Source organism: Cryobacterium sp. M25, assembly GCF_002929635.1.
GTDB classification, from domain to species: Bacteria; Actinomycetota; Actinomycetes; order Actinomycetales; family Microbacteriaceae; genus Cryobacterium; species Cryobacterium sandaracinum.
On sequence record NZ_PJJU01000054.1, the window covers coordinates 114,968 to 164,719 of the forward strand.

The window sequence follows — 49,752 nt, forward strand, 5'->3', positions numbered from 1 at the left end:
GCGCGACCGACAGCAGGGTGATCCCGATCAGGGTCACGATCGCCGAGGACGGTTCGCCGTTCGGGCCGTTGATCTGCACGTTGAGCCCGCCGCCGCCCGGTTCCGTGGGGGTGACCGGGTCGGTCGGCGTGACCGGATCCGTCGGGGCGGCATGGCCCGCCGGCGCCACGAGCAGCACGAACGCCACGACGATCACGAGCACGAGGGCCGCCATCATCAGGTACCGGGCGATGTCCCGGCTTCGATCCGTGCGCACGGCCGCGAGTGTCACCGGCCCTGCCGGAGGGCGGCAGCGGTCTGCTGCCAGGTGGCGGGAGACAAGATCGACCCGCCGATCCGGCCCGGAATGGCGCGGTCCCGGCGCGGCCGGAGGATGAGCGGCGGCGTGAGTTCCTCGCCGTCGTGAGTGGCGCCGTCGTGCGCGGCGTGCGTTGCCTGGTCGAGCTCGCGGGCGAAGTCGGCCGCGGCGTGGTGCGCGCGGCGTCCGGGAAGGGTGGCGGCGAGGGCGGCGGTGAGGGGCGCCGGGAGGGGCGCCGGGAGGGGCGCCGCGGCATCCGTCGGCGCCTGACCGTCGTGCAGCACGCTGACCGACTGCTCGGTCACGCCGAGCACGAACCGGCGGCCCTCGATGTCGACGACGACGACGGATGCCTTCTGGCCGACGCCCTGCCGGCCCACCACGGTGACCAGGTTCGGGATGCGGCCACCGAGGGAGCCCTTCGTCAGCTTGCGCTGGAGCACCCAGAGCAGCCCCAGCACGGCGACCAGGGACAGCGCCACCCGGAGCGCGACCAGGATGGTGTCCACCTAGGTCAGGCTCTCGGCCACATCGAGGATCTGGGTGATCCGCACCGCGTAGTCCTGGTCGACGACCACGATCTCGCCGTGCGCGATCAGCCGGCCGTTGAGCAGGATGTCCGCGGGAGCCCCGGCGGACCGGTCGAGTTCGATGACGGCCCCCGGTTCGAGCGAGAGCACGTCGCGCACCGACATGCGGGTACGCCCGATTTCCACGGTCAACGACATCTGCACGCTGTTGATCCGGCCGAGCTTGCCGGACACGGACTGGCTGGACCTGGCCGCACCGTTGGAGACGCCGTTGTCACGCAGCCGCACGGCGAACCAGCCGGTGATCTGGCCGTCGCCGGACAGCTCGAAGACGCTGGTGGCGGGATCCGCGAACAGGGCCGTGGCGTCGTCGGACCGGGTGTCCCCCAGGACCCCGATCCCGAAGACGCCGGACGCGCTCTCCAACGCCGGGCGCAGCACGTCCTGACGGGAGATCAGCGAGGAATCGAGGCCGGACGCGGAGTCGAGCGCGGCCGGGTCCGCAAGCACGACGGCGAGATCCGCGGAGGTGACGCCGACGAAGGAGGCGACCGCGGCGGTGCCGAGCCGGCCGGCGAGAGCGGCACCGGAGCAGGGCTCGGCCCGGAGCCGCGTCACGGTGGGGAGCACGTCCAGCAGGGCCTCGACGGCCGCCGTCTGCACGGCGATGGGGATGACGATCATGGGGTGGACTCCTCGGTGTCGATGACGATGCAGGCCAGTCGGGAGCCGTTGGAACCGACGGCGGCGCGGGCGAGCGTGTGGCCGTCGACGACCACGTCGAGCGGGCGGTGCCGGGGGTGCGGAAGGGGCAGCACATCATTCACGGCGAGACCCAGCACGACGCTGGGCAGAACCAGCGCGGGCGTCAGCTGCAAGGAGACATCCACCGGAACCTGGGCCAGCTGGGCGCGCAGCAGGTCGGCCGGGTCGGCACTTCCGGCCTCCGGAGCCGACTCGACGAGTTGAGGCAACAGTGCCTCCGCCGGAAGGGCGACCGTGGCGGCGCAGGACGCGTCGCCGATGCGCATCGTGAAGCTGGCGACGATCATCAGGTCGGCGGTGGCCGCGGCCTGGGCGAACTGGGAGTTGTACTGGATGCCGCCGACGGTGATCGTGTGCACGAGCAGGGAACCCAGCGAGTAACGCAGGTCCTCGAGGGCGTCGTCCATGAGCCGGCGCACCAGGGCCAGCTCGATCTGGGTGAACGCCCGTTCCGGCGGCATGGTGACCGCGGTTCCGCCCAGCATGTGGCTCACCCAGGACAGGGCCGCGGAGGTCGGGAACTGCACGACGGCTTTCGCGGGGATGCCACTCACCGGGCAGAGCACCATGGCGGTCGTGGCCGGCAGCGACGACGCGTATTCGTCGTAGGTGCGCATGAGCACGTGGTCGCATTTCACCTGGGACATGACGCGCACCTTGGCGGTGAGCTGGGTGCCCCACTGGCGCGCGAAGGTTTCGAAGGCGAGTTCGAGCACCCGGGAGTGCTCGCGTGCGAGCGTTGTCGGGCGACGAAAGTCGTACACCTCGACCGTGCGCTTCGCCGAAGCGGGCACACCAATCACTGCTTGTTCCTGGACCGTCACGGTGAGGACTATCGGTCAGGGCAAACGGATGGTTAGCAGCTCAGTGTGCTTTTTCCGCGTCTTTGTCGACTTCGGTTCCCGCGGTCTTCGTGGTTTTCGTCTTTTCCGTGGTGTCCACGGTTTCCGTGGTTCCCGTGTCTTCAGCAGGTTCCGTGCCGGCGGCGGTGAAACCCGAGACGATGTCGGGGATCAGCGTGCGCACCGCCTCCGGCTGGCTGGAGAGGAGCACCACGTCGACCCGTCGGTTCTGCGCCTGGGCCGCCAGATCGGCTCCCTCCGCGACCGGCCGGGCCGAGCCGTAGCCGACGGCGGAGATCCGTTCCTGACCCACGCCGCCGAACTCGACCAGGCGGCGGAGTACGGCGGTCGCCCGGCCGGCGGACAGCTCCCAGTCGGTGGGGTAGTTGGTGGTGACGCCGTGCCGGTCGGCGTGGCCCTCCACTTTCACCTCGCGGGTGTTGGCGGAGAGGATCGGCGCCACGGCGTCGAGGACCTGCACGGCCTGGCGGCTCAGGTTGGCGAGGTTGGGTTCGAAAAACGCCTCGGAGCCGATCAGCCCGATGACCAGGCCGCGCTCGTCAATGGTGAACTGCACCTCCTGGGCCACGCCCTGGGCATCCACTGCGGCCTGCAGGGCGTCCTTCACCGCGGTGAGGTCCGTGACCTCTGCCGCCGCGAGGTCGATGTCGGTGAACCCGGTCACCTCGGACTGGGCGACCTTGTCCTTGGTCACGACCACGCCCTTGGCCGTGTCGACCTTGCCGACGTCGGTGGCCCCGAACCCGGTCGCGAGCGAGTTCTTCAGCTGCAGGAACTTCTCCTGGTCGACGGAAGACATCGCGAACAGCACGATGAACATGCACATCAGCACGGTGACCATGTCCATGTACGACGCCATCCACCGCTCGTCGACGTGCTCGACGTGCTCCTCCTCGAGGCCCCGCCTGCGGCCGTGCCCGCGTCCGTGCCCGCTCATGCGGCCTTTGGCAGGGACGTGTCCGCCTTGTCCGCCTTGGGGCCCTTGCCGGGTTTGCCCGGTTTGCCCGGTTTGCCCGGTTTGCCCGGTTTGCCTGCCCTGGCGGAGGCCGGCGCGGGCACCATGGCGCGCAGTCTCTCGCCGAGGAGCCGAGGCTGGCTGCCTGCCTGCACGGCCAGCGCACCCTCCAGGAGCAGGGTCATCCGTTCGACTTCGATGTCGCTGAGGCGCTTGAGCCGGCTGCCGATCGGCAGCCAGAGAAAGTTGGCCGTGAGCAGGCCCCACAGAGTCGCGACGAACGCGGCCGCGATCATCGGGCCGAGGGTGGACGGGGTGTCGAGGTTCTCGAGCACGTGCGTGAGCGAGACGACGGTTCCGATGATGCCGACCGTGGGCGCGTAGCCGCCGAGGCTGGTGAAGAACTTGGCAGCGTTGCGGCTCTCCTTGGTGGCGGTCGCGAGCTCGTCTTCCAGCAGGATGCGCAGTTCATCGCCGTCGGTGCCGTCGGCGATGTTCTGCAGGGCGCCACGCAGGAACGGGTCGGCGACGTTATCAGCCTCCTGCTCGAGGGCGAGCAGACCGGAACTGCGCGCCTTCTCGGCCAAGCCGACGACCTGGTCGATGACCTGCTGCGGCGGGGTGGTCTTGCCGATGAAGGCGGCGGGCACGGCTTTGAACGCGGAGATCGCGTCCCTGATCGTGCCGCCGGCGATGCCGACCGCGATGGTGGCGCCGAACACGAGAATCATCGGTGCCGGCAGAAGGATCGAGTGCAGGCTGCTGCCCTCGAGGGTGATCATGGCGAAGAGTGAGCCGAAGGCGATGGCGATGCCGACCAGGGTTGCCGGATCCATCAGAGCCTCCGCGGGCGGGCGGGAACCGTGCTGCCCGGTTCGATGATTTCCTCGATCGCGTGCGGCCCCTCGACGATTTCGAGCGAACGGATGCCCGGCCGGTAGTCGGCATCCGGCGTCAGGTAGGCCAGCGAGATCACATGGGCCCGGAACCGGGCGATCTTCTCGATGACGTCGTCGAGGGTCTCCGTGACGATGAACTTGGCGCCGTCGACCATGACCAGGGTCGTGTCGGGGCTCGCGTGGATGCGCTCGATCAGGTCCGGGTTGATCGCGAACTGGCTGTTGTTCAGCCGCGTCACAACGATCATGGTGTCCACCCCGGGTTCAGAACGGTTCCAGCAACCGTTACGCCTCACTGTCGGCCGCCCGGCCGGGCGCGTTAGCTGCCGGCCGCATCGAGCCCGTGACCTGACCTGGAAAGCCGCACGACCACATCCGTCGCGGATTGTGGCCAACTCAGGAGATCCGTCTGGCCGAGCCGGAAATCCGGTCTGCTTCCGCACAGGTCCGCGGCGGACGGTCAACCCGGCCGCCGGATGTCCTGAGTTGGCCGCACACACGGGCTCCGCCGGGGCGGCACACACGGAAGAGTGTGGAGAGGCAGAATCTCCGTCGAACTGATTCGACGGAGATTCTGCCCAAAACGCACTCAAAGACGAGAAAACCGCGCTCTGTCGCGAAAATCTCCGTCGAATTGGTTACGCCGCGCGCACCAGGATCTCGCCGGGCGCGGCCGCGTCGCTGCCGAAGATCAGGTGTCGGGTGGCGATCTTGTCGGTGAAGAACCGGTCGTGGCTGACCACCACCACGGCCCCCGGAAAGTGGATGAGGGCGCGCTCCATCACCTGGGTGCTGGCCATGTCGAGGTGGTTCGTCGGTTCGTCGAGCAGGAGCACAGCTGCCCCCGACAGCAAGCACTGTGCCATGGCGACGCGGGCCCGCTGCCCGCCGGAGAGGTTGCCGATCTTCTGCTTGAGGTCGGCCTCGGAGAATTGAAACATCGCGAGGAACCGGTTGACCGACTTGCGGGTCGCTGTGAAGGCGAGACTGCCCGGCATCGCGTTCACGGAGTGGCTGACGGTGTCATCGTCGTCAAGGCCGTCGAGCACCTGGTTGTAGGAGACCACGGCGGCGCCGGAGGCCCAGGCCACCTCGCCGAAATCGGCCTTCTCCTCCCCTGCCAGAACCCGTAGCAGGGTGGTCTTGCCGCTGCCGTTGGAGCCCAGGACCACGATGCGGTTGCCGCGCCGGATCTCGAAGGTGAGGTCGGCGAACAGCGCCTTCTCGCCGTAGGACTTGCTGAGCGACTCGATGCGGCAGAGCGAGTCCTTCACGTGCAGCCCGCCGTAGATCTCGGTGATGATCGTGTCGACGGGCCGCGGGCTGCGGGTCTTCTTGATGTGCGCGAGTTGGCTGTCGAGGGTGCGGCTGGCAGCCTTTGCGGCCTCGCGGCGGTCGCTGATCCCCTCCGCCTCGAAAGCGAGCAGTTCCGACTCGTGCAGGAACTGCAGCTCGAGGGTTTTCAGGCGAAATTGCTTCTGCACCACGTAGTCGCCGAAGTTGCCGGGGTACTCGTGCAGGTGGTAGTTCTCGACCTCAATGATGCGGGTGACGACCCCGTCAAGGAACCGGCGATCGTGCGAGACGATGATGGCCGCACCGCGGAATGAGCGGAACCAGGCCTCGAGCCACTCGACGCCGGCGACGTCCAGGTAGTTGGTTGGTTCGTCCAGGAGCAGCACGTCGGGCCGCTCGAGCAGGATCTTCGCCAGCGCCGCCCGGTTGCGCCAACCGCCGGACAGCAAATCGATGGCGCAGACGCGGTGGGCCTCGTCGAACCCGAGGGTGGTCAGCGCGGCGTCGATACGCCGCGGGTAGTCCCAACCATCGAGGCGGTCCATGTCTTCGAACAACTCGGCCTGGCGGTGGATCAGCCGGTCGAGTTCGGCGCTCTGCGCGGAATCCGCCGCGATCTGGGCGTCGATCGACGCGAGCTCGGCCTCAAGGGCCTTGATCGGGGCGAACAGGCCGTCGAGCACCTCGGTGATCGTGGATTCGCCGTTCAGTTCGGAGAACTGGGAGAAGTAGCCCACCCGGGTGCCGGCCTCGAGGGTGACGGTGCCGGCATCCGCGCTCACCTGGCCGAGGGCCAGCTTGAGAATCGTCGACTTACCTGACCCGTTGCGGCCGATCAGTCCAACCCGGTCGCCTGGTTCCAGTCGGAAGAAGGCCTCACGCAGAATCTGGGTGTTCTCGAAACGGATACTGACGTCGTTCAGCCTGATCAGGCTCACTGTGGCCGTCCTCTCGGGTTCGGTTCAGCCCCCGGGCGAGGCGGACGGCCAACTTTACCGTGTCAGGCAGGCGGTTCAGGGCGTGTGGTCGTCACCCATGGCGGATGCGCCCTTGTGGTCGTCCATGCGACCGAACGTGGTCTCGAGCACGCTGGCCAGCTTGTGCAGCGCACCGCTGACGGCCCCGGTCATCGTGGAGGAATGGTCGGTTGCCGCGAGGGGGTTGCCCCCGGCGGGACGCACCTCGAGCAGGCAACGGATGTCGTCGGTCGTCGCCCTGCCTGCGCTCTCGTCGCTGAGGTGGACCTCGACCCGCGTCAACCGGGAGCTGAACCGGGCCAGAACAATTTTGACCGAGGACTCCACCTCCGCCACGACTGCGTCCGTACCCGCGATGTTGTTGTCGGTGTTGACCAGGATTTGCATCTTTGCTCCTCAGTTGAAACGTCAGTCATTCCAGTATGGCGCGCAAAAATGTGCGGCCTGACGACCAGCCGACGCCGGTTATCGGCGTAGGCGCTACCGCTTCAGGTTGGTGAGCTCCTGAAGCACCTCGTCGGAGGTGGTGATGATGCGCGCATTCGCCTGGAAGCCGCGCTGGGCGACGATCAGGTTGGTGAACTCCTGCGACAGGTCGACGTTGGACATTTCGAGGGTGCCGCCGCTGAGCGAGCCGAGGCCGCCGTCACCGGGGGCGCCGAGAGCCGCCTGGCCCGAGTTGAAGGTGGCGCGGTAGGCCGAGGAACCGGACTTCTCGAGGCCGCCCGGGTTGGTGAAGGTGGCCAGGGCGATGCGGGCGATGGCTGTCTGGCTGCCGTTGCTGAACAGGCCCACCAGGGTTCCGTCCTTGCCGAGGGTGAAGGACTGGAGGGAACCCGCCGTGGAACCGTCCTGGCTGCTGATCGTGGCCGTGCTCAGGCCCGCCTGCCCGGTCAGGGCGGTCAGATTCACCTTGACGTCGTTCACGATGAACGGACCGGTTGCCGTGAGCACACCTTCTGCATCGAGGGTCAAGGCCGTGGAGCCGGTACCCACTGCGTCGGTGCCGCTCGCGATCCAGCCGGTGGTCGTACGCGCGAAGGTGACCGACAGGGTACGGGCGGCACCCAGCGCGTCGTAGACCTTGACGTCGCGCACGATGGCGGAGCCTGCCGGCGCATCCGCCGGCAGGTTTCCGACCATGGTGACGCCACCGGTTGCCTTCGCCGGGATCATGGCCTGCAGCGGCAGGGTGATGTTGCCCACCGGGCCACCCTCGTTGATCTGCCCGTTGGCGCCGTTCCAGCCCTGCACGATCGCACCGTCCGGGGAGACCAGGCGACCCTCGGCGTCAAAGTCGAAGGCACCCGCACGGCTATAGAGCGTCTCGCCGGCCAGTTGGGTGACGAAGAACCCGTCGCCGGAGATCGCCATGTCGGTGGCCCGCCCGGTTGACTGCGCGGAGCCCTGGGAGAAGTTCGTGGCGATCCCGGCCACCTGCACGCCGAGCCCGACCTGAGCCGGGTTCGTGCCGCCCACCTGCTCCTGGGGGCCGCCCGCACCCTGCTTCAGCTGCGAAAGGGTGTCCTGGAACTGTACGGCCGACGCCTTGAACGCGGTGGTGTTGACGTTGGCGATGTTGTTGCCGGTGACGTCGAGCATTGTCTGGTGCGAGCGGAGGCCGGAGATACCGGAGTACAGGGAGCGAAGCATGGGGTGCTGCCTTTCGGTGGGAAACGAGAACGAGAACGGATGTGAGGTGTGGGTCAGGCGGAGAGGCCGGGAGTGGTGCCGGCGGCGGCGCTCGCGCCCGAGGTGACGCCGGTCACCAGGTCGAGGGCGACGAGGGTCCCGTCGACGGTGACCTGGGGAACGGCCCCGGCGTAGGAGACGCTCGAGGCGGTACCGGTGCCCACAGTGCCGTCGGCCCGCGTGAAGGTGACGTCCTGTCCGACCAGGGCCGCTGCGGCGACGCGCATCTGCAGGGAGAAATTCTCGTCGGCGGTCGTTGAGAGCGCCGCGAGCTTCTCCATCATGGCCAGCTGCGTGGTCTGAGAGATCATCTGGTTGGTGTCCATGGGCGAACTGGGATCCTGGTTGCGCAGCTGGGTGACCAGCAACGACATGAACGCCTCGGAATCCAGGGTCTGTTTCGGGGCGCGCACGGGGGCGGTCGAGTACATCCCGGCCGGGGCGGCTGCTGCCACTGCGTCGATGGTCAAAGGATCTCTTTTCTGGGATGGTGGGGTCTGTGTCGGTGGGGTCTGAGGTGGCAGCAGGTCAGGCGAGAACGTCGATGGTGGTGTGTGAGCCGGCGGCGCGCAGGGAAGACAGTCTGAGATCGGCGGCACGGTCGGCGGCAGGGCCGGCCGCACGGTCACCTCGGGTCGCCCTGTCGTCTTCGGCCGGCCGCTCCTGGCGGGCGTCGGGTCCGCCCTGTCGGGAGGCCGAGGGGTCCGAGGCGCGGGCGTCGGCCGACAGGGTGAGCTGCGCGTTCAGCCCGCCGCCCGACAGGTCCCGGCGCAGGTCGGGCAGGATGGCCCGGAGCGCCTCTCGGGCCAGGTCCGTGGGCGCGAACAGCTCGACCCGAATGTGCTCCCCGCGCACGTGAGCCCGCACGGTGACCGGGCCCAGATTGTCGGGACTCACGCTGATGGTCAGCACGTGGTCGCCGTTGGCGGCGCCCACCAGGGTGAACAGGGGTCGGGACACCTGGCCGGCCAGTGGCGCGGGCGGTGCTGCCGGGGCCGAGGCCGGGGCGCCGGGCGGCACAAGGGGGGCGGTGGCCGGGGTGGCCGCCGTGGCCGGGGTGCCGAGCGGCACGAGCAGGGCGGCAGTCGCCGAGGCTTCGGCCTGGTTCAGGTTCACGGCGGCCGCGCGGTCACCGGCGACGGATGTCCCTGCGGCCGCGCCGAGGCCCGTGGGCGCCGTGAGGCCCGTGGGCGCCGTGCCCGCGACAGTCGCTCCGGCGGAAGATGCCGTTTCGGCTACGGGCCCTGCGGTGGCACCGGGCCCTGCGGTGGCGACGGGCGCTACGGCGGCGGGTGCCGGTGGCACCGGCACCGGGGCAGCGAGAGCCCCGGCCGGAAGCGCGGTACCGCCAGCGGCGTTCGCTGCGGTGAAAGTGTTGGAGTCTGCGGCGGACGTCTCCGTGGAGTCTGAGTCGGCTAAGGATCCGGTGGCAGCGATGGTGGAAGTCTCGGCGGCGGCGGCGGTCGGGATGGTCACGGCCTCGGTCCCGACCGAGTCGGCGAGGGCAGCACTGTCGGCTCCGGTGGCTATCGCCCCGGTGGCTTTCGCACCGGTCGGCAGTGGCGGGAGGCTGAACCCGGCGGGAGGCAGGATGGCGCTCGGCTGCTGGTGCTCCGGGGCCGGCGCCGCGCCGGTCAGGGCTTTCCTCAGATCAGTGGTCGGTCCGGAGGCCGGTTCGGCGGTGCGCTCCGAGCTCGGCTCGGGAGCCCGGGATGAGGTTGATGCGGAACCCGGCGGAGACGCGATCGCGGAGATGCGCGGGCCCGCGAGGGTGTCCTGCAGCACGGACGCGAATGAGCCGGCACCCGGGCGGGCACCCAGCGGGCCACGCGAAGCCGAGGGGGAGGCGGCGGAGGAGGCGGATGAGGACGCGGCGGCGGATGAGGACGCGGATGCCAGCGCCTGCGCCGCGGTGTGGGGCGTCGGCGCCAGCCGGACGGACGTGGCGCTCATCGGGAGGCTCCGTTCATGAATGAGGCCAGTGCGGCGCTGAGCTGGCTGCCTGCGGCTGACGAAGCGGAGGCCGTGCTCAAGGACGCCGGGCTCGCGGTGGCGGCCGGGGCATCCGGAATCACACGGCGGATGGTGTCGATCTCGGAGTCGTCCATGTAGGCCCCGACCAGTGAGACCGTGCGGCCCTCGTAGGGCGCGTGGATGACCTTGTTGTCGCCGGCGTAGATCAGGATGTGCTCGCCGCCGCCGGTGACGATCAGGTCACCGGGCTTGGCCTCGGCGAGGGAACCGACCTCGGTGCCGATCTTCATCTGGCCCGACACGAGGCGCGGCACGTCTATGCCCATTTCGGCATACACGGTTTGCACCAACCCGGAACAGTCCATGCCGCTGGCGTCTTCACCGCCGAAGACGTAGGGCACGCCCAGGTACTTCTTCGCGGCGTCGACCACGTCGGCGCCGGTGGCCCCGCCCGGGTTCGGCGCGGCCGGGCGGACCGCGGCGGCGCCCGACGCCGTCGCGAGGGCGTCGGCGAAGGTGTTCGCCGAGGTGCTCGCGCCCGCACCGGCGGTGGCGCTGCCGGCTGCGGCAGTGGCCTGCGCCTTCTGGGCGTTCGCCCCGGCCGAGAGCTGTACGAGTGTCGCCTGGATCTCGCTGACCCGACTCATCGCCGCGATCATGGTCATCGCGGGTCACCGTCCGCGCCCCGGTTGCGGTGCCAGCCGGTCGACGCAATCTCGTCGAGGATGGCCTGTTCGCGGTGCAGGTCGTCGGCCGCGACCAGGGCTCCGTGCCGGCCCTCGAGCTTCTCCAACCGCACCGTATCGGCACGGGTCGCGTCGAAGGCGACCTGCGCCTCGCCGACGGCAACCTGGTAGTTGCGGCCGAGGGCCTCCATGTCGGTCAACATGCTGTGCGCCGAGGCGCGGGCGGAGGCGATCGCCGTCAGCGTGTCAGCCCCGCTGGCCAGACTCGGCGTGTGCCGCAGGGTGGCCCTGGTTGCGGCCCGGCGAGCCGCGTTCGCCTGAACGACGGCGTTGGCCTGGGCCAGGTCGCCGGCGGCCTGGTCTTGCTGCAGGTGCCGTAGCCGGAGGAGCCCGGCCAAAGCGAAAGTGCGTTTCATCAGAGCGCCCCCAGCGTTCGAGTAAGTGTCGTGAGTTGGTCCCAAGCGAGCGGGGCCGAGGTCTGGTCGTCCATGCGCTGCTGGAGGAACGCGTTGATGGCGCCCTCGTTGTCGACGGCGGCGTCGACAAGCGGGTTCGTGCCCCGCCGGTACGCGCCGACGTCGAGCAGGTCCTGCGCGGTGCGGCGTGCGGCGAGCACCCGGCGCAACAGGCCGGCGACCTGGTTCTGCTCGGGGCTGTTGACCCGGGAGGCGACGCGGGAGATCGAGGAGAGCGCGTCGACAGCGGGGAAATGGCCGAGGACAGCCAGTTTGCGGTCGAGTACGACGTGTCCGTCGAGGATCGAGCGGGCGGCATCCGCAATCGGTTCATTGTGGTCGTCGCCGTCGACGAGCACCGTGTAGACGCCCGTGATCGACCCGGTTTCGTCGGTGCCGGCCCGCTCGAGTAGGCGGGCGAGCAGGGAGAAGGTCGAGGGCGGATAACCGCGGGTGGCGGGGGGTTCGCCGACCGAGAGGCCGATCTCGCGCTGGGCCATCGCCACCCGGGTGAGTGAATCCATCATCAGCATCACGTCGGCTCCGTCGTCACGGAACGACTCGGCGATCCGGGTGGCCAGGAAGGCGGCGCGCAGCCGCATCATGGCCGGTTCGTCGGAGGTGGACACGACCACGATCGAACGGGCGAGCCCCTCGGGTCCGAGGTCGTCTTCAAGGAATTCGCGCACCTCGCGGCCGCGCTCCCCCACCAGGGCGATGACCGAGACCTCCGCGTCGGTGCCGCGGGCGATCATCGAAAGCAGCGAGGACTTGCCGACGCCGGAGCCGGCGAACAGGCCCATCCGCTGTCCCTTCCCGACGGTGGTGAGGGTGTCGAGCACGCGCACACCCAGCTGGAGCGGCGTCTGGATGCGGGAGCGGGCCATCGCGGAGGGGCTGTCGTGATCGAGGCCGACGAACCGGGCACCGGAGAGAGGGCCTTTGCCGTCGATGGGCCGGCCGAGGCCGTCGATGACGCGTCCGAACAGGCCGGCGCCGGTGGGCACGAGGTGCGGGGTTCCGTCCGAGCGCACGGGCGCGCCGATCCGAATACCGGTCATCCGGCCGAGCGGCATGCACCGGATGCCGCCCTGCGTCGTGGCGACCACCTCGGCGTCGATCTCCCCGCCGTCACCGACCGTGACCAGATCGCCGATCGCGGAATTGAGCCCGCGCACCTCCAGACCGAGACCGACGATCGAAGAGACGACGCCCACCCGCTGGGGCCGCGCGGCGTCGAGGGCGGAGCGGATCTTTCCCGCGCGCGGACGCCAGGCGGGGGCCTGCGCCAGGGTCACGACCGGGCTCCGGTGAGGGCGGCCTTCGCGCGGGTAAGCGCGGTGCCGATCCGGGCGTCAAGGAATCCATCGGGGAACTCGGCGATCGCGTCGCCACGGGCGAGGTCGGCGTCCGCCGTGAAGTCCACGCCGGCATCCGCGCGGGTGATCAGGTCGATCAGAGCAAGGTCGGCGGGGTTCATCCGCACGGAGTGCGGGCGAACGGTACCGAGTGCGCCGGTGGTGACGGTCGCACCGGTCACTCCGGTCGCTCCGGTCGCTCCGGTCGCGAGGGCGCGGCCCAGTGCGGCCCGCGCCGAGGCGTCGGCGTCGCCGAGTGAGTAGCCGAGGATCGCTTCGGCCAGTTCCAGCGCGGTCGCGACAAGGGTGTCCTCCGCCTCCTGGATCACCGGAACGGTGCGCTCGTGCAGCGCGGCGGCGGCGGCACCCAGCAGTGCGACCGCGCGGTCGATCCGCGCCTGGCCGATGGCACCGGCGGCGGCCTGCTCGGCGTCGAGCCGCGCGATCCGGGCATCCACCTCGGCGGCGGCCGCCCGGAGTCCCGCGGTGTAGCCGGCGGCGTGCCCCCGGGCCCGGGAGGCGTCGCCGCCTGCGTCCCGCTCGCCCTGAAGGCTGGGGAAGGTCACGGCGGAGAAGTTCGACCGGGCGGTCGCTGCGTCAAACAACATAGTCGTCCTCCTCGGCACGCTGCACGGTGATGCTCCCCTGCGCCTCGAGGTCGCGGATGGCCCGCACGATCGTGGCGCGCGCTTCCTCGACCTGCGACACCCGCACGGGCGCCATGGCTTTGACCTCGTCGTCGAGGATCTCCCGGTTGCGCTCGGACAGGTTGGTGCGAATGATCGAGACCACAGAGTCCGCGGAGCCCTTCATGGCGATGGCGAGGATGCCCGCGTCGATGCCGCGGAGCACCTGCTGTACGTCTCGGTTTTCGAGCTTGACGATGTCGGCGAAGGTCAGCATCCGTGACCGGACCTCTTCGGCCAGGGCCGGATCGCGCGCATCGAGGGCTTCGAGAAGGGCGCGTTCGGTGGCCACATCGGCCCGGTTGATGATCTCGACGAGCGGCTGGATGCCGCCGACGATCTCCACCGAGTCGCGGGAGGAGGCGACGGCGCCGACCCGGGCCTTGAGGGTCTCGGTGACCACGCGCACGGCCTCGGGGGTGGCCGTGCCCATGCCGGCGATACACTGCGCCACCTCCGCGCGCAGGTCGGCGTCGAGGCCGCCGAGCACGGCGGAGGCGTGACCGGGGCGCAGGTGCGCGAGCACGAGCGCGATGGTCTGGGGCAGTTCGCCGTCAAGCAGGGTGAGGATCTGCAGCGGCTCGGCGGCGTCGAGAAACTCGAAGGCCTTGCCGGCCATCGACGAGGCCACCTTGACCATGACGCCGGCCGCTCGTTCCGCGCCGAAGGATGCCTCAAGCAGGCCGATCGCGTAGGCGTGACCGCCGCGCCGGGTGTGGGCACCCCTGACCGTGAGTTCGTGGAACTCCAGAACGGTGGTTTCGGTCACCTCCGGGTCGACCCGGCGCAACTGCACCATCTCCGCGGCGATATCGGCCGCCTCGGCCTCGGTGAACTGCTTCATCACTTCGGTGGCGCGCTGGTGCTCCATACTCATCAGCACCACGGCGACCTTCTGCGTGCCGGTCAGGGCCGGCTGGGCGTCGATCATGCGGGCTGCCGGTCATCCATCAGGCCGCGGAGGTATTCCGCGGTCTTCGCGGGGTCACGCTGAGCGAGTGCGTCGATCTCCACCCGCATCCGGTCGGAGGCCGGCGGCAGGTAGGCCACGGTCGGGGTGGGGTCGATCATGATCGGCGCGATCGGGGCGCTCAGCGGGAACGGCACCTCCGGCACGGACAGCGCGGGCCGGACCTCCATCATTTCGTCAAGCTCGATGGACTCGCGGCTCTGGCGGCGCGAACGACGCGCGTAGAGGATGAGCCCCAGCACGAAAGTGATGACAATCCCCGCGGTGATGATGGCGATGCGCATGATCTCTGCGAACCGGTCGGCGGCGGCCGCCGCTTCGGTCGCCGCGAGGGCCGCGGCGGCATCCTCTGCCGCGCCGCCGTTGAAGCTGACTACCTCGACGGTGACCGCGTCGCCGCGCTGCACGTCGATGCCGGCGGCCGAGGCCACCAGCGAGGTGACGTCGGCGACGTTGAGCTGACCCACGACGTCGGCGTTCACGGCCACCGAGACCGTCTGCCGGTTGATCTCCCCGGCCGGGATGGTGCGGGTCTCGGTGACCTTGTTGACCGCGTTGTTCTTGGTGGTGTCCTCGGAGGTGAAGGTTCCATCGCCCTCGGTGCCCGCCGGGACGGCGATGTTGTCCGGGCCGAGGACGCCGGCCGCGGAGCCGCCAGAGCCCGTGTACGACTCGGTTTTGACGGCCTCGTTGAGGGCCGGGGCATCCGTCGGGGTGGTGAACGATTCCTCAACCCGCTGTGCCGACTGGTAGCTCATGTCGGCGGCCACGACGACGGTGGCGTTGCCGGGCCCGACGACCTTGTCCAGCATGGCCTGCACGGCCCCCCGCACGCGGTCCTCGTAGGCGCCGGCCTGCTGGTCGGCGGATCCGGTCGCTCCCACGCCGACCGCCGAGAGCACGACACCCGTGGAGTCGATGACGGCCACGTCGGTGGGTGCCATTCCGGCGATGGAGGCCGAGGTGAGGTGCACGATGGACTGCACCTGGTCGGCGTTCAGGGTGCTGCCGGTGGCCGTCTCCACGAAGACGGATGCCGTGGGGTCGTTCTGCTCCGACGCGAACACGGTCTCTTCGGGGATCGCCAGGCGCACTGAGGCGTTCTTGACGCCCTTCATGGCCTTGACGGTGTTGGCGAGTTCGCCCTCGAGCGCCCGCTTGTAGGTGACCGACTGCTGGAACTCGCTGGAAGTGACACCCATGGTGTCGAGCAGCCCGTAGCCGCCCGTGCTGGAGGACGGCAGGCCGGCTGCGGCGGCCTTGAGGCGCTCGTCGTAGACGTTCTGCTGCGGCACCAGGATCGTCGCGCCACCGTCGCTGAGCTCGTAGGCGACGCCGTCGGTGCGAAGCTGCTCGACGATGGTATTCGCGTCGGAACCGCTCAGCCCGGAGAACAGGGGCGTGAAGGCCGGCTTGGTGGCCCACATGCTCAGGGCGGCGATGCCCAGGGCAAGCACGGCGACGCCGATGATGGCGACCGTGCGCTGGGCGACGGAGAAGGACCGGATGCTCTGGCCGAGGCGTGCGAAGGCCGACGTGATCGGGCGGGGCATCAGGCCTGCATCCTCATGATCTCGTTGAACGCGTCGACACCCTTATTGCGCACGGCGGCCACGAGTTCGAGGGTGACCTGGGCGCGGGTCGAGGCCAGGGCGGCCGAGTGGATGTCGGTCAGGTTTCCGGTTACGGCCTGCACCGTGAGGGTGTTGGAGGTGGCCTGCAGCTGCTGCAGATTGTCGACGGCGCCGACCAGGGCGCTGCCGAAGGCCGAACCGTCGGTGCCCTGGCTCCCTGTGGTTCCCTGCACACCCTGCATGCCCTGCACGCCGGAGAGGTATCCCGTGCCGGTCACGGACTGGATCGGGTTGATCGAACCGATGGTCATCAGGAGCGTCCAATCTGGAGTGCGGCTTCGTAGGTCGTCTTGGCACGGTCGACGACGGCGGCGTTGGCCTGGTAGCCGCGCTGCGCCATGATCAGCGCGCCCATCTGCTCGGCCATGTCGACGTCCGGGCGGCGCACGTAGCCGGCCTCGTCGGCGAGTGGGTTGCTCGGGTCGAAGGTCAGGATTCCCTCGGCGTCGCCGAGTGCCGTCCCGGCCGCATAGGCGCCGGTGGTGCCCTGGCCGGCCTGGGCGACGATGTAGCGCGCCTGGAAGGCGTCACCGTCGGTGGCGGTGACCGTGTTGGCGTTGGCGATGTTGTCCGCGACGGCGTCGAGCCATTTGCGGTGCAGGGTGAGGCCGCTGCCGGCAATCCCAATGGCGTCGAGGGTCATCAGCTGGTTCGCATCGCGGAGCGCATGGCCGTGAACGGTCCGTTGACGGCCTGCGCCGCGAACTGGTACCGCAGCACGGTGTCGATGTTGGAGAGGGTCTCGGTGTCGAGGTTGACGTTGTTGCCGTCGAGGCGGGTGGGCTCGAGGGAACTGGCGGTGGTGGCGACAGTGCTGCCGCTGCCGGCCTGCACAGACTGCGCCAGGGCATCCTCGAACGCCACACGCTTGGCGTGGTAGTTCGGCGTGTTCACGTTCGCGATGTTGTTCGCGATGGTGCGCTGGCGCAGGGCCAGCCCGTCCAGCGCGCTGGAGAGCGCCGTCATGGTCACGGATTCAAACACGGATACCCGATTCGTCGGCAAAACGAGGGCGGCCGATCCGTGGCCTGTGGTCGAGCAATCCCTGCTCGCTCCTAGCTATCGGCCGGTGGCCGAGGCGCGTAAGGAGTTGTCGCGGAACTTCTTTCCTCACGTTTTCGAGCGGAACCCCGCAACTGTCGTCGAAACGGACAACTGTTGCCCGCGCACGGGCAACAAATGTCCGAGCGGGCAACAGTTGGCCCGCATCGGCGGTAGCCGGCAACGGGCGCGAGGTGGGCGGGCAGTCAGCCGGCTATGTCGAGGTAGACGGCCTGGTCGGTGTGCTGGGCCGAGATGATGGTGCGCACGGCGGCGAGGTGCACGCCGGCGGAGCGCCGGGCATCCTCGATCTCGCTGATCAGTTCGAGCTGGCCGGAGAGCAGGCGCCGGGCGCGCGTCTCGAGGTCGGCGGGCAGCTGGCCCAGGTGTTCGGGCGCACGCCACTGCACGCCGGTAGAGAAGCGCTCCCCCGGGCCGGCCAGCACGGCGTCGCGGGCGCCCGAGCCGAGGCTCGACTCGAGCTGGTCGAGCACATCCAGCCATTCCTGGCGCTCGTTCGCAGATTCGTGGGTGTCGAGCAGAACCCTAGGCAAGACCGTACTCCCCACCGGCACGCGCCGCGCTCTGGGCCGGCAGCAGCTCGGCCGCTTCGTGCCAGGTCTGCCGCAGCGGCTCGAGCAGGGCGATGGCCTCCCGGGTGCGGGCGACATCCCGATGGATGTTGGCGCTCATCAACGCGTTGGACACGTAGGTGTACAGGGCGAACAGACCCTCGCCGCCCTCCCAGGCCTCCACGTTGAGCGAGGTCGACAGTTCGGAGACGATCGCCTGGGCGTGCAGGAGGTGCTCCGAGGCGACGGCCCAGTCCTCGATGTTCTGGGCGATCTCGGCGCGGCCGAGGTCGAGCAGCAACCGGTCGTAGAGCATCGTCAGCAGGCGCACCGGCGTGGCCGAGAGCACCGCTTCGCGGTTCAACTGTGCGCGTCGGGCCTGTGCCCCACCCATCATGCTCATAACAGCCATCATCATCCTGTGCTCGAGGTCGGGAGTCCGGCAACCTGGGCACTCAGCCACGAGGACTGTGCTTTCAGGGCGCTGAGCTGGGTTTCCAGTGCGGTGTAGGTGCTCTGCAGGGTCGCCCGGCGGGTGGCCAGGCTGCGGTCCCAGTCGGCGATGCGGTCGCCGAGGTTCTTAACCGTGGACTGCTGACCGGTGATCTTCGCGGTGATCTGCCCGTCGTATTTGTCCGACGCCGATGACGCCGCTGCCGCGACGCGGGTCGCGATCTCTTGCACTGCTGCTTTGACGGTCACCGGGTCCTTGGCGAGGGCCGCGGCGAACTTGGCCGCGTCGAACTCCATCGTTCCGGACTTCGTGATGCTGATGCCGTATTCCGAGGGCGAGTGACCGTTGATCGGTGCCGAGGCGGCCGTGAGGATGCGCTGCTTCACGTCGCGCACGGTGCTGTCGCTGGTGAAGATGCCGGCCGACAACACGGCTGCCCCCGACGCGTTGGTGTTGTTGACGACCGCGGACTTGGTGGAGATCAGCGCGAAGACGCCATTGAGGGAGCTGACCAGGCCCGAGGCCAGGGAGCCGATCTGGGCGTCGTCACGAGCGACCTTGATGGTGACCGGGTCGACGGATGCCGCGGAAACGGTGATCGCGACGCCGGGCAGCAGGTTGGCGAACGTGTTGGTGGCCGAGGTGATCGTCTGGGCAGCGGCGCTGCCGGCCCACAGGGTGACGCTGGCATTCTGGGCGGTCCGGATGATGGCGGCACCCGCGGCGGCCAGCAGGTCGGGCGCGGTGTTCGCCGTGACCTCGGCGGCGGTGCCCTGATGGACCGTGAAGGCCTTGGCCGCACCGGAGTCATTCCCGGTGAGCTGGAGCCGGTACTGGGCGACGCCGCCGGCATCCACTCCGGACGCGACCTTCGTGGCGGTGACCCCGGTGCCGGCGGCGTTGATCGCCGTGGCGACGGCGTCGAGAGAGGTCGAGCTGGCGGAAATCTCGGTGGTGACACCGCCGGAGACGATGGTCAGCACGGCCGGGTCGGCGGGCCAGGCGGTCATGGCCGCTGAGACGCCGACCTGGCTGCGAGCGAGTGCCCCGACGACGACGTCGAGTTGCCCGGCGCTGGCGTTGGCCGAGACCGCCGTTGTGACGGTGGGAGAGGTACTGGTGGCCGAGTAGAGATCGAGTGCGGCCGGCTTCGCGGCCTTGCCGGCCAGATCGGCCAGGCCGGCGATCTGGGTGTTGAGGCCCTGCAGCGCCGAGATCAGGTTCTGCGACGAGGAGACCTTGGCCTTCAGCAGCGTCTGCGGAACGGCTTCGACCTGCATCAGGGAGTTGATCAGGGAGGTGGTGTCGAGCCCGGAGACGAGTCCGTCGATGGCGTTCGTCATGTCTTCCCCTTCTTACGTTTCTGCGATCAAGCTGGATGGTGCGGGTGTAAACGTGAATGGCTGGTGGCGGCCGAGGGATGAGGTCCAGTTCATCTCTTAGGTCACCACCAGCCATAGTTCACCGTGCGGTTTCCCGAAAGGTTCAGCTACTCAGGGTTAGCGGAGCAGCGACAGCACGCCCTGAGCGGACTGGTTGGCCTGCGCGAGCATGGCGGTACCGGCCTGCGAGAGGATGCTGGAACGGGTGTACTTGACCATTTCCTCGGCCATGTCGGTGTCGCGGATGCGCGAGCCGGCAGCGGTGAGGTTCTCCTTGGAGACGGCCAGGTTCTTGATGACGCTCTCGAACCGGTTCTGGTTCGCGCCAAGCTCGGCGCGTGACGTGGACACGGCCTTGATGTTCAGGTCCAGTGCGGCGATGGTGGACAAGGCCGTTGCTGCGTCCTTGAAACCGTCAGTCGCTGCAGTTCCCAGCACCTCAATGGCGGCACCAATAGTAGACACGTTCGTGAGTTTCACGACAATCTGGTCGGTTGCAGCGACGCTGCCAGCGCCGACCTGGAAGGTCAGCGACGCCTTGACGCCGTCGAGCAGGGCCGTACCGTTGAAGTTGGTCGAGGCACCGATACGGGTAAGTTCCTTGCCCAGGGCGAGAACCTCGGTCGTGATCGCGGTACGCGAATCGGTGTTGTTCGAGTCGTTGCCGGCCTGGACTGCGAGGTCACGAACGCGCTGCAGGATCGAGGTGACCTCGTTCAGGGAACCTTCTGCGGTCTGGATGACCGAGATGCCGTCCTGGGCGTTGCGGCTGGCGACCGTGAGGCCACCGACCTGCGACTTGAGGCCCTCGGAGATGGCCAGGCCGGCCGCGTCATCCGCTGCGCGGTTGATGCGGAGGCCGCTGGAGAGCTTCTCCAGGGACTTGGACATGTCGTTCTGCGTGGCGGCCAGGTTGCGGTACGTGTTGTTGGCCGCGAGGTTGGTGTTGATCTGCATACCCATGATTAAATCCTCCGTGATTGGGTGGTGAACGCCAGGCCATCCATGGCCTGACACTGTGAGCTATCGGCCTCTGCTACGACCGCGTTAGCCGTTGATCGAAAAAACTTCTCGGGTGTCTGAACCGGCAGGATCGGCAGCATCCGTCGACCCGGCGGCGTATGCCACCCCGCTCGCGGTCGCGAGGCCGAGCATGGCCTGGTCGGCGAGGCGGGCGAGGTAGGCGCTGCGGCGGGCCGGCGCGATGCGGGACTCGGGAACGTATTCCACCTCGGCGTCGTCGGAGTAGTGCGTGCCCAGGCCGTCGCGGAGCAGACGGATGGCCTCCGCCCGCTGCTGAGACACCGCCGAGTGGGTGATCCCCAGCTCGACCGCGATCTCCTTGACTGAGCGGTCGTCGAAGTAGACCTGCTGCACGATCACGCGCATCTTATCCGGCAGTGCCGCGATGGCGGCGTGCAGGTAGGCCAGGCGCTCGGCGGAGAGCAGCGAGTCGCCGGGGAGTTCGGTTCCGGAAACCAGGAACTCGGCGGTGGCGTCGTCGAGGGTCGAGACGGTGCGCTCGGAGTCGGACAGGCCGGCGATCGCGGTCTCCCGGTCGACGCCGAGGGCGGCGGCAACCTCGTCGACGGATGCCGCGCGGCCGAGGGCGCCGGCCAGCGTCTGCTGAACGGCACGGGTCTCCTTGATGCGGCGGCGGGCCATCCGGGTGGCCCAGTCATTGGAGCGCATCTCGTCGGCGAAGGCGCCGATGATGCGGCGCCGTGCGAACGCTCCGAACGGAACGCCGAGGTCGGCGTTGAAGGCATCCGCCGAGGTGATCAGGGCGAGAGCTCCGGCCGAGGCCAGGTCGTCGCGGGAGAGGTGCCGGGCCTTGGCCCAGGTTTCGGAAACGAGGTAGCCGACGAGCGGGAGGTTGTCGATCACCAATTGGTTGCGTTCTGCACGATTCACACGGAACTCCCTGAGTGCTTGACACCTGAATTGTCCCGATCGATCAGGCAAGGGCCTGGTCGAACGAGTGGCCGGGTAGGCACGGGGACGTTGCGAGAAAGCGGGGATGTGACGCCGGGGTTCGGGGCCCAGGCCACAGAACTTCGCGGCCATGATTAAAACGTAAAGGCGCGGTCGGTGGCCGAATGCGCAACGGTGCCCCCACAACGGGGCCAGGCACCCCCACATCGGGGCGGATCACCCCGCAACGGGGGCCAGGCATCCGGTGTCTGCCGGAATCGTGTCCTCCCTTTAGTGGACACCTTCAGTCTCGGCTGGCAGTCTGAATCCACACCGTGGCTAACCGGGGGCCGTCACCTGCCGATAGTCGTAGTAACAAGCCGTTGACCTGCGCGATTTTGCGCGGACCGGCCGCACCAGACGACAGGCAGTTGGAGGAGACGTGGGCGCCAATGAACTATCAGCGTTGCTGTGGCGCGAGCGGGAGCTCCTCGAACTGCTCGTCTTCAAACTCGACGAGGAACAGCTGCTGCTGACCAACGGCAAGACCCGCTGGCTGCAGCAGGGCACCCGTGAGGTGGAGCAGGTGCTCGGCCACGTTCGGGATGCCGGCCTCGCCCGCTCGGTCGAGGTTGCCGCCGTCGCCCTCGATTGGGGAACGGCCGAAGACGCCACCCTGCGCGAGCTCGTGGCTCACGCCCCCGCCGGCCCGTGGTCCGAGATCATGGCCGCGCACCTCAAGGCGATGGGTGAACTGACCACCCAGATCAAGGAACTGCGCGACGCCAACGAGCAGCTGCTGCGCTCCGCCGTCCGCTCCAGCCAGGAGACCCTGGCCGACGTGCGCGCGAACACTCAGACGTATGACGCCACCGGGGCCGCCGGTGCGCGCCCCACCGGCTCCCGACTTTTCGACCAGATTCTGTGAGGGTGCCGCGATGAGCACCTTCGGAGGACTCAACACCGCCTACACCGGCCTGGTCGCCGCCCGGCAGGGTCTCGACGTCGTGGGCCAGAACATCGCCAACGCGAACACGGAGGGGTACACCCGGCAGCGGGTGACGACCTCCGCGGTGGACGCGTCGACCCGTGTGGGCCTGATGAATTCCGGGGTGCGCCCCGGCCAGGGTGTCAGCGTCGACGGAATCGCCCGCCTCGGCAGCGCGTCGCTGGACGCCCAGGTGCGCGGCACCGCCGCGGTCGCCGGATACTCCGCGGTGCGGGCGAACGCGCTGAGCTCCGTCGAGGCCTCGCTGAAGGAGCCCGGCGAGAACGGGCTCTCCGCCCAGCTGCAGGAGTTCTGGGCCGGCTGGCACGACGTGGCCAACGCCGCCGGTGAGACCGCGCCCGCCGGGGTGCTGCTGTCCCAGGCCGGCGCCGTCACCACCCAGATCAGGCAGGGGTACCAGGCGGTCGCCGCAAAGTGGTCGTCGGAACGCGGAAGCGTGGACACCATGGTCGCCGAGATCAACGGCGCGGCCGCCCAGGTGGCCGAGCTGAACGCGCGCATCCGTCAGTCGATTGCGGGCGGCGGAAACGCCAACGAGCTGATCGACCAGCGCAGCGGTCTCACCACGACCCTGGCCGCCCTCACCGGCGGCACCGTCGTCAACCGCCCCGACGGCACCGTCGACGTGCTCGTGGGCGGCAACGCGCTGGTCACCGGCGACACCGCCCGCCCACTCGTTGCGCTCGGTGCCCGCACCCTCGACGGTCCGAACGGCCTCACCGACCCGGCCGGCACCGCCGGGCCCGTGCGCGTGGAGTGGGCCGACCGCACCGGCGCGATCCCCGTCGACGGCGGCGAGCTCGCCGGCGCGCTCTCCCTGCTCACGAAAACGGATGCCGCCGGCACCGGCGGCGCCCTCGCCGAAGCCGCCGCGGCGTACAACTCCTTCGCCACGGGCCTGGCCGCGAAGGTCAACGCGATCTATTCCACCGGCGACAACTCGACCCGCCCCGGCCCCTTCTTCGGCTCGGCGGGCACGGGACCGGCCGCGCTCGGCCTGTCCGTCAAACCGACGAACGCCGCCGAGCTCTCAACCGGGCTCACCGCGAACGGCGCCCTCGACGGCTCCATCGCCGACAGGATCGCCCAGCTCGGCGCCGGCACGGTCGTGGACGCCGCGGGAAACCCGGTGCGGTCCCCCAGCACCGACTGGTCGAACATTGTCACCTTGCTGGCCGTGATCACGAAGAACGCGCTGCGCCAGGCATCGCTCGCCGACCTCACCTCGACCGCCGCGGTGGGCGCTCAGCTGTCGAACTCCTCCGTCGATCTCGACGAGGAGAACGTCAACCTGCTTATGTTCCAGCACGCGTACCAGGGCGCCGCCCGGGTGCTGACCGCCGTGGACGAAATGCTCGACACCCTGATCAATCGCACCGGATTGGTGGGAAGGTAACCCATGATCGCCCGCGTCACCTCCCAGACCCAGATGCGCTCCGCGCAGACCAATCTGCAGGCCAACCTCGCCCGGATGGCGCAGTTGCAGGAGCAGGCCACCACGCTCAAGGCCATCGCCCGCCCCTCCGACGACCCCGCTCGGGCAGCCGATTCCCTCACCGTGCGCGCCGAGCAGCGCGCGGTCACGCAGTACGCCCGCAACGCCGACAACGGCGACGGCTGGCTCACCACCGCCAGCATGGCACTGGCCGAGGCCACGAACCTGCTGAACCAGGTGCGCGACCTGACCGTGCAGGGTGCCAACGACGGCGCTCTCTCCCCCGCCGCGAAGGAGGCCATCGCGGCCCGCCTCGACGGCCTCACCCAGAACCTGCTCGCGCAGGCGAACGCCGACTACCTGGGCCGCAGCGTCTTCGCCGGAAATTCGGATGCCGGGCTCGCCTTCCGGGACGACCCCGACTTCACCTTCACGGGCACCGCGACCGCGAGCGTCGACCGCCGCATCGGCGCGGACACCACCGTGAGGGTCGACGCCGACGGCGCCGCCATCTTCGGCACGGCTACGAATTCGATTTTTGCTCTGATCGGCACCATCGCCGACGACTTGCGCGCCGGCACGAACGTGGGTGCCCACCTCACAGCCATAGACTTGGCAATGAAGACCGTGCTCACGGCGCAGACCGATGTCGGTGTGCGTCAGGCCCAGATCCAGAAAGCCGGGGAAGCACTCGTGCAGCACAAGGGAAATCTCGAGGCCCAGCGGGCCGGAATCGAGGATATCGACCTCGGCCAGGCCATCCTGGACCTGAAACTGCAGGAGGTCACCTATCAGGCGGCCCTGTCGGTCACCGCCCGGGTGCTCCAGCCGACGCTGATGGACTTCCTCCGATGAGCGCCGTTTCGACCGCCGGCACCGTGACCGCAGCCCTGAGCTTCGTGTCCCCGCCGCCCGGGCTGGACCCGCTGACCGAGTTCAGCCTGACCGAGATTCCCGGCGCCGACGGCCTGTTCTCGCTGCAGTCCGCAGAGGACCAGCGAACCCGTCTGTTCGTGCTCGACGCATCCGTCTACCTGCCCGATTACTCCCCCGTGATCAGCGACGAGCACGCGGCATCGCTCGACCTGACCGGGCCGGATGACGCGCTGCTGCTCGTGGTGACGAACCCCGGCGAGGACGGAACGACCGTGAACCTGATGGCGCCGATCGTCGTCAATGCCGCGTCCGGTCGCTCGGCGCAGATCATCCTCGACGGCCAGGACTGGCCGCTCCGCGCCGAGCTGGGTGCCCGCTCGGCCTGACCGGACGGCTCACCCTGCCGGCTTGGCGACCGAGTGGCTGCACTGCTGGGTGTCGCCCGGCGGATAGCCTTCGGATATGACCCAGGGCATCGATCTGCATTGCGGCGCACACCACCTCCCCGCAGCACTCGACGTTGAGACGCTCCTGGCCGGCTGGATGCCGGTCGACCCGGCCCAGGCCCGGTTGCGAAGCGAATATATCGACTTCGTGCGGGCGGGCCGCGGTTCTGCGCTCGACCGCGACGGCGGCGCCGAGCATCTGACCGCGAGTTGCTTCGTCTTCACTCCGGACCTGAGTCGCGTGCTGCTCTGCTTCCATAAAAAGGGCCGGTTCTGGGTGCAACTCGGCGGGCACATCGAGGCATCCGACCCCTCCGTGGCCGCGGCAGCCCTGCGCGAGGCCCGCGAAGAGGGCGGCATCGCCGAACTCAGTCCTCTCGACGGCCGACTCGTTGCCGGGACCGGCGACCCGTTGCCGGTCGACGTGCACCGGCACGCGCTCAGTTCGCGGTTCGGGCGCTGCACCACGCACTGGGACGTCGGTTTCGCGGCTGTCGCACGGGCCGATGCGATGCCCGTGACGAGCCACGAGAGCGAAGACGTCGCCTGGTGGCCGACGGATGCCCTGCCGCAGCAGGTCCCGCAGGGTTTCGGCGACCGCCTGGTCGTGGTGCTTCGCGAGTTGGCACACCGGCTGGGCGCGCACTGAGTACGCGCCGAGCACGCGCCGGGCACGCGCCGGGCACGCGCCGAGCATGCGCCGGGCACGCACTGAGCACGCGCCGAGCATGACGGCCAAGCGAGGGACCGGGCGGCGCCTCCGCGCCGCCCGGGATCGGTGAGTGGGGTGACCGGGGTGGCTAGATCGTCTGCGAGATGCAGATGAAGTTGCCTTCGGTGTCGCGGAACCAGGCCGATTTCATGTCGTCGGCCGTGACGACCCCGTTCACCGTCTTCATGCCGGGGATGTCGAATTCCTCGAAGACGACTCCGCGTTCGCGGAGCGTGCTCATCTCGGCGTCGAGGTCATCCGTGATCCAGCCCATCTGGGTGTTCTGGGCCGTGCCGGCCTTACTGGTCTCGTAGATCTCGAAGACCGATCCCGACCCGACGTGGTACACGAGGACTCCCTCGTGGGTTTCGTCGGGGTCGAGGCCGAGCGCGTCGTGGTAGAACGACTGGGCTCGTTTGAGGTCCGCCGCCGGTAACACGGTGTGCAGTTCTTTCATCATTGTGAAACGCCTCCTTGGTGGTGCAGGTGATTCGTGCCGCGTGTGGAGGGGTAGACGTTGAAGCCGCCGCGTATCGGGCATCCCGTGCCGCACTGGATGTCGATCAGGGCGTGCTACCGAGGCGGAGTGCCGACTGTCGGTGAAGCGGTGAGCGCGAATCGTGGCCGGAACTTTTCGCCCAGCAGGGGTAGGTTGACCACCCCGGCGGGCGTTGACTTTTCGCTTTTTCCACCTCAAACATACGCCGAAGGCCCGCCCGAGTGAAGAGCCGTTTCCGATGGCCAGCCCCGGTGGTCGGCCCGGTGGTCGAGCTTGTCGAGACCCGGTGCGTCGACCTCCAGAGGTTCGCCGGGGCATCCGTCTCGGTCGAATTCGCTGACCTCGGAGATTCTCGCGACACGCCGGGCAACCGGCGACCACAACCGGTGTTTTGCCAGAAATCTCCGCGTTTACGTGACAACGGATGCGTGCCGCCGGCCCAGTAGCGGATGCCCGCAGCGGGCCCTGGGCGCGTTGCTCTACTCCTCCACAATACGGGTGTGATCAGGTTATCCACAGGGTACTGACGGGTGTCGATCTGGCCCCACGAATGTCAGTGGCCGCCCGTAACGTGTGACTCATGAAGCCCTCATACCGTGAGCAGCTAGAACGCCTGGGTCGTCACTTCGATGCGATCCGGGAGACGCAGGCGGAGTCCGCCCGGGTCGACGCCCGCCTGGCCGAGCAGGTCGATCAGGCCCGCCGGTTTGCCGAGGCCCTGGCCCGGGACGCGGTCCAGGCAGCCAAAGACAAGGCTCGGGAAGGTCCTCCGGCCATGTCCGGGGTCACGGCCGGGGTGCCTCGTGCCCGGTGGGATGCCGCCATGGTCGCCAAACGGGAGTTCGTCACCGAGCTGGCGTGCACCCTGCGGCTGCCGGTGCGCTCGACCGAGACCCTGATCGCCGAAAGCCAGACCCTGATGAATGAGCTGCCCGCCACCCGGGCCGCGCTGCAGGACGGGTCGATCACGTACCGGCACGCGCAGGCGATCATGAACCAGGCCTGGTCACTCCCCGCCGAGGCACTGGCCGGGTTCGAAGAGGCGCTGTTGAAATCCGCTCCGCACCTGACCGTGGCCAACCTGAAGTACAAGGCACGCGTCATGCGGGAACGGCAGCACCCGGAGTCGATCACAGCCCGGCACCAGAAATCGGTGGCCGACCGCACGGTGGTCTTCGAGCCGGAGCCCGACGGGATGGCGTCGCTGTACTGGTTCGACTCGGCGGAGAAGGTGAAGGCCGGGTACGACCGCCTCACCGTGATGGGGATGAGCCTGCAGGGCCCGAACGAGACCCGCGCGTTGACGCAGCTGCGGGCGGACGTGTTCGAAGACCTCATCCTCGACGGGGTCACCGCCTCCGGGGTGGGCAAGGGAATCCGGGGCTCGGTGCACGTGACCGTCCCGGTGATGACGCTTCTCGGCCACTCCGAGGAACCCGGCCACCTCGAGGGATACGGACCGATCGACCCCGACACCGCACGCGAGATCGCGGCTCGGGCACCCGGCTTCATCCGAATCCTGATCCACCCGGAGACGGGAGTGGTGCTCTCGGTCGGGCGCACCCGCTACAAGGTGCCGAAGGAACTGCGACGGTACCTCCGGGTGCGAGACGAAACCTGCCGGTGGCCGGGCTGCCGCCGGGCGGCGACACAGTGCGACATCGACCACACCCTCGACTGGCAGTTCGACGGGCTGACGGAGCACGACAACCTGGCGCATCTGTGTCCGGCCGACCATGCGCTGAAGTCAGAGACCCGGTGGACCTACATGCACCTGCCGGACGGCACGCTGAAGTGGACATCGCCGACCGGGCGCACGTTCATCAGTGAGCCGGCCACGATCATCCGTGCGCCGGAGCGTCGACCGAAGCCGGGGCCGCAGCCGGGGCCTTCATCTGACGCGAGGTCTCGGCCACCCGAAGCGGACGAGCCGCCACCGTTCTGATGTTCCACCGTTCCGATGCTCCGATGCTCGCAGCGTCGGACGCGCTCAGCGTCCGTCTCAGTGTGCGGCGTCGACGAATTTCAGCCCGACGACGCACCCCACTAGGCCGAGGATGAGCAGAATCTTCAGCAGAGAAGCCGGCTCGGCGCCGAAGACCATGGCGTAGAGCACGGTGAGCGCCGCACCGATCCCGACCCAGACGGCATACGCGGTCCCGGTCGAGATGTCCCGCATGGCAAAGGCCAGCCCGCCCATGCTGAGCGCGAGCGCCACCGCGAACACGACGGATGGCCACAGTCGGGTGAACCCGGCCGACTTACCGAGCGCCGTAGCCCAGACCGCTTCCAGAACCCCGGACACAATGAGAATGATCCACGACATGACAACAGCTCCCGTGGCCAGTCTTGTCGCGTGCCGGGTACTGAACCGTCGTCCGGAGCCGCGTCGCGCGGCCTCGGCCCACCCTAGCCTCCGAGCCTGCGCGATCCCTGCGCAGACCTACACAAGCCCTACACGAGCCCTACCCCGCGAGCAGAGCCGCCTCGAACGCCACCCACGGCAGCATCGCGCACTTGACGCGGGCCGGGTAACGAGAGACGCCGGCGAAGGCGGCAGCGTCACCGAGCACGTCCTCGTCGGGCTCGATCGTGCCGCGCGAGCGCAGCATCTCGCGGAAGGTGTTCAGCACGGCCCGCGTGGTGGCGACGTTCTCGCCCCGCACGATGTCGTGCAGCACGGATGCCGAGGCCATCGAAATCGAGCATCCGTCGCCGGCCCAGGCGAACTCCTCGATCACGACGTCGTCGGCAGGCTCGCCGGCCGACGCGGGCGAGCCGCCGGATTCACCGGCACGCAGGCCGATGCGCACGGTCACCTCGTCCCCGCAGGTCGTGTTCACCTGGTGCGACTCCGTCACGCGCAACCCAGAACCCGCACCGGCAGGGGAAGCACCGGCAGCAGTCCCGGCTTCCTCGAGGGGTGGCAGCCTCTCCGCCGAGGCACCGTGCCGGGCCTTGGCGTGGTCGAGAATGATCTGCTGGTAGAGCTGCTGCATGGCACTTTGGGTCATGACTTCACTCCGAAGAACGGGGCAACCTCGGCCAGGGTCGCCAGGAACCGGTCCACCTCGTCGGTGGTCGTGTACAGGTAGGTGCTCGCCCGCGTCGACGCGGTCACGCCGAGCCGGCGGTGCAGCGGCTGGGCGCAATGGTGCCCGACGCGCACCGCGATACCGGCCTCGTCGAGGTACTGACCGACATCGTGGGCGTGCACCCCGGCCAGGTCGAAACTGGCCAGACCAATGCGGTCGACTCCGGCCGGCGGCCCGAGCAGACGCACCCCGGGAATGCCGACGAGCCCGGCCACGAGGCGCTGCCCCAGTTCGGCCTCGCGCGCGGCGATGCGTTCCATCCCGGTCTCGGTCAGGTATTCCACGGCGGCGGCCAAGGCGATCGCCTGGGAGATGCGCTGGGTACCGGCCTCGAACCGCTGCGGCGGGGCGAGGAACTCGGCGGTGTGCATGTCCACGGTGGTGATCATGGATCCGCCGGTGAGGAACGGCGGCATGCCCGCGAGCAGCTCGGCCTTGCCGTAGAGCACACCGATGCCGGTCGGGCCGAGCATCTTGTGCCCGGAGAAGACGGCGAAGTCCACGTCGAGGGCGGCGACATCCACAGGCAGATGCGGCACCGACTGGCAGGCGTCCAGCAGCACCAGCGCGCCCACCGAGCGGGCCAGAGCTACGAGCTCGGCGACCGGGTTGATCGTGCCCACCACGTTGGAGGCGTGCGTGAGCGCGAGCAGGCGGGTGCGGGCTCCGATGACTCCCGCCGCCGCGGCCAGGTCGAGCGTGCCGTCACCCTGAACCGGGATGAACCGCAGGGTCGCGCCGGTACGCAACGCGAGCTGCTGCCACGGAATCAGGTTGGCGTGGTGCTCCATCTCGGTGACGACGATCTCGTCGCCGGCGCCGAGTGAGAATCGTGTCGCCGCGGGGCCGCCGAGGCCGAGCGACGCGTTGGAGAAGGCGTAGGCGACGAGGTTGATGCCCTCGGTCGCGTTCGACGTCCAGACGATCTCGTCGGCCTCCGCCCCGATGAACGCGGCCACGGTCGCCCGGGCTGCCTCGAACGTCTCGGTGGCTCCGAACGCGAGCGTGTGGGCCCCGCGGTGCACGGCTGCGTTGCGCTGCTCGTAGAACTCCTGCTCGGCCTCCATGACGCTGAGCGGGTTCTGCGAGGTAGCGCCCGAGTCGAGGTAATTGAGCGGATGCCCATTGACCAGCTGATCGAGGATCGGGAAGTCGTTGCGGATGCGGTCGACTTCCTCGTCCGTCAGCGGGCGAGCCATCGCACGGGTGGACGGTGAAGCGGAAGACGTCATATCAACCAGCGTATTCCCTCCCCCGGGCAATGCACACCGAACTCTGACAGGGGTGTCACGGCGAGGCAGACAGGTCGAGCCCGAACGTCAGGGCCCGGGTGAACTCGGCCTGCGGGTGCGCGAACACCGAGCGGGTCGGCCCCTCCTCGATGATGCGCCCGCCCTGCAGCACAATCACCCGGTCGGCCAGCGCGAGGGCGTCGAGCGGGTCGTGGGTGACCAGGATGACGGACCGATCGAGCAGTACCCGGTGCAGCAACTGGCGCTGGGCGGGCACCGCCGCCACGTCGAGCGCGGTCATGGGCTCGTCGAGCAGCAGCAGCCGCGGGCTGGCCGCGAGAGCCCGGGCCACCGCGACCCGCTGGGCCTGGCCGCCGGACAGCATCCCGGGCCGCCGGTCGGCGAAGTCGGACACCTCGGCGGCGGCGAGCCACTCGTCGGCGAGAAGTCGTGACGCATCCCGGGATTCCCCCGCGCTGCGCGGCCCGAACGCCACATTGTCGCGCACGTTCAGGTGCGGGAAGAGCAGCGGCTCCTGGGCGAGCAGCACCGTGCGTCGGGCGTGCGGCGGTGTGAAGATGCCCGGCCGCCCACCGTCGGCACGGTCTGCACCGTCGGCACGGTCTGCACCGTCGGCCGCCAGATCGAAGAAGACCTGCCCGTCGAGGGTGGCCCGACCCGAATCGGGCCGCAGCAGACCCGCGCAGAGCTCGACGATGGTGGACTTGCCGGCCCCGTTGGAGCCGAGCAGCGCCACCGTCTCGCCCGGCGACACGGTGAAGGCGACCTCCAGTCCGCGCCGGCGCATCACGGCGGCCAGTTCGAAGGTCACGACAGTCCGCGCGGCCGGTGGGTGGCGACCATCACGATCAGGGCGACGGCCACGAGGAGGAGAGCAAGGGCGACGGCCGCATCCGCATCCGTTTCCCGCTGCAGGTAGATCTCGAGCGGCAGCGTGCGGGTGACCCCCTGCAGGCTGCCGGCGAACGTGAGGGTCGCCCCGAACTCACCGAGCGCGCGCGCGAACGCGAGCACCGCGCCGGAGACCAGACCGGGCAGCACCAGCGGTAGCGTCACCCGCCGGAAGACCGTGCCGGGGGTGGCGCCGAGCGTGGCGGCGACCGCCTCGAAGCGCGCGCCGGAGGCCCGCAGGGTCGCCTCCACGCTCAGTACCAGGAACGGCAGCGCCACGAAGGTCTGCGCGAGCACGACGGCGGTGGTCGAGAACGCGATCTGGATGCCGAGCACCTCGAAGGTCTCGCCGAGCAGGCCGCGGCGCCCGAAGGTCGACAGCAGGGCGATACCGCCCACAACGGGCGGCAGCACGAGCGGCAGCAGAACGACGGCGCGCACGAGGCGTTGTCCGGGAAACCGGCTGCGGGCCAGGCCGAGAGCCATCGGCACGCCGAACAGCAGGCAGAGCACGGTGCTCATCATGGCGGTGCGCAGACTGAGCAGCAGCGCCGCGACCGCCGCTTCGGAGGTCACGAGCGCACCGAACCGGGACCAGTCAACGCGCAGGGTCATGCCCACGATCGGCAGCACGATGAACAGAGCGCCGAGGGCAGCCACGAGAAGGGTCCAGCGGGGCACGCCGAGGGTGACCCGGCCGTCGTGGGGGCCGGTGTGGGAGTCGGAGCGACTCACCACCACCTCACGGCGCGCCAAAACCGGCCGCCCCGAGCACGGTCTGACCGGTCGCTCCGGTCACGAACCGGGTGAAGGCTGCCCCGAGCAGCGCCTGCTCACTGCCCGCCACGACGGCGATCGGGTATTCATTCACGGCCTGATCTGCCTCCGGCACCGGGATGCCGAGAACCGCGTCGCCGGCGGAGGTGACGTCGGTCACATAGACGAGCCCGGCATCCGCGTCGCCCGATGTGACCTTGCCGAGCACGCCGGTGACGGCGTTCTCTTCGCTCACCGGCGCGAGCCAAACGCCGGCCGCCGCCTCGAGGGCCGGCAGCGCGGCGCCGCACGGCACCTGCGGCGCGCAGACCACTACGTCCACATTCGGCGCGGCGAGGTCGGCGAAGGAATCGATGCCGGCCGGGTTGTCGGCGGGCACGGCGATCATGAGGGTGTTGGTGGCGAAGACCACCGGGACGCCGTCGAGGAGGCCGTCGCCGCTGAGCTTGGCCATGGTCCTGGCGTCCGCGGCCGCGAACACATCGGCAGGGGCGCCCTCCCGGATCTGGGTCACGAGGTCGGCCGAGCCCCCGAAGTTGAGCGCGACCGTTACGCCGGGATGGACGGCCTCGAACCGGTCGGCCAGCTCCGTGAAGGTATCGGTGAGGGATGCCGCGGCGAACACGGTGAGCGTCTCGCCCTGCCCCGTAGGCGCCCCGGTTGCCCCCGACGAGGCCCCGGCCGTTCCTGCGCAGCCGGCCAGCACGACGGATGCCGCCGCCAGCCCGACCGCGACGCGCACGCTCCACAATCGGGTCACGACTGGCCCTTCGGGGTTTCGACGATCACGGTGGTGGCCTTGACCACGGCCACGGCCACCGACCCCGGCACCAGGCCGAGGTCACACACGGCCTCGGTGCTCATCAGGGACACCACCCGGTGGGGGCCGCACTGCAGCTCGACCTGGCTCATCACCGGATCGCTCACCACGCGGGTGACCAGCCCGACGAAACGGTTGCGGGCCGAGCTCGCCGTCGTGGACGGATCCGCGGGCGCCAGCGCGTCCTCTCGGGCCAGCGCGGTCTCCCGGGCCAGGTGGGCCAGGTCGGATCCGTCGACGACCATGCGTCCGGCGTCGTCGGTGCTCGCGGCGAGCGCCCCATTGTCGATCCAGCGCCGCAGGGTGTCGTCGCTGACCCCGAGGTATCCGGCGGCTTCCTTGATCCGTATCTGAGACATATTGAGCATCTTATTACCGCATCTGCGGAATAGACACCGGGAGGGGCGGGAACGCGGCTGCCGCAGTGGGGCAGGATGGAGCGCGTGACCGCCACAGCGAACCCTCCGTCGACTCCGTCCGAACCCACCGAACCACGCGCACCGCGCGCACCGCGCCGCGCGCAGGTCATCGTCGCCTCCACCCGCGCCGCGGCCGGGGTCTACCCGGACCGCACCGGCCCCGTCCTCGATGCCTGGCTGCGAGAGCGCGGCTTCACGCTCGGCGAGCGCCGCGTCGTGCCCGACGGCGCCCCGGTCGGCGCTGCCCTGATCGAGGCCCTCGACGCTGGCATCGACCTTGTGATCACCACGGGCGGCACGGGCGTCAGCCCCCACGACCTCACCCCTGAGCAGACCCTCCCGCACCTCGACCGGCTGCTCCCCGGGCTGATGGAGGAATTCCGCCGCCGCGGCGCCGCATCCACCCCTCTGGCCGTCATCTCGCGCGGTCACGCCGGGATCGCCCGCGGGCGCACCCTGGTGATCAACCTCCCCGGCTCCCCCAACGGCGTGAAGGATGGGCTGGGTCTCCTCGCCGACGTGCTCGACCACATCCTCGACCAGCTCCACGGTGTGGACCACTAGCTGGACTGGCCCACTGGCCCCACTAGCTCCACTGGCCCCACTAGTCCCTCTGGCTCCACTAGCCCCACCGGCTCCGGCCCGAACGAATTCGACGGAGATTCTGGTCAAATCGGCCCAAAACACGCCTAAAATCTGCTTTTGGCTCCAAATCTCCGTCGAATTGGTTCGCCCCCGCCCTTCCGCGCACCCGTGCCCTGCGCGAAAACAGGGTGGCTCGCCGTGAGGATGCCGCGAGCACGCGCGTCGACTCGCGGGGCGACTCGGGCGAGTGGATAATTCAGGGTGTCGACCTGCACCCGAGCGGTCGAGTGAGGGAAACGATGGACCTCAACACCGTGTTCACGATCACCCCCGCCCGTCACCGTGACGATCTCGCGCTCCTCGACGCCCAGGTGGCCCCGCTCGCGGGCGGCTCAGACCTGTTCGCTGACCCGCAGACGCACCTCACCGGGCTGGTCGACCTGCAGACCCTGGGCTGGCCCGCTCTGACCCTGACGACGGATGCCGGCACCCTGGACACCGGCCCAGATGCCGCCACCGGCACGGATGCCCACACCGGCGAGCGCGCCACCGGCACCACCCCCGGCCTCACCATCGCCGCCACCTGCACCATCGCCGAACTCTCCCGACTGGCGGCCGCACCCGGCTGGACCGCGCATCCGCTGATCTTCCAGTGCTGCACCGCCCTGTACGGCTCATTCAAGATCTGGAACGTCGCCACCGTCGGCGGCAACCTCTGCGCCTCCCTGCCAGCCGGCCCGATGACCAGCCTGGCTGCCGCCCTCGACGCGGAGGTGCTGATCTGGCGTCATGACGGCAGCGACGAACGGATGCCCGCAGCGTCCTTCGTCACCGGCAACACCACCAACGCGCTCCGCACCGGCGATGTGCTGCGGTCCATCCACGTGCCGACCTCCTCGCTGGCGGCCCGCACCGCATACCGCAAGATCGCCCTCTCCCCACTCGGCCGCTCCGGCGCCGTGCTGATCGGCCGGCTCGACCGCGCCGACCTCTCCCACAGCGACGACACAACCGCCCGCGACGCCAGCGCCGGCACCGGCCGCTTCGTGCTCACCGTCACCGCCGGCACCGTGCGTCCGGTGCAGCTGCGCTACGACTCCCTGCCCGACGCGGGCACACTCGCCCAGGACATCGCCGCCATCGACTGCTGGTTCACGGATGCCCACGGCGCCGCCGACTGGCGCCGCGCCGTGAGCGGCGTGCTCGGCGAGGAGATCCGAGCCGAGCTGGAACAGCAGCCCGAACCGAGACAAGAACCCGAACCGGCCGCGCGAGACCAGGCGGCACCCCGGAACGGAGACCGCTCATGAGATTCCAGATCAACGGCGAACCCGTCGACGCCTCCCCTGCCCCCGGGCAGTGCCTGCGCTCCTTCCTCCGCGACCAGGAACACTTCGAAGTCAAGAAGGGCTGCGACACCGGCGACTGCGGCGCCTGCTCCGTGCTGGTCGACGGCACACCGGTGCACTCCTGCATCTACCCGGCGTTCCGGGCCGAGGGCACAGAGGTCACGACCGTGGCCGGGCTCGGCCTGCCCGGTGATCTGGCCCCGATCCAGCAGCGCTTCGTCGACGCCGCCGGGTTCCAATGCGGGTTCTGCACCGCCGGCATGATCGTGACCGCGTCCGCCCTGACCGAGACCGACCTTGACGACCTCCCCCGCCTGCTCAAGGGCAACCTGTGCCGCTGTACCGGCTACCGCGCCATCGAGGACGCCATCCGCGGCAGCCACACCCCCGTCAACGGCTCAGCCAGGTCAGACGGCTCCTGTCGCACCGACGCACCGGCACGCACCGGCCTGGGCCCGGTCGTCCAGACCGGACCGCGCCCCGGCACGGTCGGCACCTCCCTGGCGGCCCCGGCCAGCGAACGCGTGGTCAGCGGGCAGGAGCCGTACACCCTCGACGTCACGGTGCCCGGCCTCCTGCACCTCAGCGTGCTGCAGAGCACGCAGGCGCACGCGCGCATCCGTTCGATCCAAACCGAGGCAGCCGCGGCCCTGCCCGGGGTGCACGCCGTGCTCACTTACGCCGACTCCCCGGCCACCCTGTTCTCCACCGCCCGGCACGAGGACCGCCTCGACGACCCCGACGACACCCTCGTGCTCGATTCGGTCGTGCGGTTCCGCGGCCAGCGCGTCGCGGCCGTCGTCGCCGACACCCTCGCCATCGCCGAGGCCGCCTGCCGCCTGATCGAGATCGACTACGAGACGCTCCCGGCCGTCTTCGACCCGCACGCCGCTCTCCTGCCCGGCGCTCCCCTGGTGCACGGCGACAAGGATGCCACCGCGAGCCGGCTGGCCGACCCGACCCGCAACCTGGTGGCCGAGCTGCACGGCGAATACGGCGACATCGCGGCCGGCCTGGCCGGCGCCGCCCACAGCGTGAGCGGAACCTGGCAGACCCAACGGGTGGCGCATACCCATTTGGAGACGCACGCCACCATCGGCTGGCTGGAGCCCGGCACGGCAGACGCATCGGCAGGCGGCGACCGGCTCATCCTGCGCACCAGTTCCCAGGTGCCGTTCCTGGTGCACCGCGAGATCTGCCGCCTGTTCGCCCTCGACCCGTTGCGGCTGCGCGTGTTCACGGCCCGGGTCGGCGGCGGCTTCGGCGGCAAGCAGGAAATTTTGACCGAGGACATCGTCGCGCTCGCGGTGCTGAAGACCGGGCGCCCCGTGCAATACGAGTTCAGCCGTTCCGACGAGTTCACCCTCTCCCCGGCCCGTCACCCCATGCGCATCGACGTCACCCTCGGCGCCGACGACGCCGGCCGCCTCACCGCACTGAAGCTGGGTTTGCTCGCCGACACCGGCGCCTATGGCAACCACGGCCCCGGGGTGATGTTCCACGGCAGCTCCGAGTCGGTCAGCCTCTATCGGGTGCCCAACAAGCGGGTGGATGCCCGAAGCGTCTACACGAACAACCTCCCGTCGGGCGCCTTCCGCGGCTACGGCCTCGGCCAGGTGATCTTCGGCGTCGAGTCCGCACTCGACGAGCTCGCCCGCACCGTCGGCATCAACCCGTTCGACCTGCGCCGGCGAAACTCGGTCGGCCCGAACGACCCGCTCGTGGTCACCCACGTGGAGGGCGAGGATCTCATCTTCGGCAGCTACGGCCTCGACCAGTGCTTCGACCTGGCCCAGGCGGCCCTGGCCCGCGGCAACGACGCCCCCGTGCCGGCAGGCGAGCACTGGAAGACCGGCGAGGGCATGGCCACCGCCATGATCGCGACCACCCCGCCGCGCGGGCACTACGCGCAGGCCTCGGTCACCCTCGAAAACGCGGTCCTCGAATCCCCCACCCGCTACACCGTCCGCGTCGGCACGGCCGAGTTCGGCAACGGCACCACCACGGTGCACGCGCAGCTCGCCGCCACGGCCCTGCACACGACTCCCGACCGGATCCAGATCCTGCAGTCCGACACGGATGCCATCGGCTACGACACCGGCGCGTTCGGCTCCGCGGGCGTCGTCATCGCCGGCAAGGCCGTGCTCGCGGCGGCGAACGACCTGGCCGACACGCTGCGGTCCGCCGCCACGGAGAGGCACCCGGAGATCCCCGCCGCCGTCTGGACCCTGGAACCCGACGGGCTGCGCAGCGGAGCGGTGTTCACGTCGCTGGCCGAACTGGCCGGGCAGGCATCCGTAACCGGGGCATCCGTGCCCGGGGCCCCCGCTCTCCGCGGTGTCGGCGCCGAAGACGGCGCCCGCCGCTCGGTGGCGTTCAACGTGCACGCGTTCCGGGTGGCCGTGAACACGCAGACCGGCGAGGTGCGCATTCTGCAGTCGATCCAGGCGGCGGATGCCGGGGTCGTGATGAACCCGGAGCAGTGCCGCGGCCAGATCGAGGGTGGGGTCGCGCAGGCGATCGGCACCGCGCTCTACGAGGAGGTCATCCTCGACGGGGCGGGCACCGTGACCACGAGCGTGCTGCGGAATTACCACATCCCGCAGCTCGCCGACCTGCCCGTGACCGAGGTGTACTTCGCGGACACGAGCGACGTGCTCGGCCCGTTCGGGGCGAAGTCGATGAGCGAGTCGCCCTACAACCCGGTGGCGCCCGCCCTGGCGAACGCGGTGCGCGACGCCATCGGCATCCGTCCCACCGAATTGCCGATGTCGCGCGACCGGATCTGGCGGCTACTGCACCCCGTTCGCTCCTGAACGGGGTGCGATCCGCGGGTTACCGCTTCTTCGCCGTCCGCTCCTGCGCGTCGACGAGCACCGCGACCGTGCGGGCGGGAACGGTCACCGTGCCGGTCGCCGCGTCCCAGGTCGTCGACTTGACGAGCGCATCCGTCCCGGCGGCCTGGATGCCGCTGAGGGCGTAGCCGCGCCCGGCCAACTCGCTGAGCAGAACCGTCTGAGGTTCGGGGCTGGCGTTGAAGAGCACCAGCAGGCCGTCCAGTTTCTTGTCGACGTCGCCTCCCATCGTGTCGTCGACGCTCATCGCGATGACGCCGGGGGTGGCGTCCGGTCCGCTGGCCGGGAAGGTCAGCTTCTGGTTGATCAGCTTCGCATCGCCGAGCCGGAACAGTTCGGTCGACTGCTTGAGGCGCAGCAGGTCCTGGGCCTGGGCCGACGCGAACGAGATGTCGTCCGGCGTCGGCTTGAGGGCCGGGTCCTCGAGCAGCGGGCGCATGATGGCCCACTTGTCCTCGTTGGCGGCCGCTGACGGCAGACCGACGGCGAAGTTGCTGGTCTGGCCGGTCCAGTCGATGCGGTTGAACCAGTCGCCCGAGTTGTAGCTGTCGCGGTCGAGCGACTTCGAGCGCAGCAGGTCGGTTCCGGCGTGCCAGAGCGATGGCGCCTGCGACAGGGTCGCGGTGGCCAGGGACAGGGTGTTCATGCGCACCCGGTCGCTCATCCCGGTGTCGGCCGGCAGCTTGAGGGCGAGCAGGTCGTAGAGCGTCTCGTTGTCGTGCGCGTCGACGTAGTTGATCACCTCGTCCGGCTGGTCCGCATACCCGGCCGGCGACCCGTTGTAGTCGAGTTCGTCGCCGCGCTTCACCGTGCCGTCGCTGGTGACGAAGCTGAAGTCGCGCAGGTTCGCGGCCAGGCCGAGCCGCACCAGGTCGCTGGCCTGCCCGAGCCGGGCGAGCGCCTGCTCGGGGGTGCCATTGATCGCCACGCCGTTGGGATCGGTGCCGAGCCCGGTGCCGAAGCCCTGCTGCTGCACGGTGCTGCCGTCGACGGGGCTGCCGCCGTGCACCGCGTCGCGCAGCCGGTCGTTGAACGTGCCGATGCCGGTTCCGCCCAGCTGGCCCTGCGTCGCCTGCTCGAACAGGGCGTTGTTCGCGACCTCGCCGAAGTTCCAGCCCTCACCGTAGAGGTAGATCGCCTGGCCGTTCACGCCGTCCTTTTTCAGGGTGAGCGCGTCGAGGGCATCCCGCACGGCCAGCAGGTTGGCCTTCGAGTGGTGGCCCATCAGGTCGAACCGGAACCCGTCCACGCGGTACTCCTTCGCCCAGAGCACGACGGAGTCGACCATGAGCTTCTGGGCCAGTTCGTGCTCGGTGGCGATGTTCTGGCAGCAGGTGGAGGTCTCGACGGAGCCTTGCGGGTTGAGACGGTGGTAGTAACCGGGCACGACCTGGTCGAGCACCGATTTCTCCCCCTGGCCGCTCTGCGCGGTGTGGTTGAATACCTCGTCGAGTACGACCTGCAGGCCGTCCTCGTGCAGGGCCCCCACCATGCCGCGGAACTCGGCCACCCGGGCGCCGCCGTGGGCGTTCACCGCGTAGGACCCCTCCGGCGCCGAGAAGTGGAACGGGTCGTAGCCCCAGTTGAAGCCGTCCTGGTCCCTGATCGCCTGGATGCACGCCTGCTGGCCCGGCGAGGCCGGTCCGAAGGAGGCCAGGTCGCAGGCCGGAACGGCCTGGAGGGCGCGGTCTTCCTGGATCGTTGCGATGTCGAAGGTCGGCAGCAGGTGCACGGTGTTGAGCCCGGCAGCCGCCAGCTCGGACAGATGCCGGGTTCCCGCGCTGTCGACCCCGAACGCGCCGTAGGTGCCGCGGAGCTCTTCCGGAACGGTGTCGTCGGAGATCGAGAAGTCGCGCACGTGCAGTTCGTAGATCGACCGGTCCACGGCCTTCTCGATGACCGGCGCCTTCGCTTTCTCCCACGCCTTGGGGCGGTAAGCCTTATCGGCCAGGTCGATGAGCACCGACCGGGTGGAGTTCTGCGTCAGGGCGACCGAGTACGGGTCGGTGACCTGGTTCACCTCGATCTTCCCCGTCGTCGGCGCGAACACCGTGACCTCGAAGACGAAGGATGCGCCGGTCCAGTTCTTGGCGCCGGTCGCGGTCCACGTGCCGTCATCCTGGCGCGTCAACGCGATGCGCTCCGGGTCGGCCGTGTCGCCTGCCGTCCAGACGAGCGCGTCGACGTTCTGCGCCGTGGGAGCCCAGACCGCGATCGTGGGCCGCTTCTTCGACCAGGTGACGCCGAGCGTCCGGTCCGCTGCGGCATCCGCGTAGAGGTCGTCGAGCACGCCGGGCAGTTGCACGCCCGTGAACGCGGTGAGGATGCCTGTGGTGTCGTCGGTGCCGGTGTCGGTGCCGGTGCCGGACTGGGCCACCGCCAGCTGGGTGGTCAGCAGCCGTTCCAGCTCCACCCGGTCCACACCGACCGGGCGCAGGGCCACGGACCCGGCGAGGGCCGGGAAACGCGCTTTCTCCGCGTCGGAGAGGCCGGCCGGGTCGTACTCGAGGGCGACCGTGTCACCGCCGGTCACCGCTCCGTCGGTGACCGCCAGGTCGGCGGCCGACGAGGAGTGCAGCGTGTAACCGAGCGCGGCCGGGTCGGCATTCGCGGGCAGCAGGTCACGCGGCCAGGCGAGAGTCTTCTCGCTTACCCAGTGCGCGCGCTGCGCTCCGGTGCCGGCCAGCGGCGGGTCGGTCACCGTGATCGTGAGCACGTGGGCGGCGAGGTCGTAGCTGAACAGGGTTTCCTTGCCCTCGGTGGCCGTGAACGACAGGTTCGCGCCGTTCGGCACGCCGTCGGCGCCATAGTTCTCGTCCCAGCCGAGGTTGTGCGCGACCTTCGCCTCGTACGAGCCGGTCGGCAGGGTGTTCGAACTCAGGGTGAGGATGCCGTCGCCGTCCACGTCCTGCAGCCAGGTTGCGAGGCAGTCCGGTTTCCAGTCTCCGGGGCAACCGGCCTCCTCCTGGAAGGAACCCGCCGCGACGACGATATCGCCCTCGGCCGTGCCCTGAAAGAAGTTGTTGCGCGGGTCGAAGTAGAACGTGACCGGGCCGCCGTCGGTCGTGTAGCTCACGTTGTCGCCGCCGGGAACACCGCCGGAACCGTAGTTGAGGTCCCAGGAGCCGTTGACGGCGATCTTGTACTCGTAGTCGCCGGCCGGAAGGTCGAAGGTGCCGGCGTAGATGCCGTCGGCCCGGAGGGTCAGTTTCGCGGCCTCACAGCCGGGCTGCCAGTCCCCGGCACAACCCATCTCGGAGTTGTGACTTCCGGCCACCGTGACCAGGTCGATCGCGGCGTCGGGCGTGCCGGTATCGGCGAGCGAAACCGTGTTGCCCACGGAGGCGAAGCTGGACGCGGCGGCCCGCTGGCCGGCGGCATCCGTGGAGACGGCGCGGTATTCGACCAGGGTGCCCGTGGCGAGGCCGGCGGTGTCGTGGAAGACCCGCGGGGTGGTGTCTTCGGCGGTGCCGAGGCTGGTCCACGCAGTGTCACCCACGACCCGCCAGGCGAAGCCGGTCTCCTGCCAGGTCCCGTCGTCGACGGTGGCCCCGACGGGTGAGACGCCGGTGACGCCGGCTCCGGCTGCCGGGGCGGCGACCGTGATCGCGGCGGCCGCGGCCGGAGCGCTGACGGGTCGGTCGGCCACGAGCACGACCGAGCCGCGGGCCGGCACGGTGACGGCCAGGTCGCCGGTATCGCCGGATAACGCGGAAGCGGTGTCGCCGAACAGCACCGAGTAGGACGCACCCGTGGTGAGGGTGGGGATCGTCACGGTTTTCGCCGCGGCCGAGTTGTTGACGGCGACGAGGTGTTCGATCTTCTCCGTGCGGTCGACCCGGCTGAACGCGTAGACGCCGGCCCCGGTGTCGGCGTAACGCTCGATCTGGGCGCCCGTCGCGAGGGCCGGGTGGTCGCTCCGCAGCGCGGAGAGCTCAGCGATCCGACTGTAGAGCGGCGCATCCGTCCCGAACCGGTCGACCGAACCGGCGGTCTCGCCGGTGATCAGCGGCTGGTTCGCGTACTCGGGCACCTGGCTGGCGAACAACGACTGGCGGGCGTCCTTGTCGCCGCCCGCGCCCATGAAACCCTGCTCGTCGCCGTAGTAGACCACCGGCTGGCCGCGGGTCAGGAACATGAGCTCGTGGGCGAGCACGTCGCGGGCCAGCGGGTCATCGGTGTTCTTCAGAAAGTAGCCGATCCGGCCCATGTCGTGGTTGCCGAGGAAGGTCGGCAGCGCGGAGGCGTTGGAGTCGGGAGTCGTGTAGAGGTCGTCGGAGGCGAACAGCTGGCTGAGCCCCTTCGCGGAGTTGCCGGCGGCGAAGCTGGTCGCCTGCGACTGGAATCCGAAGTCGAGCACCGAGTTGAGGTCGGTCTTGCGCACGTACGGGGACGTTTTCGCGGCATCCGCGTCGTAGACCTCACCGAACATGAAGAAGTCGGGCTTGCCGGCGGCGTGCGCGTAGTCGAGCACCTGCGTGGACCACGTGTCCCAGAACTCCAGGTTGACGTGCTTGACCGTGTCGATGCGGAAGCCGTCGATACCGAGGTCGACCCAGTCCGTGTACACGTCGACGAAGCCGTTCACGACGGCCGGGTTCTCGGTCATCAGGTCGTCGAGGCCGGAGAAGTCGCCGTCGAGGTTGCTCTCACCCTCGAAGGTCGAATCTCCCCGGTTGTGGTACAGCGTCGGGTCGTTCAGCCAGGCCGGCACCTTGACCGTGGCGTCGGCGGCCGCGACGAACGGCGTGTAGGGGAAGGATGTCCCGTCGAGGGTCGGGAATTCGTTGGTCCCCGCGTAGTCGGCCGGGTCGAAGGGCTCGCCGGCCGCGGTCGTGTAGGGCGACGTGGCCTTGTCGATGTAGGAGTACTGCTTCTCCTCGTTGTCGATGACGTCGGCGGTGTGGTTGGTGATGATGTCGAAGTACACCTTGATGCCGCGGGCGTGCGCGTCGTCGATGAGCGCCTTGAGCTCGGCGTTGGTGCCGAGGTGCGGGTCGATCTGGGTGAAGTCGGTGATCCAGTAGCCGTGGTAGCCCGCGGACGCGTTCGCGCCCTCGCCCTGCACGGCCCGGTTCTTGAAGGACGGCGTGAGCCAGAGGGCGCTCGTGCCGAGACCCTCGATGTAGTCGAGCTGGGAACGGAGCCCGGCGAGGTCGCCGCCGTTGTAGAAGCCCTTGTTCGCGGGGTCGTAGCCGGACACCAGTGGGTCGTCGCCGAGGCCGGCGGTGTTGTTGGCCGGGTCGGCGTCCTTGAACCGGTCGGTCATCACGAAGTAGAACTGCTCGTCGCTGCCGGGCTGGCGGATGGGCGCGGCCGCCACGGCCTCGTCCTCCGCGGAGTAGGCACCGGCCAGGGAGAGTACCTCGAGGCCGACGCGCTTCCGGTTGTGGTCGAAGGTGAAGCTCAACCGGCTTTCACCGGCGATGGTCAGCGGGATGTTGTCGGCACCACCGTCCAGCCCGTAGGTCTCGTCCCACGCGTCGTTGAGGGCGACCTTATAGTCGTAGCTGCCGTCCGGCACCGTGAACTCGGCGGACCAGACCCCGTCGACGCCCGTCGGGGCCAGCTCGGTGGACTCGCAGGCCGGCTGCCAGTCCTCCGTGCAGCCCAACTCGCTCTGCAGGCTGCCGACCAGGGCGACCGTCGGGGTGGCGGCGGCCGCGGACACCTCGGAGAAGGCGAGACCGGAGAGAACGATCGCGCCGGCTCCGATCGTGGCCACAATGCGGCGGATGGCCGGGCGGCGTGTAGCGGTGCGTTTCGTCAACAGTGACTCCCCCTGTCTCGCGCCCGGTGGCGCTGAGAACAACAGATGTGACGCTACTCCGTCGCGTACCGCTTATGCAAGCGTTTGCTGCAAGCGTTTACTTGATCGCGCGGCGGTCGAGCCTGACGACCCCCAATACACTGAACGAGTCCGGTGGAAACGAGTCCACTGGAAGAGAACGACGAACAGAGAACGGGCTCTCACGTGACACCGTCCAGCCGGGTCTATCGCGGCCACATCTTCCACATTGCCGGCTCCCCCACCGTGGCCGCCGCGCACCGGCACCTCGTGTCCCTGCCCGACGGCGTCCTGGTGACCACCGACACGGGCCGGATCGCCTGGGTGGGCTCATTCGTCGACCTCCCTGCCGTCTACGAAACTCTGGCGGTCACCGACAACCGGGGCGGTTTCATCCTGCCCGGCTTCGTCGACACCCACGTGCACTTCCCGCAGACCTATTCCACGGATTCCTATGGCGGCGGCCAGCTGCTCGAGTGGCTGGACAACTGCGTCTTCCCGGCCGAGGCTCGCCTGGCCGACCCCGGGTTCGGCGAGCAGATCGCCCGGGACTTCACCCGTCGCCGCGTCGCCGCGGGCACGACCAGCGCCCTGGTCTTCGGCTCCGCGTTCCCTCCCGCGCAGGACGCCCTGTTCGAGGAGTCGCACCGGGCCGGACTGCGCCTGGTCAGCGGGCGCGGAATCCAGACGGTCGGTTCGAAGCCCGCGCAGGCGCTGCTCACGAGCGAGGCCAGGGCCCTGGAGCTTGTGACGGATGAGATCGCCCGCTGGCACGCGGTCGACACCGGCGACCCCGCCACCGCGCTGCTTCAGGTGGCGGTGGTGCCGCGGTTCAGCCTCTCGGTCACCCCCACGACCCTGGCGGGGCTCGGCGAGCTCTACGACGCGGTGCGCGGCCAGGGGGTCTACTTCCACAGCCACCTGAACGAGAACAACCGGCCCGGCACGGGCGAGATCGGCGTCGTGAAGTCGGTCTATCAGGTCGACACCTACCTCGACACCTACGACGGCCGGTTCCTGCCGGGTTCGGCGCGGGGTGGGTCGAGCCTGCTGGGGCGGCGCAGCATCCTCGCCCACGCCGTGCACTGCGAGAACAGCGAGCTGGCCCGCCTGGCCGAGACCGGAACGAGCGTGGCGCACTGCCCCACGTCGCAGCAGTTCCTGGGATCGGGCACCATGCCGTGGCTGCGCACGACGTCGTTCGGCGTGAATGTGGCGATCGGGTCGGATGTCGGCGCGGGCGACGAATGGCTCATCTCCCGGGTGCTCAACGACTGTTTCAAGGTGCACCTCTCCGAGCCCGGAGAGGCGGGCCTGTCGCTGGATCCGGCCGCCCTGCTCTTCACCGGCACCCTGGCCGGCGCGCGCGCACTCGACATGGAGGCCCGGTTCGGCAACTTCGACGTGGGCAAGGACGCCGACTTCCTCCTGATCGAGCCGGACCGCTGGGAGCCCCTTGCCACGGTGCTCGAGCGCGGCATCCGAGCCGACGACGAGGGGATGGCCACCGACCAGACCCTCTTCGCGCTTCTGCTGGCCCTCCGCCAGCCCGCGATCGCCGGCGTCTTCGTGCGCGGCCGCCGGGTGCTCGCCCCGACCGGCGGTTGAGCCGCCCGGCGGTTGAGCCGCCCTCCCGCCTTCCAATCCCGCCCACAATCCCGCCCTGGCCGAACGAATTCGACGGAGATTTTGCTTAGAACCGGCCCACAGCATCCGTTTCACCCTGAAATCGGTAGAATCTCCGTCGAATTCGTCAGGGGTTGAGGGGCTAAAGGGCTGAGAATCGTGCGGGCCGTGCCCGACCGACCTCCACACCCGTGCCCACACCCGCACCGCCCTACGATGGCAGGCATGGCCACTTCCTCCGCACCGATCGCCGGCCTCGTGCTCGCAGCCGGCGCCGGCTCCCGCTACGGCATGCCGAAGGCACTTGCGCGGGGAGACAACGGCATCCCCTGGCTGGTGCGCACGATCCGCACGCTCACGGATGCCGGCTGCTCACCGGTGATCGTCGTGCTCGGCGCCGAAACCGCAGAAGTCCGGGCACTGCTCCACCAATTCGGCATGACCCCGTCGGTCGTCCTCACGCAGGCTGAAGACTGGGCAGAGGGACTCTCCGCGTCCCTGCGGGCGGGCCTGCGACAAGCCACCGAGCTGCAGGCCACCGAGCTCCTGCCTGCTCCGGTCGCCGTGGCGATCGTCCCGGTCGATATCCCGGGTCTGCTGCCCGGCACGGTCGCACGACTGATCGGCACCCTGCCCATCGGCACCGTGCCCGGTGTCACGGATGCCGACGCGAACCCCGTCGGCCCGCTCACGCTCCGGCAGGCCGGCTTCGACGCCCGCCCGGGACACCCGGTGGTGATCGGGCGAGCACACTGGGGCGCGCTCATCGACTCCGCCACCGGCGACACCGGCGCACGTCCCTACCTGCAGTCTCACAACACCCGGCTGGTCGATTGCGCCGACCTCGAGACCGGGCTCGACGTCGACACGCGCGATTGAGCATCGAAACCGCGCCGCACCACGCCCCCGGACACCGGCCACACCGGGTTGGAATTGCCCCCCCTCCGTGTGAGGCTTAACCCGTGCCGAAGACTGACGAACGACTCGATCTGCGAGACGCCGTGTCCCTCGATCGCCCCTGGATCACCATCGTCTGGGACGACCCGGTGAACCTGATGTCCTACGTCTCCTACGTGTTCCGCAGCTACTTCGGCATCTCCGCCTTGGAGTCCGAGCGCCTCATGCTGCAGGTGCACAACGACGGGAAGGCCGTCGTCGCTTCCGGCAACCGGGAAGCAATGGAACGCCACGTCGAAGCCATGCACGGCTACGGGCTGTGGGCCACCCTCGCCAAGGCCGACGCGTGATGCAGTTCATGCCGGGCAGCGAGAACGCCGGCAGCGTGACCGCCCGGTTCGAACCCGTCGAGATCGGCCTGTTGCGCCTGGCCGCGAGCCAGCTGATTGACCTGCTGGAGGCCGCCGAAACCCACGCACTCGGCACATCCGGTGACCCGGCCCTGCGTCGGCTGCTGCCGGATGCCTACGCCGATGACCCCGAGGCCGCCGCGGAATTCCGCCGGTTCACCGCCGATGACCTGCTCGAGCGCAAGGTGCGGAACGCCCGGTGCGTGCTTGCGACGCTCGGCGAGGAACCGCTCGCCGACATCGCCGACGAACTGAACGACACCGAGCTACATGCGACCGCCGACGCGGCCGCATCCGCCGAGGCGCCCGTGATTATCGACCTCGACGCCGACGACGTGCAGTCCTGGCTGCGCACGCTCACCGACCTGCGCCTCACCCTTGCCGAACGCCTCGAGATCGGGCCCGACGGGGTGCCGGGGCGGAACGCCGACGAGGCACCGTTCCTGAACGACATCTACGACTGGTTCGGTATGGTGCAGGAATCCCTGGTCTATGCGATCGACGTCTGACCCACCGGAAACTCGCAACCTACAGCTCGACCGGCACCGCCAGCAGCGCCGCGTACGCGCGCTTGGGCCCGGCCCCGCCCTGCAGCGAGGAACTCAACCGGTCCAGGCTCCGCCGGGCGTCCCCGTCGAGCGCGAGCAGTTCGGCTATTCCTGCCCGAAGCTCCTCAGCCGTGGCCGTGTTGGGCGCGAGGGACAGCCCGAATCCGGCCGCTTCGACCGCGGCGGCCCCGGCGAACTGGTCGGTGGAGAAGGGCAGCAGCAGCAGTGGCACCCCCGAGGTCATCGCCTCGGTGACGCTGTTGTTGCCGCCGTGCGACACCGCCAGCGCCGAGCGCGCCAGCACGGTGACCTGCGGCAGGAACGCGCGCACGAGCCAGGAGTCGGGGATCGGCCCGAGTTCCGCGGGGTCGGTGGCACCGGTGGCGACGGCCACCCGCACGTCGAGTGCGGCAAGCGCCTCGGCCACCCGGGCGAGAACATCCCCGCGGACCGACAGGAAGCTGCCGAAACTGACATAGACGATGGGCCGGTCACTGTCGGCGGCGAGCCAGGCGTTCACCTCGTCGTCGGCGGCCTCGTTGCGCACGGCGGAGCCGAGGAACGCGTGCGCCGGCAGCAACTCGCCACGTGCGGCGTCGTGCAGCTCGGCCGGATAATTGAGCAGCAGGATGTCTCCGGACTCCGTGAACGCATCCGGGCTCGGCAGCGCGGCCGGATCGAGAACCCGCAGGGCGTCGTTCCACTGGGTGGTGAACGCATCCCGCACGCTCTCGCAGATCGCCAGGAGTGCGCCGAGGTCGTCGCTGTCGGGCGCGAAGGCGAGCGGCCACTCCGGCGGGAAACCGTAGACCTCCGCGCCCACGGGCAGCGCCGACGGGTGACCGAGCACCACATCGGCGTGACGGATGCCCGCACTCACCAAAGCGAGGCGCGCACTGAACGCCAGGTGATCGACGATCACGTGGTCGGGTTGCACCTCGGCCACGATGAGCTGTACCGCGCGGGCCACCTCCACCGGGTTCCAGAGCAGGTCGCTGCTGCGTGCCTCGGCCTGGAAACAGAGCGTTTCCACCATTCCGAGCCGGGTGGCGTCGAAGAACCCGCGGAGCGCGTCGTCCTCGCCCGTCGGCTGTTCCTCGGCGCGGATCGTGCCGGGGTTCGAGCCGCGGCCCAGTTGCAGGTGCACGCGCTCGAATCCGAACGCGGCCACGATGTCGGCGGTGGCCGGACCGCTGGCCACCACGACGCGTTCGCCGGCCTCCAGCCACGCGGTGCCCAGAGTGGCCAGCGGGAACAGGTGGGAGGCGTAGTCCGGGCTGATGATCAGCAGCGTCATGAAACGCTCACCAGGTACGCGCCCGACTCGTTCGTGTCGACCACGTCGCGGTAGACCCGGGTCAGCGTCTCAGCCATGGCCTGGATCGTGAAGGAACGCGACACCATTTCCCCGGCCCGGTCCGCGTACTCCGGTCCGAGGGGGCCGGCAGCCAACTCGAGTGCAGCGCTGATCCCGCCCGCCAGGGCCGTCCGGTTGCCGGTGTCGACGAGGAAACCCGTCACTGCGTGCTCCACATAGGTGGCCGGGCCGCCGGAATTCGGGGCGACGACGGTGAGCCCGGTCGCCATGGCCTCAAGCAGGGCGATGCCGAATTCTTCCTTCATGCTCGCGCAGACATACGCCCCATTGGGGGCCGCCAGTCCGGGCCGGCCGTACCGGGCCGCGGCCAGCCAGTGCGCCACGGTGTCGTTGGTGCGGTGCCCGGCGAGCAGCAGGCCCTGGCCGGCCGCGTCGGCGAGGTCGACGACCGCGGCCATCTGGTCCAGCTGGCTTTTCTCGTCGAGGGAGGGGGAATTCAGGTCCCCGCCGAGGATGAGCAGGTTGCAGCGGGCGCGCAGGTCGGCATCCGCAGCCCACGCCTGAACCAGGGCAGCCATGCCCTTGACGCGGTGCAGGCGTCCGACGGTGACGGCGAGCGGAAGCCCGCGCCGGCTCGGCGGGAGGGTGGTGAGCAGGTCGTCCAGTTCGGCTAGCGCCGCTGCGCCCGCCGCGCCCGCCGCGCTGGTCGCGCCGGTCGCGCCGGTCGCGTGCGCGGCGGGCGG

General features: G+C 69.5%; 50 protein-coding genes and 1 riboswitch (1 of these 51 running past the window's edge). Of the genes, 13 read left to right on the top strand and 37 right to left on the bottom strand.

Annotated elements, in window-relative coordinates:
• The 26 genes from fliP to CXY81_RS10800 all read right to left on the bottom strand — a co-directional run.
• A protein-coding gene (fliP, locus tag CXY81_RS10670) for a flagellar type III secretion system pore protein FliP (protein WP_199183052.1) crosses the window boundary here: on the bottom strand, nt 1–217 show its beginning. The gene continues 578 nt to the left of window position 1, outside the view; only the first 217 of its 795 coding nucleotides appear in the window; it begins with the start codon at nt 215–217; its stop codon lies off the left edge, out of view.
• A gap of 50 nt (nt 218–267) precedes the next feature.
• Entirely contained in the window at nt 268–807 is a 540-nt protein-coding gene (locus tag CXY81_RS10675; RefSeq protein WP_104194821.1) for a flagellar biosynthetic protein FliO, read from the bottom strand.
• A complete protein-coding gene (fliN, locus tag CXY81_RS10680; protein ID WP_104194822.1) occupies nt 808–1,512 on the bottom strand; it encodes a flagellar motor switch protein FliN in 705 nt (234 codons plus the stop codon).
• Nucleotides 1,509–2,396 (bottom strand): flagellar motor switch protein FliM, encoded by an 888-nt coding sequence (locus CXY81_RS10685; RefSeq protein WP_104194823.1) that lies wholly within the window; start codon nt 2,394–2,396, stop codon nt 1,509–1,511. Before CXY81_RS10685 ends, fliN begins: the two co-directional genes overlap by 4 nt.
• Before the next feature lie 61 nt (nt 2,397–2,457).
• Nucleotides 2,458–3,393 (bottom strand): flagellar motor protein MotB, encoded by a 936-nt coding sequence (locus tag CXY81_RS10690; protein WP_104194824.1) that lies wholly within the window; start codon nt 3,391–3,393, stop codon nt 2,458–2,460.
• The gene (locus CXY81_RS10695) at nt 3,390–4,247 is read right to left on the bottom strand and encodes a motility protein A (protein WP_104194825.1); all 858 of its coding nucleotides are present in this window, start codon (nt 4,245–4,247) and stop codon (nt 3,390–3,392) included. Before CXY81_RS10695 ends, CXY81_RS10690 begins: the two co-directional genes overlap by 4 nt.
• Nucleotides 4,247–4,558: a flagellar FlbD family protein gene (locus CXY81_RS10700; protein WP_104171347.1), complete on the bottom strand. Its 312-nt coding sequence runs from the start codon at nt 4,556–4,558 to the stop codon at nt 4,247–4,249. The genes CXY81_RS10695 and CXY81_RS10700 overlap by 1 nt, the downstream gene beginning before the upstream one ends.
• A 390-nt stretch (nt 4,559–4,948) precedes the next feature.
• Nucleotides 4,949–6,544 (bottom strand): ABC-F family ATP-binding cassette domain-containing protein, encoded by a 1,596-nt coding sequence (locus tag CXY81_RS10705; protein WP_104194826.1) that lies wholly within the window; start codon nt 6,542–6,544, stop codon nt 4,949–4,951.
• 75 nt (nt 6,545–6,619) lie between these two features.
• Complete coding sequence (locus CXY81_RS10710; protein ID WP_104171307.1) at nt 6,620–6,970, bottom strand: HPF/RaiA family ribosome-associated protein; 351 nt, start codon at nt 6,968–6,970, stop codon at nt 6,620–6,622.
• Between the two features lie 93 nt (nt 6,971–7,063).
• Nucleotides 7,064–8,236, bottom strand: a complete 1,173-nt coding sequence (locus tag CXY81_RS10715; RefSeq protein ID WP_104194827.1) for a flagellar hook protein FlgE — start codon at nt 8,234–8,236, stop codon at nt 7,064–7,066.
• 53 nt (nt 8,237–8,289) lie between these two features.
• Nucleotides 8,290–8,745 carry a flagellar hook capping FlgD N-terminal domain-containing protein gene (locus CXY81_RS10720; protein WP_369827908.1) on the bottom strand — a complete coding sequence of 152 codons (456 nt, stop codon included), beginning with the start codon at nt 8,743–8,745 and terminating at the stop codon, nt 8,290–8,292.
• A gap of 58 nt (nt 8,746–8,803) precedes the next feature.
• Nucleotides 8,804–10,228, bottom strand: coding sequence for a flagellar hook-length control protein FliK (locus CXY81_RS10725; RefSeq protein ID WP_104194828.1), 1,425 nt, complete (start codon nt 10,226–10,228; stop codon nt 8,804–8,806).
• A complete protein-coding gene (locus CXY81_RS10730; RefSeq protein ID WP_104194829.1) occupies nt 10,225–10,914 on the bottom strand; it encodes a C40 family peptidase in 690 nt (229 codons plus the stop codon). Before CXY81_RS10730 ends, CXY81_RS10725 begins: the two co-directional genes overlap by 4 nt.
• Nucleotides 10,911–11,351: a flagellar export protein FliJ gene (locus tag CXY81_RS10735; protein WP_104194830.1), complete on the bottom strand. Its 441-nt coding sequence runs from the start codon at nt 11,349–11,351 to the stop codon at nt 10,911–10,913. Before CXY81_RS10735 ends, CXY81_RS10730 begins: the two co-directional genes overlap by 4 nt.
• Complete coding sequence (locus tag CXY81_RS10740; protein WP_369828378.1) at nt 11,351–12,688, bottom strand: FliI/YscN family ATPase; 1,338 nt, start codon at nt 12,686–12,688, stop codon at nt 11,351–11,353. Before CXY81_RS10740 ends, CXY81_RS10735 begins: the two co-directional genes overlap by 1 nt.
• A complete protein-coding gene (locus CXY81_RS16130) occupies nt 12,685–13,356 on the bottom strand; it encodes a hypothetical protein (protein WP_146067680.1) in 672 nt (223 codons plus the stop codon). The genes CXY81_RS10740 and CXY81_RS16130 overlap by 4 nt, the downstream gene beginning before the upstream one ends.
• A complete protein-coding gene (gene fliG / locus CXY81_RS10755; RefSeq protein ID WP_104194833.1) occupies nt 13,346–14,365 on the bottom strand; it encodes a flagellar motor switch protein FliG in 1,020 nt (339 codons plus the stop codon). The genes CXY81_RS16130 and fliG overlap by 11 nt, the downstream gene beginning before the upstream one ends.
• Nucleotides 14,362–15,957: a flagellar basal-body MS-ring/collar protein FliF gene (gene fliF / locus CXY81_RS10760; RefSeq protein ID WP_104194834.1), complete on the bottom strand. Its 1,596-nt coding sequence runs from the start codon at nt 15,955–15,957 to the stop codon at nt 14,362–14,364. Before fliF ends, fliG begins: the two co-directional genes overlap by 4 nt.
• Nucleotides 15,957–16,289: a flagellar hook-basal body complex protein FliE gene (gene fliE, locus CXY81_RS10765; protein WP_199180966.1), complete on the bottom strand. Its 333-nt coding sequence runs from the start codon at nt 16,287–16,289 to the stop codon at nt 15,957–15,959. Before fliE ends, fliF begins: the two co-directional genes overlap by 1 nt.
• Nucleotides 16,289–16,681 carry a flagellar basal body rod protein FlgC gene (locus tag CXY81_RS10770; RefSeq protein ID WP_104099363.1) on the bottom strand — a complete coding sequence of 131 codons (393 nt, stop codon included), beginning with the start codon at nt 16,679–16,681 and terminating at the stop codon, nt 16,289–16,291. The genes fliE and CXY81_RS10770 overlap by 1 nt, the downstream gene beginning before the upstream one ends.
• A complete protein-coding gene (locus CXY81_RS10775) occupies nt 16,681–17,022 on the bottom strand; it encodes a flagellar basal body protein (RefSeq protein ID WP_104099364.1) in 342 nt (113 codons plus the stop codon). The genes CXY81_RS10770 and CXY81_RS10775 overlap by 1 nt, the downstream gene beginning before the upstream one ends.
• A gap of 263 nt (nt 17,023–17,285) precedes the next feature.
• The gene (locus CXY81_RS10780; RefSeq protein WP_134543495.1) at nt 17,286–17,633 is read right to left on the bottom strand and encodes a hypothetical protein; all 348 of its coding nucleotides are present in this window, start codon (nt 17,631–17,633) and stop codon (nt 17,286–17,288) included.
• Nucleotides 17,626–18,063, bottom strand: a complete 438-nt coding sequence (gene fliS / locus CXY81_RS10785) for a flagellar export chaperone FliS (RefSeq protein ID WP_174720112.1) — start codon at nt 18,061–18,063, stop codon at nt 17,626–17,628. The genes CXY81_RS10780 and fliS overlap by 8 nt, the downstream gene beginning before the upstream one ends.
• A gap of 2 nt (nt 18,064–18,065) precedes the next feature.
• The gene (fliD, locus tag CXY81_RS10790; protein WP_104194835.1) at nt 18,066–19,448 is read right to left on the bottom strand and encodes a flagellar filament capping protein FliD; all 1,383 of its coding nucleotides are present in this window, start codon (nt 19,446–19,448) and stop codon (nt 18,066–18,068) included.
• Nucleotides 19,449–19,604: 156 nt separating this feature from the next.
• Nucleotides 19,605–20,450 carry a flagellin gene (locus CXY81_RS10795; RefSeq protein ID WP_194088386.1) on the bottom strand — a complete coding sequence of 282 codons (846 nt, stop codon included), beginning with the start codon at nt 20,448–20,450 and terminating at the stop codon, nt 19,605–19,607.
• A gap of 84 nt (nt 20,451–20,534) precedes the next feature.
• Nucleotides 20,535–21,401, bottom strand: a complete 867-nt coding sequence (locus CXY81_RS10800) for a sigma-70 family RNA polymerase sigma factor (RefSeq protein ID WP_104099368.1) — start codon at nt 21,399–21,401, stop codon at nt 20,535–20,537.
• Between the two features lie 442 nt (nt 21,402–21,843).
• Between CXY81_RS10800 and CXY81_RS10805 the strand changes: the two genes are divergently transcribed.
• The 5 genes from CXY81_RS10805 to CXY81_RS10825 all read left to right on the top strand — a co-directional run bounded on the left by CXY81_RS10805 (nt 21,844) and on the right by CXY81_RS10825 (nt 25,816).
• Complete coding sequence (locus CXY81_RS10805; RefSeq protein WP_104099369.1) at nt 21,844–22,329, top strand: flagellar protein FlgN; 486 nt, start codon at nt 21,844–21,846, stop codon at nt 22,327–22,329.
• A gap of 10 nt (nt 22,330–22,339) precedes the next feature.
• Nucleotides 22,340–23,806 carry a flagellar hook-associated protein FlgK gene (gene flgK, locus CXY81_RS10810; RefSeq protein ID WP_104194836.1) on the top strand — a complete coding sequence of 489 codons (1,467 nt, stop codon included), beginning with the start codon at nt 22,340–22,342 and terminating at the stop codon, nt 23,804–23,806.
• A gap of 3 nt (nt 23,807–23,809) precedes the next feature.
• Nucleotides 23,810–24,700: a flagellar hook-associated protein FlgL gene (flgL, locus tag CXY81_RS10815; protein ID WP_104171321.1), complete on the top strand. Its 891-nt coding sequence runs from the start codon at nt 23,810–23,812 to the stop codon at nt 24,698–24,700.
• Nucleotides 24,697–25,107: a flagellar assembly protein FliW gene (locus CXY81_RS10820; protein WP_104171322.1), complete on the top strand. Its 411-nt coding sequence runs from the start codon at nt 24,697–24,699 to the stop codon at nt 25,105–25,107. The genes flgL and CXY81_RS10820 overlap by 4 nt, the downstream gene beginning before the upstream one ends.
• A 76-nt stretch (nt 25,108–25,183) precedes the next feature.
• Entirely contained in the window at nt 25,184–25,816 is a 633-nt protein-coding gene (locus tag CXY81_RS10825; protein WP_104194837.1) for an NUDIX domain-containing protein, read from the top strand.
• Between the two features lie 151 nt (nt 25,817–25,967).
• Here the strand turns inward: CXY81_RS10825 and CXY81_RS10830 are convergent, their stop codons facing one another.
• Nucleotides 25,968–26,339 carry a VOC family protein gene (locus tag CXY81_RS10830; protein WP_104194838.1) on the bottom strand — a complete coding sequence of 124 codons (372 nt, stop codon included), beginning with the start codon at nt 26,337–26,339 and terminating at the stop codon, nt 25,968–25,970.
• A 619-nt stretch (nt 26,340–26,958) separates the two neighbouring features.
• Here CXY81_RS10830 and CXY81_RS10835 point away from each other — a divergent pair.
• Nucleotides 26,959–28,323, top strand: coding sequence for an HNH endonuclease signature motif containing protein (locus tag CXY81_RS10835; RefSeq protein ID WP_104194839.1), 1,365 nt, complete (start codon nt 26,959–26,961; stop codon nt 28,321–28,323).
• Between the two features lie 57 nt (nt 28,324–28,380).
• On the opposite strand, the gene CXY81_RS10840 is transcribed toward CXY81_RS10835, so the two are convergent.
• The 7 genes from CXY81_RS10840 to CXY81_RS10870 all read right to left on the bottom strand — a co-directional run bounded on the left by CXY81_RS10840 (nt 28,381) and on the right by CXY81_RS10870 (nt 33,573).
• Nucleotides 28,381–28,704 (bottom strand): multidrug efflux SMR transporter, encoded by a 324-nt coding sequence (locus CXY81_RS10840; RefSeq protein ID WP_104171326.1) that lies wholly within the window; start codon nt 28,702–28,704, stop codon nt 28,381–28,383.
• Nucleotides 28,705–28,716: 12 nt separating this feature from the next.
• Nucleotides 28,717–28,780: riboswitch (guanidine-III (ykkC-III) riboswitch) on the bottom strand.
• A 63-nt stretch (nt 28,781–28,843) separates the two neighbouring features.
• The gene (gene sufU / locus CXY81_RS10845) at nt 28,844–29,392 is read right to left on the bottom strand and encodes a Fe-S cluster assembly sulfur transfer protein SufU (protein WP_104194840.1); all 549 of its coding nucleotides are present in this window, start codon (nt 29,390–29,392) and stop codon (nt 28,844–28,846) included.
• Nucleotides 29,389–30,705 (bottom strand): aminotransferase class V-fold PLP-dependent enzyme, encoded by a 1,317-nt coding sequence (locus CXY81_RS10850; protein ID WP_104171328.1) that lies wholly within the window; start codon nt 30,703–30,705, stop codon nt 29,389–29,391. The genes sufU and CXY81_RS10850 overlap by 4 nt, the downstream gene beginning before the upstream one ends.
• A gap of 55 nt (nt 30,706–30,760) precedes the next feature.
• A complete protein-coding gene (locus CXY81_RS10855) occupies nt 30,761–31,537 on the bottom strand; it encodes a sulfate/molybdate ABC transporter ATP-binding protein (RefSeq protein ID WP_104194841.1) in 777 nt (258 codons plus the stop codon).
• Nucleotides 31,534–32,352, bottom strand: a complete 819-nt coding sequence (locus CXY81_RS10860; RefSeq protein WP_233194131.1) for an ABC transporter permease — start codon at nt 32,350–32,352, stop codon at nt 31,534–31,536. The genes CXY81_RS10855 and CXY81_RS10860 overlap by 4 nt, the downstream gene beginning before the upstream one ends.
• Before the next feature lie 7 nt (nt 32,353–32,359).
• Entirely contained in the window at nt 32,360–33,154 is a 795-nt protein-coding gene (modA, locus tag CXY81_RS10865) for a molybdate ABC transporter substrate-binding protein (protein WP_199183050.1), read from the bottom strand.
• The gene (locus CXY81_RS10870; protein WP_104194843.1) at nt 33,151–33,573 is read right to left on the bottom strand and encodes a molybdopterin-binding protein; all 423 of its coding nucleotides are present in this window, start codon (nt 33,571–33,573) and stop codon (nt 33,151–33,153) included. The genes modA and CXY81_RS10870 overlap by 4 nt, the downstream gene beginning before the upstream one ends.
• A gap of 84 nt (nt 33,574–33,657) precedes the next feature.
• On the opposite strand from CXY81_RS10870, the gene CXY81_RS10875 reads away from it, so the two are divergent.
• The 3 genes from CXY81_RS10875 to CXY81_RS10885 all read left to right on the top strand — a co-directional run bounded on the left by CXY81_RS10875 (nt 33,658) and on the right by CXY81_RS10885 (nt 38,383).
• Nucleotides 33,658–34,197, top strand: a complete 540-nt coding sequence (locus CXY81_RS10875) for a molybdenum cofactor biosynthesis protein B (RefSeq protein WP_369828379.1) — start codon at nt 33,658–33,660, stop codon at nt 34,195–34,197.
• 320 nt (nt 34,198–34,517) lie between these two features.
• Nucleotides 34,518–35,528: an FAD binding domain-containing protein gene (locus tag CXY81_RS10880; protein ID WP_104194845.1), complete on the top strand. Its 1,011-nt coding sequence runs from the start codon at nt 34,518–34,520 to the stop codon at nt 35,526–35,528.
• Nucleotides 35,525–38,383 (top strand): molybdopterin-dependent oxidoreductase, encoded by a 2,859-nt coding sequence (locus CXY81_RS10885; protein ID WP_104194846.1) that lies wholly within the window; start codon nt 35,525–35,527, stop codon nt 38,381–38,383. The genes CXY81_RS10880 and CXY81_RS10885 overlap by 4 nt, the downstream gene beginning before the upstream one ends.
• A gap of 19 nt (nt 38,384–38,402) precedes the next feature.
• Here the strand turns inward: CXY81_RS10885 and pulA are convergent, their stop codons facing one another.
• Nucleotides 38,403–44,192 carry a pullulanase-type alpha-1,6-glucosidase gene (gene pulA, locus CXY81_RS10890; protein ID WP_104194847.1) on the bottom strand — a complete coding sequence of 1,930 codons (5,790 nt, stop codon included), beginning with the start codon at nt 44,190–44,192 and terminating at the stop codon, nt 38,403–38,405.
• Nucleotides 44,193–44,396: 204 nt separating this feature from the next.
• On the opposite strand from pulA, the gene CXY81_RS10895 reads away from it, so the two are divergent.
• The 4 genes from CXY81_RS10895 (at nt 44,397) to CXY81_RS10910 (ending at nt 47,652) form a co-directional block, all read left to right on the top strand.
• Nucleotides 44,397–45,818: an amidohydrolase family protein gene (locus tag CXY81_RS10895; protein ID WP_104194857.1), complete on the top strand. Its 1,422-nt coding sequence runs from the start codon at nt 44,397–44,399 to the stop codon at nt 45,816–45,818.
• A 243-nt stretch (nt 45,819–46,061) separates the two neighbouring features.
• Nucleotides 46,062–46,715: an NTP transferase domain-containing protein gene (locus CXY81_RS10900; protein ID WP_104194848.1), complete on the top strand. Its 654-nt coding sequence runs from the start codon at nt 46,062–46,064 to the stop codon at nt 46,713–46,715.
• An 83-nt stretch (nt 46,716–46,798) separates the two neighbouring features.
• A complete protein-coding gene (gene clpS / locus CXY81_RS10905) occupies nt 46,799–47,083 on the top strand; it encodes an ATP-dependent Clp protease adapter ClpS (protein WP_233191428.1) in 285 nt (94 codons plus the stop codon).
• Nucleotides 47,083–47,652 (top strand): DUF2017 family protein, encoded by a 570-nt coding sequence (locus CXY81_RS10910; protein WP_104169173.1) that lies wholly within the window; start codon nt 47,083–47,085, stop codon nt 47,650–47,652. The genes clpS and CXY81_RS10910 overlap by 1 nt, the downstream gene beginning before the upstream one ends.
• A 19-nt stretch (nt 47,653–47,671) precedes the next feature.
• On the opposite strand, the gene CXY81_RS10915 is transcribed toward CXY81_RS10910, so the two are convergent.
• Together CXY81_RS10915 and CXY81_RS10920 are read right to left on the bottom strand one after the other, a co-directional pair.
• On the bottom strand, nt 47,672–48,988 hold the full coding sequence (locus CXY81_RS10915; protein WP_104194850.1) for a glycosyltransferase: 1,317 nt from the start codon (nt 48,986–48,988) through the stop codon (nt 47,672–47,674).
• On the bottom strand, nt 48,985–49,752 hold a 768-nt coding region (locus tag CXY81_RS10920), incomplete at its 5' end, for a glycosyltransferase family 4 protein (protein WP_146067681.1). The genes CXY81_RS10920 and CXY81_RS10915, both read right to left, overlap by 4 nt.

Bases quoted from the DNA above. Each gene is read 5' to 3' on its own strand.
- fliN (WP_104194822.1), bottom strand. From the start codon at position 1,512: ATGATCGTCATCCCCATCGCCGTGCAGACGGCGGCCGTCGAGGCCCTG.
- CXY81_RS10690 (WP_104194824.1), bottom strand. From the start codon at position 3,393: ATGAGCGGGCACGGACGCGGGCACGGCCGCAGGCGGGGCCTCGAGGAG.
- CXY81_RS10695 (WP_104194825.1), bottom strand. From the start codon at position 4,247: ATGGATCCGGCAACCCTGGTCGGCATCGCCATCGCCTTCGGCTCACTC.
- CXY81_RS10700 (WP_104171347.1), bottom strand. From the start codon at position 4,558: ATGATCGTTGTGACGCGGCTGAACAACAGCCAGTTCGCGATCAACCCG.
- CXY81_RS10710 (WP_104171307.1), bottom strand. From the start codon at position 6,970: ATGCAAATCCTGGTCAACACCGACAACAACATCGCGGGTACGGACGCA.
- CXY81_RS10715 (WP_104194827.1), bottom strand. From the start codon at position 8,236: ATGCTTCGCTCCCTGTACTCCGGTATCTCCGGCCTCCGCTCGCACCAG.
- CXY81_RS10725 (WP_104194828.1), bottom strand. From the start codon at position 10,228: ATGAGCGCCACGTCCGTCCGGCTGGCGCCGACGCCCCACACCGCGGCG.
- CXY81_RS10730 (WP_104194829.1), bottom strand. From the start codon at position 10,914: ATGACCATGATCGCGGCGATGAGTCGGGTCAGCGAGATCCAGGCGACA.
- CXY81_RS10735 (WP_104194830.1), bottom strand. From the start codon at position 11,351: ATGAAACGCACTTTCGCTTTGGCCGGGCTCCTCCGGCTACGGCACCTG.
- CXY81_RS16130 (WP_146067680.1), bottom strand. From the start codon at position 13,356: ATGTTGTTTGACGCAGCGACCGCCCGGTCGAACTTCTCCGCCGTGACC.
- fliG (WP_104194833.1), bottom strand. From the start codon at position 14,365: ATGATCGACGCCCAGCCGGCCCTGACCGGCACGCAGAAGGTCGCCGTG.
- fliF (WP_104194834.1), bottom strand. From the start codon at position 15,957: ATGCCCCGCCCGATCACGTCGGCCTTCGCACGCCTCGGCCAGAGCATC.
- fliE (WP_199180966.1), bottom strand. From the start codon at position 16,289: ATGACCATCGGTTCGATCAACCCGATCCAGTCCGTGACCGGCACGGGA.
- CXY81_RS10770 (WP_104099363.1), bottom strand. From the start codon at position 16,681: ATGACCCTCGACGCCATTGGGATTGCCGGCAGCGGCCTCACCCTGCAC.
- fliS (WP_174720112.1), bottom strand. From the start codon at position 18,063: ATGGCTGTTATGAGCATGATGGGTGGGGCACAGGCCCGACGCGCACAG.
- fliD (WP_104194835.1), bottom strand. From the start codon at position 19,448: ATGACGAACGCCATCGACGGACTCGTCTCCGGGCTCGACACCACCTCC.
- CXY81_RS10795 (WP_194088386.1), bottom strand. From the start codon at position 20,450: ATGGGTATGCAGATCAACACCAACCTCGCGGCCAACAACACGTACCGC.
- flgK (WP_104194836.1), top strand. From the start codon at position 22,340: ATGAGCACCTTCGGAGGACTCAACACCGCCTACACCGGCCTGGTCGCC.
- flgL (WP_104171321.1), top strand. From the start codon at position 23,810: ATGATCGCCCGCGTCACCTCCCAGACCCAGATGCGCTCCGCGCAGACC.
- CXY81_RS10820 (WP_104171322.1), top strand. From the start codon at position 24,697: ATGAGCGCCGTTTCGACCGCCGGCACCGTGACCGCAGCCCTGAGCTTC.
- CXY81_RS10825 (WP_104194837.1), top strand. From the start codon at position 25,184: ATGACCCAGGGCATCGATCTGCATTGCGGCGCACACCACCTCCCCGCA.
- CXY81_RS10830 (WP_104194838.1), bottom strand. From the start codon at position 26,339: ATGATGAAAGAACTGCACACCGTGTTACCGGCGGCGGACCTCAAACGA.
- CXY81_RS10835 (WP_104194839.1), top strand. From the start codon at position 26,959: ATGAAGCCCTCATACCGTGAGCAGCTAGAACGCCTGGGTCGTCACTTC.
- CXY81_RS10840 (WP_104171326.1), bottom strand. From the start codon at position 28,704: ATGTCGTGGATCATTCTCATTGTGTCCGGGGTTCTGGAAGCGGTCTGG.
- sufU (WP_104194840.1), bottom strand. From the start codon at position 29,392: ATGACCCAAAGTGCCATGCAGCAGCTCTACCAGCAGATCATTCTCGAC.
- CXY81_RS10850 (WP_104171328.1), bottom strand. From the start codon at position 30,705: ATGACGTCTTCCGCTTCACCGTCCACCCGTGCGATGGCTCGCCCGCTG.
- CXY81_RS10870 (WP_104194843.1), bottom strand. From the start codon at position 33,573: ATGTCTCAGATACGGATCAAGGAAGCCGCCGGATACCTCGGGGTCAGC.
- CXY81_RS10880 (WP_104194845.1), top strand. From the start codon at position 34,518: ATGGACCTCAACACCGTGTTCACGATCACCCCCGCCCGTCACCGTGAC.
- CXY81_RS10885 (WP_104194846.1), top strand. From the start codon at position 35,525: ATGAGATTCCAGATCAACGGCGAACCCGTCGACGCCTCCCCTGCCCCC.
- CXY81_RS10900 (WP_104194848.1), top strand. From the start codon at position 46,062: ATGGCCACTTCCTCCGCACCGATCGCCGGCCTCGTGCTCGCAGCCGGC.
- CXY81_RS10910 (WP_104169173.1), top strand. From the start codon at position 47,083: ATGCAGTTCATGCCGGGCAGCGAGAACGCCGGCAGCGTGACCGCCCGG.
- CXY81_RS10915 (WP_104194850.1), bottom strand. From the start codon at position 48,988: ATGACGCTGCTGATCATCAGCCCGGACTACGCCTCCCACCTGTTCCCG.